Source organism: Roseibium album (genome assembly GCF_965233825.1).
Taxonomy (GTDB): Bacteria; Pseudomonadota; Alphaproteobacteria; order Rhizobiales; family Stappiaceae; genus Roseibium; species Roseibium album.
Genome location: NZ_OZ247583.1, coordinates 5662410 through 5719077, shown reverse-complemented (window position 1 = coordinate 5719077; position 56668 = coordinate 5662410). Strand labels below are relative to the sequence as shown.

Below are 56668 nucleotides of genomic sequence, written 5' to 3'. Positions count from 1 at the left end.
GACACCGGCACCCCGTTCACCTCTGGTGATCGGAGAAGAATTGCACGCCGCGTTCCTTAGTCGAATAATCCCTTGCGAATACATGGCTTAACAAGCCTTTCTCATTCATCAAGTTAAGAACAAACGCGTCAGTAAACCTATTTTTTTGCTGTTTTCCCTGCGCTCTTCCACATTTTATGGATTTGCGTCTTGCGCAGATATGACGTCTTGGTCTGACCGATATCCGCCATGATCGTTCCATCTTTGTGTTTGAGGCCGAGGGCATGGCCGGCTTCGTGCATAAGCGTCCATTTGCCGACCTTCTTGTTGACACTGTCGGTAATGTAGTCGTCCTCGATGAGGATGCGGCCCTGGCCGAAGTGAAGGCCCGTATGAACATCGCCCTTCGCGGCATTTTCCGCATTCATCTCGTATTCCCAAACGCAGAAAACATTGAGATCGGCAGTGTTTCGGCAACCTTGAAAGATCAGATAGACGTCTTGCGTCTCGTATCTTTTCTGCATGTCTCGCACGAGAATGACTTCGCCAAGATCGGCATCAACCTTGTATTCCGGATATGTGTACTGCATTTTGAGGCGGATGTTGCACTGTTGGGCGAGCAGTTGACTGGTGTCGTTCACGAGCTTGGCCAGCTCACTGACAGGGCGTGACGTTTTGCGGACCTTGTCGCTCACCATGTAAAAGTCGACCGTCAACACATATGGCTTGGTGGTTTCAGCTTCCATTCGAGCAACCGTCAGAGAACCGGTGCGTGCCTCGATCATGGCGCGAGCGCCGTCGACTTCACCGGTGAGGAGGAACCGGCGACATTCATCTTTGAAACTGATCGGAAGTTCGTGGACTTTTATGAGGTCGTTGTTGCTTGTCACGGTGAGACCTTCGCCGTTGAAAAGCTTCACGATCGCACCGCCACCTCCAGAGCTCAGCGGTTTGCCGGATGTTGGTACCATTTGCCAGGGTGGCGTCGCCGTTTTGTCGAAGCCGGTTGCGATGTTCCCTTCTGCGAAATGTGTCCGCTTGCTGGGCCGGACGGAGGGTCTCGGAGACCTGGGAACCGTTGGTCCACCTGGTAAGATACCCCCGGGATGCACCGGAACAACGGGTGCGTTCGGGTTTGGGGAGACCGGTCTATTGCCCGGGTCGGTACCGCCCAACAATTTGGACATGGCGCCCAATGTGTTCTGGCCGACGATGCCGTCGACAGAAATCCCTTGCCCAATCTGAAAGTGACGCGTGACCGAGTAGGTTTCCTTGCCGAATATTCCGTCTGCGGAACCGTCAGAGCGGATGGAACCCGGCATCGGATAACCGGCCTCCACATACGCTTTTTGAAGAATGGCAACTGCCTGCCCGCGCTCGCCTTTGAACATGGGGGGAGCGTTCCGCGCAGCGCTTTGGAGCCTCGGATTTTCGTTGATGCTTAGGGGTTCGCTGGTCATTGCAATGCCTGTTCAAATACAAAGTCGTGAAAATACAGGTCGCGCAAAATCTACAGCTCAAAGCATACGCTAATCGCATAGCGGGAAAGTGATGCAGGTCACGCATCAGCGGTTTATGGTCTGTTGACGTCTACTACTGCTGGCAGTTCTTGGTCCCGAACATGGATGTTTTCATGCAAGGTCCGCATCATCCGTGACGCCGCCATCCAGTTGCCGGGCGGCGAACGCAACCGTCCCGGTCTCCAGAACCTTATGCGATTGCCGCATCAAGCAGGTCTGTTGCCAAGGGCGGTCGATGGGGCGAGGGGCCGTCCTTGCTTTCCTGACACGGGGTCCCGATGCCAACGCGCCAGAGACCGGACGGTCCGCAATATCCGTGCGGATTCCGGGTCTCTGCCTGTCTCAAGCGACACAATGATTGGCAACACCTATTTTCCTGAACAGATGAGGTTTGGCGACAGCGCTGGGGGGATAGTCGGCAATTCGGCGTTGAAACTCCGGATTGGTGAATGCATTTCGGAAACTTTCGACATCCTGCCAGATCGCGTAGTTGATAAAGGTCGTGCTGCCGGCGATGCCCTGATGCATCTGGGTTGAGATGTATCCCGGTTGAGCCTTCATGAAATCAGCATCATGAGACCATGCTGCGACGAGGGCTTCCTCATCTCCCGCGTCTACCGTAAAGACATTGATCAAAACGATCGGACCGTCCTCCGCTTTCATCTGATCTGCCAGTGATACGACCCGGTCGAGTTCTTCAAAATTTGCCATCGGCGTTTCCTTTCATCAATTTGAATAGCTAGCTATATACTATTGCATAGTGAGCTATTCAAGTGTCTGACGAGAGATTTCTGCTTTCGGCAAAAATGCGCGGAAAGGCAGTGCAACTCTGGAGAAATCCGCTATCCCAACGCAGCGGTTGTCAAGATAGGCAAATCAAGGTTGTTCAGTCCTTGTGAAAGGTGCGAATGACCCGCTGCATGGTGTCGATGAACTGTTTCCGTTCATCAGGGGACAGGTCGGCGAGCGCCATCTCGTTGACCGTTGAGGCAGCTTTATATGCGTCATCCCGAATGGAGTTTGCCTTTGGCGTCAGCCAGATGATCTTTGCGCGTCCATCGGTTGGATGGTCCTTTCGCAGGATAAGGCCGTCCCTTTCCATCCGGTTGAGTGTGTTGGCCATGGTTGCCTGTTCAATATCAAGCTTTTCGACCAACTCTTTTTGAGTCTGACCGTCCTTTTGCCACAGGGCCAGAAGTGCGGGAAACTGCCCGGGAACAATGCCGAAGGGTTCGATACGCTTTCGCAGGCCTTCGAAGAACAGACGGGCCACGTGGTTGATGAGATACCCGGCTGAAGTGTTGTGATCAAATTCCATAGGACGTTTTAGATTTGCATTGCCTGGAGCGCAACAATATATAGTAAGCTATATAAATCTGAATACCCCTCGATATTCCAAACCCTGCATTGAAAGGCAGTCTGATGAAAACCCGCATTCATGCCGCCGCTGGCGGCCTCGGCTTCCTCATGGTCCTGATATTTTGGACTTCGACCGTGATCTCGGAAACTTTTGCGACAGGCACAGATGTTGCCGTGGTCAAGTCCGCCATCCTGATGGGCATGTTCATTTTGATACCGGCACTGATCGTTGCAGGTGGCTCGGGCATGGCGATGGGCGCTACCAGAACGGATCCACTCGCCATGGCCAAGAAAAGGCGCATGCCTGTCATCGCAGGGAACGGGCTTTTGATCCTGGTTCCATGCGCCTTCTTTCTGGAAGGCAGAGCTTCAGCCGGCCAGTTCGACACCGAGTTCTATGCCGTTCAGGCCGTTGAACTTCTTGCAGGCGCATTGAACCTGACCCTTATGGGTCTGAACATACGTGATGGCTTGCGCATGACCGGCAGATTGAGCAAGCGCTGAGTCCTGCCTCCCGTCTCGCTCTTTAGGACACTGGCGCTCGGGCAATCTCTGGATAATAATGGTACCGATCGCGAGCGAACCTTGATGCCTGCAAGTTTGAAATGTTTGCCGGCCGATAAACTGACACCGGGAGGAACACTATGTGTCAGATTTTTGCGGGACAGGATCCCGAACGGTATGCCAGCCAGACCCGCAGCATGCGCCTGAACGGACAAAGTACCAGCATCCGGCTGGAAAACACGTTTTGGGAGATCATTGACGAGATCGCCCGACGCGACAACGTCTCGACGCCGACGTTCATTTCCACGCTGCATTCGGAGGTCCTTCAGCTGCGTGGAGAACCGACCAATTTCACTTCCCTTTTGCGCTGTGCCTGCCTGAAATTCATCGAGCTCAATCCCGGAAATCCCATGCACGACATGTCGTCCAGAACCTTTGAAGAGACTGAGCCGGAGAATAAATTCTCGGTGGTATAAGTATACCACCTTACCCGGGCTTGTGCCTTCTAGCCTTTCTCGCAGTCACAGCAGCGGGAGGATGGTCTTTTGGCCAAGGCAATACATTCGATGATCCGCGTCCTGGACGAAGCGCGTTCACTGACCTTCTACGAGAAGGCTTTTGGTCTGGGCGTCAAGGATCGGCTGGATTTTCCGGAGTTCACTCTCGTCTACCTGAGCAACCCGGAAAGTGATTTCGAACTCGAGCTGACCGTGAACAAGGGGCAATCTGCTCCTTACGAGCTCGGTAACGGATATGGTCATTTGGCCGTGTCTGTAACAGATCTTGCCGCTGAACATGCGCGTTTCGAGGCGGAAGGTCTCAATCCCAGAAAACTCGTGGATTTGCGCCGGCCGGAGAGATGGTCGCACGATTTTTCTTTGTTGCGGACCCGGACGGATACCAGATCGAGGTTCTCGAGCGGGGTGGCCGTTTCAAATAATCACTTGAGGGAGGAGAGGAAATGAACAAGGCAGACGGCCCGAAGGGCCTTAGCCGCAGGCAATTGCTGTTGCGGGCCAGCGTGGCGGGTGCATCGTTCGTGATCGGATCCGGTTTCATCGCTGCCCGGGATGCGGCCTGGGCAACAGAAGTTAGCAACCTGAAGCCGGAAACATTTGCGACTCTTGTGCAAATGGCACGCGATATCTATCCGCACGACCGCATCGCGGACGAGTTTTATGTGATCGCGGTTCAAGGCTATGACAATTCGGATCATTCCGATGAAATCGAGGCTGGCATCGCTGTCCTGGACGCCGCCGCACGCGGCAGGGGCCATGCCGGATATCTTGACACGGGCTGGGAACGCGACCGGGTGGATATCCTGCGCAACATGGAGGAAAGCGCCTTTTTCCAGAAAATCCGCGGTGGCCTGGTAACAGGCCTCTACAACCAGAAAGCGGTTTGGCCGATCTTTGGATATGAAGGCGAGAGCTACTCCAAGGGCGGTTATGTTGACCGTGGATTCAACGACATCAACTGGCTTTGAGCCATAGGGGAGGAAAGAACTATGGCTGCACCTTTTGATCTCAACGACGACACTGTCGTTGTCGTAATCGGTACCGGCGCCGGTGGTGGCGTTCTTGCCAACGAACTTGCGCAGAAAGGCGTCAGTGTTGTCGCCCTGGAAGCCGGCGGACGTTATCTTCCCGAGGACTACGTCAATGACGAGTGGGAGAGTTTCGGACAGCTTGCGTGGGTCGATCCGAGGACCACGAGCGGTGACTGGCGTGTTTCGAAGGACTTTTCCGGCCTGCCCGCCTGGATCGTCAAGGCGGTGGGTGGCACGACCACGCACTGGGCGGGCGCTTCGCTGCGGTTCCAGCCGCATGAATGGAAAGGCGCGACAACATACGGCAACGTGCAGGGAGCAAACCTGCTCGACTGGCCGATCGGCGCGGAAGAAATGGAGCCGTGGTACGCCAAGGCCGAAGACAAGCTGGGGGTCACCCGCACAAACGGCCGTCCGGGTCTGCCTGGCAACAACAACTATCTGGTCTTCGAAAAAGGCGCCCGGGAACTCGGGTACAAGGACGTCCATACAGGACGCATGGCAATCAATGCCGAAGACTACGATGACCGCCTGCCATGTCAGCAGACCGGCTTTTGTTTCCAGGGCTGCAAATGGGGCGCGAAATGGTCGGCTGCCTATACTGACATTCCGCGTGGCGAAGCGACCGGCAACCTGGAAGTCCGTGAGCGTGCCCATGTCGCCCGAATTCTGCACAACAACGACGGCAAGGTGACCGGTGTCGAATATTTCGACAAGGACGGTAACCTCCACATGCAGAAAGCCCGCATCGTGTGTGTTGCCGGAAATTCGTTCGAGTCGCCGCGAATGCTTTTGAACTCGGCGTCTTCAATGTTTCCGGACGGTCTGGCGAATTCGTCGGGACAGGTTGGCCGGAACTACATGCGTCACATGACAGGTTCCGTATACGCCGTCTTCGACAAGCCGGTCAGGATGTGGCGCGGCACGACGATGGCCGGGATCATACAGGATGAGTCGCGTCACGATCCGTCCCGTGGTTTCGTCGGCGGCTACGAGATGGAAACCCTTGCACTCGGTGTTCCGTTCATGGCTGCATTCCTTGACCCGGGCGCCTGGGGACGTGAATTCACTTCCGCACTCGACCAGTACGAAAACATGGCCGGCATGTGGCTCGTCGGCGAGGACATGCCCCAGGAAACCAACCGCGTGACGCTCAATCACGATGTCAAGGACCAATGGGGTCTGCCGGTCGCTAACGTCCACTTCAGCGACCATCCCAACGATATCGCCATGCGTAACCACGCCTACAAACAAGGGCAGGCAGTTTATGAGGCTGTCGGTGCTACACGTACGTTCCCGACACCGCCATACCCGTCGACCCACAATCTCGGCACCAACCGGATGTCGGAAAACCCGCGTGACGGTGTGGTCAACAGGTGGGGGCAGACGCACGATATCACGAACCTGTTCATATCCGACGGGTCCCAGTTCACGACAGGCGCGGCCGAGAACCCGACGCTCACCATCGTCGCTCTCGCGATCCGTCAGGCGGATCACATTGCCAGCGAGATGAGCGCCGGTACTCTCTGACAGGTGAACGCATGAGTTGAAGGCGGAGGCCCAATGGCCTCCGCCTTCTTTTTCAAGATGACCGATTGCGAGCAATGACATCGTCGTTGTTTGTGCCGGCCATTCTTTCTGTTCTTGATGCCTGAACGAACCAGCACACCCAAGACGAGATCCGCGCATGTTGCCAGTCAAGCGTTCAGGAGTTCGGCGACGTTGGTGTCGAGTTGCGCGGTGAAGCCCGCGTCGTTGCCTGGATTGGCGGCGCAGTGGCCGAATTCGGACAGGACCGGCCTGAATTTCGCACCCGGAATATGCTGCGCCTCATATGCGTTGTCTTCGGGTGGAAAATAGAGGTCCTGCGCGCAGGGCATCAGGATGGTCCGGGCCCGGATCGAGGCGAGGGCTTTTTCAAGGTTGCCTTCAAATTCCGGTCCGGCGCTGACATCACCTGCCTGCCAGGTTGCGATCTTGGCCAGCAGGTCATTGGCGTCCCAGTTGCACGCATGATCTTCAGCCCAGTCGTCCAGAAGGTCTGCAATGCTCTCGTAACCGAGGTCCCTGTACCGGCCATTGCGGTAAAATGACTGGGAAAATGCCCAGCCGGCATATGCGCGCCCGAATGCCTTGAGGCCTTCGACCGGTTGCGTGCCGTAGTCTCCATTGTTCCACTGGGTATCGGCACAGAGCGCGGCTTTCACGCCCTCCAGAAAGACAAAATTGTGTGGCGAGGTTCTGGCCGAGGCGCAGAACGGCAGGATTGCTAGGACCAGATCGGGATGCTGAACCGCCCAGTGATAGGCCTGGCATCCGGCCATGGACCAGCCGAGAACCAGGGCGATCTTTTTGACACCAAGATGCCCGGTCAGCAGCCTGTGTTGCGCGGCAATGTTGTCTTGAAACGCAATCGCCGGGAAGTTTCCGGCCTCTTGCCTGCTTGCCGCAGTGCTGGGGGAGGATGACAGCCCGCCACCGAACAGGTTGATCGAAACAATGAAATGGCGCGCCGGATCCAGGGCTCGGCCCGGGCCGAAAAAACCTTCGTTCCTGCTGTGGCTCCCGGTAAAGAATGTCGGCATGACAACGACGTTGCCGCCGTCCCTTGCCAGGGTTCCATAGGTCTTGTAGGCGAGTTTCGCATCTCGCAGCGTGTCACCGCACTGAAGCTGAATGTCGCCGCATTCGAAAATGTCGAAGTCCATGACGTTGCGGATCTCCAGTTGTAGAGACGGACGGTCCACCGGCTTTTTTCGCAGTCCACCTCCGTCAGATGCGATGCGTCGATCAAAAGAGCCGCAGGTATTCCTTCACTTCCCAATCCGTCACCGACTGGTGATAACGCTCCCATTCGTCGGTCTTGTAATCGATGAAGGATTTGCGCATGACCGGCCCCATGACATGCTCGGCGACCTCGTCACTGCGCAAGGCTTCGATTGCATTCCACAACGTTCGCGGTAGCCGGCGAATGCCAAGCTCGCTCAATTCGGCTTCCGTTTTGGAGTAGAGATCGAAATCAGTGGGTTTACCGGGATCGACCTGGTTCTTGATACCGTCAACGGCACAGGTCAGATGCATTGCCATGGCGAGATAGACATTCATGGTCATGTCGCAGGCGCGGTTTTCGATACAGTGACGGCTTTGAGGCAACCGGAACTGTGCGGACCGGTTGTTGAAACCGAAGGTAATGTTCGTCGGCGCCCAGGTGACGGTGCCACCCTCAAAACCACCGACCCGTGGAACCAGACCATTATAGGAATTCACGGTCGGGCAGGTGATTGCGGTAATGGCATCGGCATGGGCAATCAGGCCGCCGACCGCATAGCGGCTTTCCTGTGACCAGTCGCCCTCCGGCGTCTTGAAGATGTTCTCGTCCGGCCTGCTTTCATGCTGCAGAGACAGGTTGATATGGGCGCCGGAGCGCCAGTCCCCGACTGTCGGTTTCGGCATGAAGGTTACGAACATGCCGTGTTTCTTGGCGACTTCCTTCAGGACGATGCGCAGAAACGTCAGCCGATCGGACATTTCCAGCACGTTGGTATAGTGGAAATCCAGTTCAAACTGGGAGTAGGCGCCTTCGGCGACCACGTCGTGCAGGTTCCAGCCCAGGCCTTCGATGATGTCGATCATCTCTTTCAGGAACGGCATGGAATCCAGTGAATATTCAACATCATACCCGAAGGCCTGCCTGCGCGGCCGCGTTCCGTTTGCCGGGTCATCATCGAAGGCCTTCACCGGGTGCCCGTCCTCATCGTATTTCATCACGATGAATTCCGGTTCAACACCGGCATATCCGGCGTAGCCATCCGCTGCCGCCTCCTGCATGGCGCGTTTCAGTGCCTGGCGCGGGCAAACGTTGTAAGGCGCATCTTCCCAATAGAGATCGGAGAAGATGATCGCGGTGGACGTATCCCAAGGGCAGATGTAGACGGCATCCAGGTCCGGCACGACGACCTGGTCACTGTCGGCAGGGGAAAGCTCCGGGACATAGGAGATCGAGTGAACTGCAAATTGCGGACCTTTGCCCAGACACAGTTCGTCGAAATCACTCATGGGTACAGGTTTGGTCTTGGGAATGCCGTGAAGATCAACCCAGGCGGCCATGACGTATTTGACACCTGCTTTTTCAAGGCGGGTTCTGGTTTCAGGTATCTTTGGACGATTGCGTTCGACGGCGTCCTGGAAGCATTCGATATAGATCCTGTTTTCCGGATTGGTTTTCAGCATTTCGCAATTTCCCTCTGCAACTCCGTCGACCGCACGCGGCAATCTTCTGTTTCACGACCACTGCTGGAAATGTTTGACTGTTTCCTGAATGCGACTGGTGACGGATGGCCTGGTCGGTCCGACCATCAATGCCGGAAGCCGGTCAGCCCGCGACGAAGTCATCCGGATCGATGCCCGGCACCTGTGTGATGCCGGCGAGCTGTTTCCAGTTGTGGGGATAGGCGGCGTAAAAAATCACGCATTTCTCATCCGCTTCATAGGAGATGTGGTTGTCCTTCGGGATGTAGAGAACGTCGCCCGGATTGCAGATGTAGCTCTCACCGTCGCAGACCAGCCTGAAAGTGCCTTCCATGCAATAGATGATCTCGTCGCATGTCAGGTCCCAGGGAACCTTGACGTCGTTGAGAAAGTTCAACCCACCGCACATGGTGTCGCTGACGGCGCTCGTGACAAACGGCTTGATATAGGTCTGTCCCGGCTGGAGTGTCTGGAGACGATTTTCGATGTCGGCGAATTTGAAGAGGTTTGGTTTGCCGCCCATGTCTGTCAGCCTTCCTGTGCGAGATGTTTGAGAATGGATTCGTTGAGTTCGATCTTGTAGCCGTCGGGGTCTTCGCAGAACGCAATCACCCGTGTGCCGTTCTTCATCGGCCCCGCCGGGCGGGTGATGGGCACGCCCGCAACCGCCAGGTCCTCGCACGCCTTGTAGACATCAGGCGTCTCGATGCAGATATGGCCCCAGCCGTCGCCCTTTTCGTAGGATGCGTCCCGATCCCAGTTCGCCGTCAGTTCAAGGGTCGGAAATTCCGCTTCCGGTCCATATCCGATGAAGGTATTCGTGAACCTGCCTTCCGGATAATCGGTCCGTCGCAGCACCTGCATTCTGAGGATGCCGCAATAGAATTCCAGTGATTTTTCCATATCCGTGACACGCATCATTGTGTGCGCCAGACGGAATCCACCTTCCAGGTTATTGGTTGTCATTGTAGATTCCTTCCTTTGGCAATTTCCTGCTGGTCACGTCTCGAGCCACCATGTCCTGGAAAGCCCGCACACTGTCTTCCCAGGCCGGGGACAGCACGCCGCCTGCGGCCGACACCTGCGAGGCGCGGCCCAGCTGCAGCCGCTCTGTCATTTCATGATCTTCCTTGTGGACGTCCCACCAGAGTTTTCGCAGCCCCCGGATGGCTTCCTCCGAAAGGGACTGACCTTCGGTGGTGTAGAGCGCCCGTTTCTGCATCATGGTGCCCGGACCCGTCGGGATATTCAGATAAACACCCATCTGGTCAGGGAAATACCGGCCCAAGATGAAGTTCGGATAGAGTGTCAGATAGCGGGAACTGACCCCAAGGCTGCCGGATGTGCCGATTTCCTCTTGAAGATCCACTGCGCTGCCCAGACAGTTTCCATCTATGATCGTGAAATGATCCTCAAGTGGCTGGTCGGTTGTCGACGCGTGCACGAATTGGACGTGGTAGGGTTCGATGAAGTTCTCCATGATGAACTTCCAGTTGCAGGCAATTTCACCGAAATCCAGAGTGCCGATGCAGTTCAAGTTCTCCCACTCGATCCCGTTCAGCCGTTCCTTGATCGTGGAGGCGTAATCTTCGAACGGTTCGGCATCACCGTCGATGTTGACGAAGATCCAGTCGTTCCAGATATGTGTGCGGACCGGAACCAGACCATTCTGCTTACGGTCAAAGCCTTTGGAAAAGTGCTCGTTCACACCACCGAAATGCGGTGAAGCCCGCAGGTTGCCGTCGAGATCATAAGCCCAGGCGTGATAGGGGCAACGGATGAGCTTGCCCACGTTGCGCGGTTCTTCCACCAGCGTCAGACAGCGGTGCCTGCAAACATTGTGGAACGCGCGAATTGCACCTTCCTTGTTTCGCACCAGAAGCAATGGATGACCGGCAATTTTTATCGGCACCGCATCGCCGGACACTTTCAATTCATGAACAAATCCGACGCAGATCCAGTTCCGGGTGAACACCGACATGCATTCGGCGTCCCAAAACTCCTTGTCGGTATAGGCAGCGGCAGGCAGACCACGCCGTGGGGAGGTCTCTTCGAAGAAAGGCTCAAGCAGGGTTTCAATCGCGCCCATTTGCTTCCTCGTCCGGAGTTTGAGTGTGTCACTGGCTGAGGCCGGCAATTGACCTGAACCATGCATATCGTAGTGAAATGCGAAATTCGTATTTTGTCCATAAAAATTTTGATGAAAAAGTAGAAAAGTGCGAAATTATTATCTTAAATATAAAAATTTCTGCCTATTCTGTAAAGTTGAGACGTAATTCAGCTGGATGCGCAAACATTCTTCAGCCGGAACTGCGTTTGACCGCAATCCTACCGGCAGGAAACTGCGCCGATGCGAAAGCGGCGGCGGGAAAGAAAGAGGTCGAGCGATGCCGGTGAGGATTCATTTTCGCCAGGCAACATGGTGCGAAAATCTCCTGGATGGATGAACAGCAGTTCCACTCTGCCCGGTCAGTTGATGACCTTTCACGGAAAGTACGTCAAAAATCGCTGGCCTTGACCGGAACAGTTTCGATGACAACACGGACCGGTGCGGCATCGTGAATGAGGCCAGCACCTTCGCTCATGGCGATGCCTTGCAATACCCGGCCTGTCATGGTTCCGGCACCGGATATCGCGGAGTATCTGTTGAATTGGCTGCGACCTGTACGACTGAATTCGCTTGCATCGCAATCGAGACACCCTGCTGCCAGGACGCGGGCTCGATAGAAATCCGGCTGGTCCGGATGATCTTGGCAACCGTCAGCCCTGATGCGCCAGTGTCATGGCCGCTCGCCTTCATCGCGGCCTCGACCCCGGTAAATCTCACGGCCAGTTGGCTGGAGATCATCAGTGTCGTTCCCTGTCCGGTCACAATTCAAGCGCTGGAAATCGGTCACACCCGGCTGTGGTGCCGTCTAGATGTCGAGTGTGTTTTCCTTTTCCCATCGTGAGAAATGGGAGACGAATGAATTCCATTCCTGCATCTTCATCTTTATGAAAGCGCTTGAAAATTCCTCGCCCATCGTCTCCCGAAGGGCATCGTCTCCGTCATATTCGCGCAGAGCATCCAGCATGTTCAGCGGAAGTTTCGGCGCATCCTGCACCTTGTAGCCTTCGGCATACATATCAATGTCCCAGCGCTTGCCGGGATCGGCCTTCGAGCGGATGCCAGACAGTCCGGCTGCGATCACGGCAGCCTGGAGCAGATACGGATTTGCGGCTCCATCGGCGAGGCGGAGTTCAAATCGGCCCGGACCGGGAACGCGGACCATGTGCGTGCGGTTGTTGCCCGTCCAGGTCACCGTGTTCGGCGCCCAGGTCGCACCTGACATCGTGCGCGGTGCGTTGATGCGCTTGTATGAATTCACGGTCGGGTTGGTGATCGCGGCGAGGGCCGTTGCATGCTGCATGATGCCGCCCAGGAAATGACTGCCGTATTCCGACAGGCCGACTTCGGATGCGTCGCCGGAACCGCCGTCCGTATTTGCAAATACGTTGGTTCTGGCCGCCTGGCCAGGAGCGTCCCAGACGGAGACATGCACGTGACAGCCGTTGCCGGTCAGTCCTTCGATCGGCTTGGGCATGAAGGTGGCGCGCAGGCCGTGCCTTTCGGCAACCGATTTCACCATGAACTTGAAGAAGGAATGCTTGTCGGCCGTCTGCAGGACATCGTCGAACTCCCAGTTCATCTCGAACTGACCGTTGGCATCCTCGTGATCATTCTGGTACGGCTGCCATCCGAGCTCCAGCATGTAGTCACAGATCTCGCGGATAACGTCGTAGCGGCGCATCACCGCCTGCTGGTCGTAACACGGTTTTTCCGCCGTGTCGTAAGGGTCGGAGATCTGCTCGCCATCCGCTGTGAGCAGGAAGAATTCAGCTTCGACCCCGGTCTTGACGTGCATTCCCATTTCGGCGGCTTCGCCGATCAGGCGGCGCAACACGTTGCGCGGTGCCTGCGCGACATCCTCGCCTTCCATTACACAATTTGCCGCCACCCATGCGACTTCGGGCTTCCACGGCAGCTGGATCACCGACGCCGGGTCCGGCACTGCCAGCATGTCCGGATGTGCAGGTGTCATATCGAGCCAGGTCGCAAACCCGGCAAATCCGGCGCCATCGACCTGCATGTCTGAAATGGCTTGCGCGGGAACCAGTTTGGCTCTTTGTCCACCGAACAGGTCGGTGAAAGAGATCATGAAGTATTTAACGCCATTTTCCTGCGCGAAGGCCGCCAGATCAGTCGTCATGGTTCATATCCCTTTCCCTGTCTTTGCAAATTAGATCGAGCTTCGTAGTCGTGTCGGCAAGACTGCCGTCAAATCAAAATCCCGGCTTGCCCGGGTACCAGTCTGTTCCGGCAAGAGGCACTTTTGCCATTGCCGCCGCTTCCATCGTCAAGGCACAAAGATCTTCTGGTTCCAGATTGTGAAGATGATTGTGCCCACAAGCGCGTGCGATTGTCTGCGCCTCCAACGTCATTACCTTGAGATAGTTGCGCAGCCGCCGACCGGCCTCGACAGGGTCCAGTCTGGCGGCAAGCTCCGGGTCCTGCGTGGTGATACCTGCCGGATCCCGTCCTTCGTGCCAGTCGTCATATGCGCCGGTCGTTGTCCCGAGTTCCTGATACTCAGCTTCCCATTTCGGGTCATTGTCGCCGAGCGCAACCAGGGCTGCGGTCCCGATTGCGACTGCGTCCGCACCCAGGGCGAGAGCCTTGGCGACATCGGCCCCTGTCCGGATACCGCCGGATATCACCAACTGCACCTCGCGGTGAACGCCTAGGTCCTGAAGCGCCTGTACGGCGGGGCGGATGCTGGCAAGCGTCGGTATGCCGACATGCTCGATGAAGACGTCCTGCGTGGCGGCCGTTCCACCCTGCATGCCGTCCATCACCACCACGTCGGCACCAGCCTTCACCGCGAGCGCGGTGTCATAGTAGGGACGCGTTGCACCAACCTTGACGTAGATCGGCACCTGCCAGCCGGTTATTTCCCGAAGTTCAAGGATCTTGATCTCGAGATCGTCAGGCCCGGTCCAGTCCGGGTGCCTGCACGCGGATCTCTGGTCAATTCCCTTGGGGAGGGTTCGCATTTCGGCCACGCGATCGCTGATCTTCTGGCCGAGAAGCATGCCGCCGCCGCCGGGCTTTGCTCCCTGGCCGACGACGATTTCGATAGCATCCGCCTTGCGCAGGTCGTCCGGGTTCATTCCATAGCGCGACGGCAGATACTGATAAACCAGTTTGGTGGAGTGTCCGCGCTCTTCGGGCGTCATGCCGCCATCGCCAGTGGTGGTCGACGTCCCCGCGGCAGAAGCGCCCCGTCCAAGAGCTTCCTTTGCCCGGCCGGACAACGCGCCGAAGCTCATGCCGGCAATAGTCACCGGGATATCCAGTTCAACCGGTTTTTTCGCAAAGCGGGTGCCCAGCACCACAGACGTTCCGCATCGTTCGCGATAACCTTCCAGTGGATACCGGGAGACCGATGCCCCCAGAAACAGAAGATCGTCGAAATGCGGTACCCGGCGTTTCGCGCCACCACCGCGGATGTCGTAGATACCGGTGGCGGCCGCCCGGCGGATTTCGGAATTGATCGAATTGCTGAACGTTGCCGACTGAATTGGCAGGGTGCCGGGGGTCTTGTCCATGTCCGTGTTCCTCAGTACGCTGCCGCGTTGTCGATATCGAAATTGTAGAGTTCGCGAGCCGAGCCATATCGCCTGAAATCCTCAGCCCTCGCATCGCTTCCGGCACGGGACAGCAGATCGCCCAGGGTCTCAAGATGCTCGGGCCGCATTTCCTTTTCGATGCAATCCGCCCCCAGGCTTTTCACCGAACCGCGCACAAACAGCTTCGCTTCATAAAGTGAATCGCCGAGGGCATCGCCGGCATCCCCGCAGACGACCAGATTGCCCGCCTGTGCCATGAATGCGGACATGTGTCCGATATTGCCGTGAACGACAATATCGATCCCCTTCATCGAAATGCCGCAGCGCGAACTGGCATTCCCCCTGATGACGAGGAGGCCGCCGTGACCCGTCGCGCCGGCATATTGGCTGGCGTCGCCGTCGACGATCACGGTTCCGGACATCATGTTCTCCGCGACGCCAGGGCCGACTGATCCCTCGACCCTGATCGTTGCCTGCTTGTTCATTCCGGCGCAGTAGTAGCCGGTCGACCCTTTGACAGTAACGTCAATGGGGGCGTCCAGACCAACCGCGATTGCGTGGCTGCCCTTGGGGTTCACAACCTCCCACCGGGTCTGGTTTGTTTCCTGTTTTTGCGCCTGAAGCGTTGCATTCAGTCCGCGCAGACCGTCGGCGGCAACATCATAAGACTGCATGTCAGTGGCTCCAGAAGTAGACGGTGGCGGGTTCAGGCTCCCAGACACGGGCGTTGTCAATTCCGGGCAGGTCTACCAGCGCACGATATTCGCTGCCAAAGGCGACATACTGTTCCGTCTCGGCCATCACTGCGGGTTTGCAGGCAATCGGGTCGCGTACCACGCCAAAGCCATCCTTGGTTCCAACGACGAAGGTGAAGAAACCGTCGAGATCTTCCAGACTGCTTTCAAGCGCTTCGCCGAGCGACGCTCCGTTCTGCATTTTCCAGGTCAGATAGGCAGCGCCCACTTCGGTGTCGTTCATCGAACCGATCTGCACACCTTCACGCATCAGTTTTCGGCGAAGCACGTTGTGGTTCGACAGAGAGCCGTTGTGAACCAGGCACTGGTCTGCTCCGGTTGAAAACGGATGCGCGCCCTCTGTGGTTACGGCGGATTCAGTGGCCATGCGTGTGTGACCGATGCCGTGGGAGCCACGCATCCCGGCCAGGTTGAAACGTTCGGTCACATCTTTCGGCAGTCCGACTTCCTTGTAGATTTCGATCGCATCTCCGTCCGACATGACCCTGATTTCGGGGCGCAATTCAGCAAGGGCCTGGCGAGCTGCCCCGGCCTTGGGACCATCCAGTAAAATAACCGCATGGGTGTCGTTGGCCTGCAAGGAAACAGAGGCACCGATTGCCTCGCTCAGATCTTTCGAAAGGGACGCGAAGTCCTTTGCCGCATTGTCCGACTGAACGGTCAGTTTCGTCTGGCCGTCTACCGCATCGCCATAGATCGCGATCCCGGCGCTGTCCGGACCGCGGTCCGTCATGGTGATCAACATGGCAGACAACAACTCACCGAGTTTCGGCTCAAGCGATTTGTCCTTTAAAAAAAGACCCACAATCCCACACATGAATTTGAGACCCTTCAATGTTTCGTTGCAGGGGAACTTACCCAAGCTTCCTCTTGGAATCTACCCTAAAGAAAAAATCTTTCCTTAAAAGAAACAAAAAGATTGATGCTGAATGTGCTCGCGGTGCCGTTGCGGTGCTGACGTCGCCGGATGACTTTCGAAGAATGAGGCAGAACAGGCCAATTGCGCTCTCAGCGCGACAGCATGGACACAATGCAGGTTCAGAAAGACATCCGGCCGCCTGACATGCCGGACGGAGCCTGGAAATCAGGGCGCAACGACTGACCGCTTTACCGTGATTGCCGATAGGAAATGATCGACAGGAACCTGACCGGAAGTTCGACCAGGACTTCCGGACCATGGGGAGCGTCCGCGTCAAAGAACAGCGTATCACCAGGTGTCAGCCGAAAGAGCCTGTCACCGTGTCGATAGTCCACCTCGCCCTCGAGCATGTACAGCGTCTCGATACCGTCATGTTGAAATGTCGGGAAGACGTCTGATTCTTCGGTGAGCGTGATCAGGTAAGGCTCGACAACCACGCCTGTGGTGTTGGCGCTCAGATGGCCGAGCAGATTGTACTGGTGTCCGGCGCGCGTACCGGCCCGCTCGATCTGGACCCCGTTGCCGGAGGTGGTGAGAACAGCTTCTCTCTTGTCCTCAAAACGAAGGAACAACGTGCTGAGAGGCACGTTCAGGGCGTTGGTAAGAGCCTGCAAGGTTGTCAGGGACGGGGAGATGTTGCCGTTTTCGATCTTGGACAGCATGCCGACAGAAAGATCCGCGGCACTGGCCAGATCGGAGACGTTCATGCCTCGCTGGCGACGGATCGCGCGGACTTCCCGCCCTATCGAATCTTCAAGGTTCCTGTCGACCCTGTCGCGAACCTTGTGCGGATCCTGTGAGAGCTTTCGTTGTTTCAAAACACAATCGCAAGACTGGTGAACATGCACTCTTGTCGGACAACATCGGTGTCAGATCAACCCATTGTATCCAATTCACCGATATCGCCGGCCCGACAACACGGTAGGCTGACAGGAACGCGCCCGGGTTGTTTCAGTCCTTTTCAAGTCTTCTTCGATCCGTTGGCGTCATGCCGAAACGTGTTCTGAAGGTCTTTGCAAAATGGCCCTGGTTGACGAAGCCGGTCGTCAGGGCGATTTCCATGAAGGAAAGGCGGGTTTTCCTTGTCAGTTCATCCGCTTTGTCAAGCCGTATTTCCAGATAGCATTGCATAGGTCCAATGTTCAGTTCCTGGTCGAAACGGCGTTGAAGCTGACGTTCGCCCACGCCGACCAGCATTGCGATCTGCTTGAAGGACAGGGGATCCGCAATGTGATTTTCCATGAGGTCCAGAGCGCTCAGAACAATGGGATGGAGGTTTTTGTTTCCTCCTGCAAATCCGGATCGTTGTGGTTGCTCTGAGCTTCTGACTTCCGTGTGAATGAACCAGTCCGTCACGGCACGCGCCAGATCGATACCATGATCCGATTGAATGAGGGCATGCATCATATCGAGTGGCGCCATGCCTCCGGCGCAGGTGTAACGGTCCCGATCGATGATGTAGAGGCGGCGTTCCATCAGAAACCTGTCGGAATACTCCCTGAGCTCTTCAAAATGTTCCCAGTGAACGGTGAAACGCCGGTTTTTCATGACACCGGCCTTTGCCAGAAGGACCGGGCCGCCGGATATCCCGCCAAGAGACGTCCCGTGTGCAGCCAGAGACCTCACCAGACCGGATACGGCTGTGTCCTGTAACGACATTGCATTGCCACCGGCTACAACAAACAGGATATCAAGATCAGGGTCGGTACCCGCGAGCTGTTCCGTATGGAAGGGCGCACCGCAAGAAGAATAAGTGGGCCCGCCGTCTTTGGAGAAATAGCAGATCTCGTAGAGGGGCTTTTTTGCAAGAAGATTGGCTGCTCGTAACGGCTCGACAGCTGCTGCACCGGACATCAGGGCAAAGTCTTCTATGAAAAAGAAACCTATTTTCCGTTTGGTATCGAGCATGCGCATAATTCTATACCCATGACGCGATTGGAGAACAATATGGCTGAATTGAAAAAACTTTAACCGCGCCAGATGCCAGACTTGAAGGCTCAACAAGCGCGAGGTCATGGTGTCGTATTCCGGTTTCAGGTTGATAAAGGAAGCCTTGAGAGGGCATTCCGGATGGAAGCCGGCATGGAGAAATCCAGAGCCGCAACCCGGCTATGACTTTGTCATCGTCGGAGGCGGTGGACACGGTCTCGCCACAGCGCATTATCTGGCCAAGGTTTATCGCAAGTCCCGCATAGCAGTATTGGAAAAGGGATGGATCGGCGGCGGAAATGTCGGCAGAAACACGACGATCATCCGGTCGAATTATCTCCTGCCGGGCAACGAGCCATTCTATGAGCTGTCACTGCAGCTTTGGGAAGGACTTGAAGAGGACCTGAACTACAACGCCATGGTCAGTCAGCGCGGCGTCATGAACCTCTTTCATTCGGATGCGCAGCGAGACGCTGCACGGCGGCGCGGAAACGGCATGATCCTGCACGGTTCCGATGCTGAATTGCTGGATACGGATGGCGTGCGGAGTGAAGCTCCCTTCCTCAATTTCAACAATGCGCGTTTTCCGATCAAGGGAGCCCTGATGCACAGGCGCGGTGGGACCGTGCGTCACGACGCGGTTGCCTGGGGGTACGCGCGCTCTGCGGACAGGCACGGCGTCGACATCATTCAAAATTGTGAAGTCACCGGCTTCAGGATCGAGAACAACAGGGTTTTGGGGGTAGAAACCTCAAGGGGCTACATCGGTGCCGGCAAAATCGGCGTTGCTGTCGCAGGATCCTCGGGCAGGGTCATGTCCCAAGCCGGAATGCGCCTTCCCATCGAAAGCCACGTCCTGCAGGCATTTGTTTCCGAAGGTCTGAAACCGGTCCTGCCAGGTGTCATCACATTTGGCGCCGGGCATTTTTACGTCAGCCAATCCGACAAGGGCGGCCTTGTGTTCGGTGGCGATATCGACGGCTACAACACCTATGCGCAACGCGGAAACCTGCCGGTTGTGGAAGATGTCTGCGAGGGTGGCATGGCTCTGATGCCGATGATCGGGCGGACGCGGCTGCTGCGCATGTGGGGTGGCGTCATGGACATGTCCATGGACGGATCTCCGATTATCGACCGGACGCAGATCGATGGCCTCTATTTCAATGGCGGCTGGTGCTATGGCGGCTTCAAGGCAACGCCCGCATCAGGCCGGGTGTTCGCCCATCTTCTGGCGACAGACACACCGCATGAGACTGCCACCGCCTACCGGTTCGACCGGTTCGAAAAGGGCCTCATGATCGATGAGAAGGGCGCAGGCGCTCAACCCAATCTGCATTAAGGGCTCGGACAAGACAGATGATCATTCCACACCCGATATTGGGTCCAAGAGATGCCCAGGAATTTGTCTACCTCGGAGATGCATCCCTTCTCGACCGGCCGGACTGGCAGGCGGAAGATGCTTCCTTGGCATTTCATGACTACCAGTATCAGCGCAACAATCCAGCCGGTGTTCACAGGGAACTCTGGTTTCACGAGCAAGGTGACAGATCCTGGCTGGTGGTCACGCGCGACACGACAACGCATGAAATCCTGAAGGCCGAACTCGCCCGGGACGTGGCGTTGGCAGGAGAAACTGCCAAATGACGCAAGTGAACAGGCTGTCCGGTGGCCTCATCGATCGATCCAGGCCGCTTTCCTTCCGCTTCGACGGCACGTCCTATTCCGGTTTCAAGGGCGATACGCTTGCGTCCGCGCTCCTTGCGAACAACGTGAAACTGATGGGCCGGAGCTTCAAGTACCACCGGCCACGCGGGGTTGTCACTTCCGGTTCTGAAGAACCGAATGCGCTTGTCGAATTGCGCGACGGCGCCAGACGCGAACCAAATACCCGCGCGACCGTGGCGGAACTTTTCGAGGGCCTGAGTGCGATGAGCCAGAACCGCTGGCCCTCCCTGGCGTTCGACGTCTTGGCAATCAATGATGCGTTCTCGAATTTTCTGACTGCCGGTTTCTACTACAAGACATTCATGTGGCCGAAGGCTTTCTGGGAAAAGGTTTATGAGCCGATCATTCGCAAGGCGGCCGGTCTCGGCTCCATCTCGATGGAAGCGGACCCGGATGTGTATGAGAAGGGTTTCCTGCACTGTGACCTTCTTGTCATCGGATCAGGGCCAGCGGGTCTTGCATCTGCCCTGACTGCCGCCCGCGCCGGGGTCCGGGTAATCCTGGCCGAAGAAGACTTCGAACTCGGCGGTAGATTGAAGTCGGAAAACCTGGCACTGAACGAACATCCCGCCAGCGAATGGCTTGAAAGTACACTTTCTGAACTTCGCAACTCAAAGAATGTGCGCATTCTGTCCAGAACCACCGTTTTCGGAGCCTACGATCATGGCGTCCACGGTGCGGTGGAGCGAATTGCCGACCATTTGGCTGACCCCGACCCCAGCCTGCCACGGCAGATCCTCTGGCGGATCTATGCCAGTCAGACGATGTTGTGTGCCGGGGCGACCGAGCGGCCAATCGCGTTCGAAAACAATGATCGTCCCGGGATCTTGATGGCAGGCGCAATGCGCGATTATGCCAATCGATGGTCGGTCACCGTGGACCGGACCGTTGCCGTCTTCACAAACAATGACGACGGCCATCGTACCGCGCGGGATCTCTTGGCGAAGGGCGTTGAGGTCAAGGCGGTCATTGACGTGCGCGATGACGCCAAAGCCCTGGCGGATTATCCGCTCCTGGCGGGCGCAAGGGTTGTTGATTCAGCCGGTCGCCTGGGTCTCAAGGAGATCAAGGTGCGGCTCGCCGATGGTGCGATCCGTACAATCTCATGCGGAGCCCTTGGCGTTTCAGGTGGCTGGAACCCGGCGGTTGCACTGACGTGCCATCAGCGTGGCCGTCCTCAGTGGAACGAGAAGATTTCCGCATTTGTTCCCGGGAGCAGCTTGCCAGTCGCCATGACCGTTGCCGGGGCCGCCAACGGGACCCTTTCAACGTCCGGAGCCCTGCAGGAAGGGACGGAAAAGACCGTTGCGGCGCTCAGCGCAATCGGTATCGATGCGACCGCAATCGATACGCCAGACCCGGATGACGGCCCAGTCGCCGTTTCGGCGTTCTGGCATTCGGGGGAGGGCAAAGGCCGCGCCTGGCTTGACCTCCAGAACGATGTCACGGTGAAGGATGTCAAACTCGCGCACCAGGAAGGCTTTGTCTCGGTCGAACACCTCAAGCGCTATACCACGCTTGGTATGGCGACCGATCAGGGAAAGACATCCAATCTCGGTGGACTTGCGATCATGGCCGAACTCTCCGGAAAGTCCATTCCGGAGACCGGTACCACCATATTCCGTCCCCCCTATACGCCTGTGGCCATCGGTGCGCTTGCCGGGCGGTCCAGGGACGAGGACTTTCGACCTGTTCGCCGGACGCCCAGTCATGTCTGGGCAGAAGAACAGGGCGCTGTCTTCGTGGAAGCTGGCATGTGGCTGCGTGCCCAGTGGTTTCCGCGCGCGGGCGAAAGCCACTGGCGCCAGAGTGTCGACCGGGAAGTGCTGGCAGTGCGCAAGTCTGTTGGCGTTTGCGATGTGACCACACTTGGCAAGGTGGACGTCCAGGGCGCGGATGCCGCAACCTTCCTGAACAAGGTTTATTGCAACGGTTTTGCCAAACTGGCTGTGGGCAAGACCCGCTACGGGCTCATGCTGCGTGAAGACGGAATTGCGATGGACGACGGCACGGCCGCCAGATTGGCGGAGGACCATTTTGTCGTAACGACAACGACTGCCAACGCTGTCGGCGTTTACAGGCACATGGAATTTGTCCGCCAGTGCCTGTGCCCGCAATTGGACGTTCAGCTGATTTCGACAACCGAGGCCTGGGCGCAATACGCGGTTGCCGGACCAAATGCGCGAAATCTGCTGCGCAAAATCGTCGATCCGGCATTCGACATTTCTAACGAAGCGTTTCCCTTTATGGGCTGTGCGGAGATTACGGTCTGTGGCGGCGTTCGGGCGCGTTTGTTCCGGATCTCGTTTTCCGGTGAACTGGCTTACGAAATCGCGGTTCCGACCCGCTACGGCGACAGTCTTGTCCGGGCGTTGATAGCGACCGGAGAGGAATTTGACGTGGTGCCTTACGGTACCGAAGCGCTTGGTGTGTTGCGTATCGAAAAGGGACATGCAGCCGGCAACGAATTGAACGGGCAGACCTCCGCCGCCCATCTGGGTATGGGACGAATGGTTTCCACCAAGAAAGACAGCATAGGAGCCGTGCTTGCGCGTCGTGAGGGATTGTCCAGCGATTCCGGCCTGCGCCTCGTCGGGCTGGAAGCTGTTGAGCCGACACAGACTTTGCCGGCAGGTGGGCATCTGTTCACGGAGGGCAATCATCACATCGCGGCAAATGACGAAGGCTGGATCACATCGACCGCTTATTCTCCGCATTTGCAGAAATCGATCGCGCTTTGTTTCCTGGAGCGGGGATCGGAGCGTTTGGGCGAGCAGATCGAAGTGGCCAACCCGATTGAAGGTGCTACCTTGAAAGCCAAGGTGGTCAGTCCGCATTTTATCGATCCGGAAGGAGAGCGTCTCCGTGCCTGATTATCGTCTTTCGCCCGCTCCGGCTCTTGGACCGGAAGCTGCTGACCGCATCGAGGTTGGCGGCAATGGCATCGAAGAAAACAGAAACATCGCAATCGCTTCTGTCGCGTCCCGTTCCGGCCGCGGCAAAGATGTCCGTGCCGTTCTAAGGCAAATTCTGAAATGCGATGCGCCGGAGGCCGGAGCTTTTGTCGTGGGGGAGGACCACGCCGCTTTCTGGATGGGGCCAGATCAATGGATGATACTGGCCGAGCATGAAAATCACGAGCTTCTTGCAAGCGAACTGAAGGAGCGGCTTGGCGAAACTGCATCCGTGACGGAACAAAATGACGGTTGGGTCTGTCTCGATGTGACCGGGGACAATCTTCCCGCTGTGTTTGAACGCTTGACCGCAGCTGATGTGTGGAAGCTGGAAAGCGGATCAGCGGTGAGAACCGTTGTCGAGCATATCGGCTGTTTTCTGATCTGTGCCGAGCAAGATCGTCACTATCGGCTCCTGGCCGGTCGTTCCTTCGCGAAATCGTTCCACCACGCCATCCTGACAGCCCTCGGATCAACCCTGTTGCTTTACCCGGACAGGAAGTGACGAAGCACACAGAAGAGCAATCTTCCCCGGGATTTCAATCCAGACGCCGGATGTTGGGCCAAAGGGCCCTGACCTACGGCGGAATGGGTTCTCACGGTCAGGCCGAGCAGGTCGCGGGTCAACGCAAGAGCGTCGGCATTTTGGCGGATTGAAAAATTTCGATTTCTCCACGTGACACTGTACGATCTTCTTCGTTCTCTCGTTCTGCCGTTGGACAAACAAGTTGCGGTGGCGGGACTTGTTTGTCCAACGGCAGAACGGTTTGATGTTGTGTCTTGTACACCGTTATGATCGTTACCCGACTGCAGATCCAATTCATCGGATTGCAGCGAGGAAACGCAGATGAAAAAAGTGAACATACCGCAAAAACCGGAACCGGAAAAATCCACGCGCCAGCGGAGCACGCATTCGGTTGAAGACCGGCTGAACAGCGAGATCGTTCAGATGCTTGAAATCGATGGGCGCATGCCGTTTTCGGAAATCGCGCAGAAACTCAACGTTTCGGAAGGTACGGTGCGAAACCGGGTAAACGGCATGAAGGACGCCGGTTTGCTCAGGATCGTCGCCATCGCAGATCCCTCGGCCTCCGAATACAAGGCTGACGCAATGATCTGTCTGAAGGTTGCCCCGGGCGTCACTCCGTTCAGTGTTGCGGAACGATTGGGCAAGGTGTCGAGCGTTGTCTATGTGCTATGGGTGACAGGGCGCTTCGACCTGCTGGTCGAACTTGTTTGCGATGAACGTGACGATCTTGTTTCCTTTCTGGAAACACACGTCCATGGTGTCAAGGACATCGCGGATGCAGAGGTCATGCTGGGACTGAAGAATTTCAAAAACCAGTTCCTGCTCAAACGGAACTGGGAAGAGGCGCCGAAAGAGTCCTGACCGGTCAAGGATTCCGGCATTTGCCGGCGGACAGCACATACTTTTCAGAAGACGCATGGAAAAACGATGGCACAGTGCATTGATGACGCGGAATTGCGGCGGTGTCAGTCGGCTCGCTTGTTCGCGTTTCTGGCGATCGAACTCAGTTCCGAGTGAAGACGCTCCAACGTGTCGTCATCAATGTTGCTGAAAGCGTCTGAAACCCACTCGGCGTTGGCCTGCGCCATGTGGTGAAACTGGTCTAGTCCCTGCTTGGTCATGCGTATGAGATAGCGGCGGCGATCGGTCGGGTCCGGCACGCGCTGAACCATCTCATCCGCTTCCATCCTGTCAAGCAACGAGGAAATATTGCCGGATGGAGCAAGCAGGCTTGCGCCAAGATCGCCTATGGACAGAGTTCTGTCAGGTGCCCGGTAGAGCTGGGACAGGACATCAAAGCGGACAAAGCGGACGCCAAAGGACTTTTGCATACGAGCGCCGATTTCGGTTTCGATACGCCGCGATGTGCGAACAAGTTGAAGCCAAAACCGCAGGACCCGGCGTTGACGGTCATCATAGTCGTCTTCGACAGGGTGTCCGCGCAGCGGGTTGTTCGTTTGGTCGTCCATAATGCGGCAAATATCATCCAGTCCGGCATCTGCCAATTGCTTTGTGTCGTCGCAATGTCGCTGATATCGGCAGCCGAAATTCGAAGAAGTCAAAAAACACCAGTAAGAACAATGTTTTAAAATTGGCGTGATAATTGGCCTTGAAATTACTTTATACATAAAATAATAATATATAAGATAAATTTCCGGACCGGTTCAGGTCGCATCAGGGAGCGCAGAATGAAGATCACGGTTGTGGGCGGTGGTCCTGGAGGCCTTTATTTCGCGTTGCTCACCAAGAAAGCGCGTCCGGACTGGACCGTTGAGGTGTATGAGCAGAACCGCAATGACGACACTTTCGGTTTCGGTGTCGTGTTCTCCGATGATACGCTCGACGAGTTCCTGTCTCATGATCCTGAAACCTACGACAAGATCCGGGATCATTTTGCCTATTGGGACGACATAGCGATCCATTTCAAGGGAGAGGAAATTCGTTGCTCCGGTAACGGGTTTTGTGGAACGTCGCGCTTCGCGCTGCTACGCATTCTGCAGGAGCGGTGTCGCGAACTCGGCGTCAACATGGTGTTCTGCGAGCGCATCGATCCGGCAGATCTGCAGTCCCGTTTCGCTGATTCTGATATCATCGTTGCCTCGGACGGCATCAACTCGGCTATTCGCGACCATTTCAGCGAATCCTTCAAACCGAGCGTGACGATCAAATCCAACCGGTTCTGCTGGATGGGATCCACCCGGCAGATGGACGAGTTCAACTACTTTTTCCGCAAGACAGAGCACGGGATCATTTGCGCTCACACCTACCAGTACCAGACTGACCGCTCGACCTGGGTGTTCGAGATGGACGAAGCCTGCTGGCAGGGTCACGGTTTCGAAGAGTTTGACGAGGAAGGTTCCAAAGAGAAGCTCGAGACGATCTTTCAAGAGGAACTGAATGGGCACGGTCTGCTTCTGAACCGGTCGAACTGGCGAAAGTTTCCCCGGATTTTCTGTGAAAACTGGTCCCACGAGAACATTGTCATTCTGGGAGATGCAAAGGCTTCCGCGCATTTTTCCATCGGCTCGGGAACCAAGCTTGCCATGGAATGCGGGATCGCGCTCTCACAAGCGGTTCTCAAACATGGCGAGCAGTCGGTCAGCGCGGCCTTCAAGGCTTACGACGATGCCCGCCGGACACCCTGCCAGATCATTCAGCACAATGCCGACGTATCCCTGGGTTGGTTCGAACATATGGGGCGATCCTGGGATATGGATCCCATGCAGTTCTCGATGGTGGTGATGTGCCGGGCGAAATCAATCACTTACGACAATCTCATCTTGCGCGACCCCGACTATGTCGAGAATGTCGATACCGCCTGGTACGAGCAGTACTACCGGGAAAGCGGTGTCGATGTGCGCGACAGTCGCCCGACGCCCATGTTCACACCCTTCAGGCTCCGGGACATGGAGGTTCCCAACCGGGTGGTGATGTCGCCGATGGCGCAATATTCGGCAGATCAGGACGGAAATCTGACCGATTGGCATTTCACACACTACACCTCGCACGCGCTGGGCGGCATGGGGATGATCTTCACCGAGATGACCTGTCCGTCGCCGGATGCGCGCATTACGCTTGGATGCCCGGGAATGTGGACGGATGTACAGGAGGGGCAATGGAAGCGCATCGTCGACTTCATTCACGCCAATTCCGATACCAGAGTCTGCATGCAGCTTGGCCATTCCGGCCGGAAAGGATCCACGCAGCTTGGTTGGGAGAAAATGGATTTTCCAATCGAGACGGCCGATGACAACTGGCCGCTCATATCCGCTTCTCCGATCCCCTATTTCGCCGATGTCAGTCAGGTGCCGCACGAGCTTGACAGGGCTGGCATGGACAGAGTTCTCGAGGATTTTGTGCACGCTGCACAGCGTGCTGCGCGCGCAGGCTTCGACATGCTGGAGCTGCACTGCGCGCACGGATACCTGCTCGCTTCATTCCTGTCGCCACTGACGAACCGCCGGAGCGACGGGTATGGTGGAAGTATCGAAAACCGGCTGAAGTTCCCACTTGAGGTATTTGCGGCCATGCGGGCCGTCTGGCCTGAAGACAGGCCGATGTCGGTGCGTGTCTCGGCGACCGACTGGAAGGAGGGTGGACTTGATGAAAAAGACCTTTTTGCCATCGCGGAAGCCTTCCGTGAAGCCGGTTGCGACCTGATCGATGTTTCGGCCGGCCAGACCGTGCCCGATCAGGAACCGGTCTACGGCCGGATGTTCCAGGTGCAGTTTTCAGAAGCCATCCGCAACGTTCCGAGGATCGCAACCATGGCCGTCGGCAACATTACCGATGCTGCCCAGGTCAACACGATCCTGCATACGAGGAGGGCGGACCTCGTGGCACTCGGTCGGCCGCACATGTGGGATCCCTATTTCACGCGTCGGGCCGCGGCACATTATGGCGCGCGGGTCGGACACTGGCCGCCACAATACCTGTCAGGTCGTGATCAGGCCTATCGTGAGCTTGCCAAGGCAAGGGACGCAACAATCGAGTTACAGCGCAAGGCGCGACCGAACCAACATCAGAAAGCGATGCAACAGGCGGCGGAATAGGACTGTTCCTCTTTCTGGTTTTTGATCACCGGGGAGGCGCGTGCCGTGACGATCACAGGAGTGTTTTGAGCATAATTCGACCGTCGCCCGCACCTGGGCAAACTGGTTCGGAAAAGTTGAAGTAAGAACCATTGTCTGACCAACCATGTTGGTTGTCGCCTCAAGAGGGGTAGAGGTGAAGAAAATGGAATGCGCGATCAACAATACTCTGTGGGGCTGGCTGCAGCACCATGCTGAGACGATCCCGGAGGCGCCGGCAACCATCAGTGCTTCCGGCACGAAAAGCTATGGGGAACTGGCCGGTGAAGTTCGCTCGGCGGCATCTGGGCTGCAGGCTCTGGGACTGAGCAAAGGCGACGTCGTCGCTGTCCAGCTGCCCAACCTTGAAGCCTTTGTCGTGACGTTTCTTGCCGTTGCTGCCTGCGGTGGGATCGTGCAGACACTCCATATGCCCTACCGCCGGGCAGAATTGAGCCACCTTCTTGAGCACAGTGGAGCACGTTTTGCCGTTGGACTGTCTGCATTCAAGGATCTTTCCCCGGCCGGTGAAATGCTCGAATGCGCGCAGGCTTTGACGACGCTCGAGCAGGTCATCAGTGTTGGTGAACCGATTGAAGGTGCTGTTTCCCTTTCCACCCTTTCGTCGTCCGGGGCCATTGCCGGTGATGCGGAAGAGCTTCCGAACCTGACACCCGACGATCCATTTCTGCTGCTTTACACATCGGGAACGACCGCAAGCCCGAAAGGGGTGCCGCACAGCTATCGGGGCTTTCTTGGCAATGCCTCGAATGCGGCAAGTGAACTCGGTATTCTACAGAACGAAACATTGCTTTCCGTGGCACCCTATACGCACCTTTACGGCCTGTTCGTCATGCATTTGTGTCTGGCGACCGGGGCGACCCAGGCACTGTTGCCCAGCTTCTCCCCGGACGGTTTCCTGCCTGCGCTTGACCACATGAAGCCAAACGGAATTTTCGCGGCGCCCGCGCATTTCGCACCGTTCTGCGGAAGAGGTCTCATCAAGCCGGAGCATCTGGCACCAGCGCGCTTCGTCTGTCTTTCAGGATCCACGGTTCCAGCCGACCTGGCCAGACAGGTTGATGGCCTGATGTCGAACGGGACGGTCATTCAGCTTTGGGGAATGAGTGAATTGCAAGCCGGCGCATTCGGCCGGCCGGGGGATCCGGAAGAAAAACGCCTGACCACGGCGGGCCGTGCGTCTGCAAATATGCTTTTACGTGCCGTTGACATGGAGGGTCAGGTTCTCGAGCCGGGCGCGGAAGGCGAGCTTCAGGTGAAGGGGCCTTCTGTCTTCGGTGGTTATCTGGCCAATCCGTCGGAGACGAAGGCTGCTTTCACTGTCGACGGCTGGTTCCGGACAGGAGACCTGGCCATTGTCGATAACGACGGCTACCTGACGCTCACCGGACGCGTCAAGGAAGTGATCAATCGTGGCGGCGTCAAATACAATCCGGCGGATGTCGAAGCGATCATCTCGACGCTTGAAGCCGTAGAGGCCTGCGCCATCGTTCCCTATCCCGATGCCATTCTCGGCGAAAAGGCCTGTTTGTGCGTGCAGGTCCGGGAAGGCGCATCCATGTCGCTTGAAGAGACGAATGCACTGCTCCTGGAAAATGGAATTGCCAAATACAAGTGGCCCGAGCGGCTGGAGCTTGTCGAGGCAATGCCCTTGACACCGACGCGAAAAATAATGCGCGGCAAACTGAAACAATTGATCGCCTGACACGATCCGAGCGCAATCAAAGGAACCGCAATGACAGAATTCACGATCTATACCCCTGATACAGCGCCGGGAAAGTCAGGCGAAATGCTTCGGAACGCTTCGGAAAAAATGGGGTTTCTGCCAAATCTCTACGCAAAGCTTGCAGAGTCCGACACGGCGCTTGAAGCCTATTTTTCTCTGTCGTCTCTTGTATCAAAAACCAGTTTTTCTCCGGCCGAACAGCAATTGATCCTGCTGGTGGCGAGTGTCGAGAACGAATGCACCTACTGTGTGGCCGCCCATTCATCCGGTGCTCGCATGGCCAAGCTCGACAAGGGCATTATCGAAGCCGTGCGCAACGGAGAACCGATTGACGACAATCGTCTCGAAGCGCTTCGCAGATTCACCGAAGCCGTCGTCATCAAACGCGGCCATGCGGCGGAAGATCTGGATGCGTTTCTTGGGGCCGGTTTTACAAAACAGAACGCGCTGGAAGTGGTTTTGTGCGTTTCCATGAAAACACTGGCGAACTACGCGAACCATCTCATTGATGTGCCGCTGGACGATGTGCTCAAGCGCATGCAATGGACGGGGAAATCCGGTGGCTGATGCAGTCGATCGGCAAGAGATGTCACTAAGACATTGATTGTTCCTGAAATTATGGAGCATCTTGTTTGCGTTCACACGCAGACGGGAGGCTTCGCAGGCCGGGATACAAACGGCCAGAACAAGCAGAAGAAAAACCGAAAACGGTTGAACATCCTGAACAGGGAAACCAAAGGGGAAGTTTAGATGAAAAAGATTTTAGGGGCTCTTGGAGCCGCTCTCCTTGCCACATCCGCGCAGGCGGAGGATCTCAAGATCGGTCTTGTTGTCACGCTGTCCGGTCCGCCTGCAGTCCTGGGCAAGCAGATAGAAGATGGCTTCAAGCTGGCGCTCGAAAAAATGGACGGAAAAATCGGGGGGCTGGATACTGAACTGATTGTCGTCGACTCGGAGCTGAAACCGGACGTCGCGCTGACCCGGGTCAAAGGGCTTCTTGAAAAGGACGAAGTGGACTTCGTTGTCGGGTCGGTCTTTTCCAACGTTCTGGGTGCGATCTACAAGCCTGTTACACGGTCTGAAACATTTCTGATCAGTCCGAATGCCGGTCCGTCGACGGTCGCCGGCCGGAACTGCAGCCCCTACTTCTTCTCAACCTCCTATCAAAACAACCAGAATTTCGAGGCGCTTGGCCAGCATGCGCAGGAACAGGGAATCAAAAGCGTCTTCATGATGACGCCGAACTACCAGGCTGGACGCGATGCCGTGGAAGGCTTCAAGAAATACTTCAAGGGAGAGATCACCGACGAAGTGTACACGCCGCTCGGTCACAAGGACTTCTCTCCTGAAATCGCGCAGATGTCCACATCGGATGCAGAGGCGCTGTTCACGTTCATGCCCGGCGGCATGGGTGTGCGTTTCGTCAAACAGTTCCGCGAATCCGGACTTGCAGACAAAATGAAATTCCTGTCAGCGTTCACAGTGGATGAAGCAACGCTGCCTGCCCAGAAGGATGCAGCGCTTGGATTCTTCGGTGCAACAAGCTGGGCACCCAGCCTGGACCTGCCGCAGAGCAAGGAATTCGTGGCCGCGTTCGAAGAAAAATACGGTTACATCCCGGGCGGGTTTGCGATGCAGGCCTATGATGCCGCACAGCTGATCGACAGCGCCGTGAAGGCGGTCGACGGGAACCTTTCGGACAAGGACGCGTTGCGCAAGGCTTTGGAAGCTGCAGATTTCCAGTCGCTGCGTGGCGATTTCAGCTTCAACAACAACCACTTCCCGATTCAGGATTTCTACCTGTTGCGCGTCGCACAGCGTGAGGACGGGAAGTACTGGACGGAAATCGATTCCAAGATTTTCGACGATTACACCGACAGCTTTGCTGCCGAGTGCAAGATGTAATCTGACAGAAAGGATATCTACCTGGGCGTTATCAGATGACACCGACACTCTTTCTCATCCAACTTCTCAACGGGGTGCAGTTCGGCGTGCTGCTGTTCCTGATAGCGGCCGGGTTGACGCTGGTTTTCGGCGTCATGGGCTTCATCAACCTTGCCCATGGCGTCCAGTACATGATCGGCGCCTACCTGACCTTCATGTTCTACCAGTTGACCGGAAATTTCTTTTCCGCTCTGCTGCTCGGACTGATCACGGCGCTGATCCTGGGGCTTGCCCTTGAAGCGCTGGTCTTTCGACACCTCTACGACCGCGATCATCTCGACCAGGTTCTTGCCACCTTCGGGATAATCCTGTTCGTCAACGAAGCGGTGAAAGTGATCTGGGGACCGGCGACCCTGACGCTTCCAACGCCTGAAATCCTGTCCGCATCGTTGCAACTGACCGACAATCTGAAATATCCGGTCTACAGGCTCGCACTCATTGCCGTCGGAGCAGCAGTCGCCCTCGGTCTGTATCTTGTCGTCGTCAAAACGCGGGTGGGCATGCTCATCCGGGCGGGTGCCAGCAATGCGGAAATGGTGAGCGCGCTTGGCGTGAACATCCGGCGGCTGTTCACTATCGTCTTCGGCTTCGGTGCCATGCTTGCGGGGTTCGCCGGAGCGATGGCCGCACCCATCTTCACGATCGAGCCCGGAATGGGCGACGATCTCCTCATCGTGGCCTTCGTGGTCATCGTGATCGGCGGGATCGGTTCGATCCGTGGAGCCTTCATCGCAGCCCTGCTGATCGGCTTGATCGACACGCTTGGACGGTCTTTGGCCACGGATGCGATGAAACTGATCTTCGACGCTTCCGCGGCCAATCAGATTGGTCCTTCACTGGCTTCGATGCTGATCTACATCTTCATGGCAGCCGTGCTGTTCTTCAGGCCGCAGGGCCTCTTTCCCGCAAGAGGTGCCGCATGAAAGCAGCGTCTGTTTCAAACCCGGAAACGGTTCAGCAGAGCAAGCGGATCGACCGGGCGCTCCTTGTTGGCCTCGCGCTGATATTGCTGCTGGCAATCATGCCCCTGCTAACGGAATTCGCCGGTGGCAACTATGTGCTCAATCTGGTGATGAAGGCGATGATCCTTGCCATCGCGGCCATATCCCTGGATCTGCTCATCGGCTATGGCGGTCTTGTGAGTTTCGGACATGCGGCATTCCTTGGATTGGGGTCCTACGTCACGGGTATCGCCCTGGCAGAGGGAACGATGGGTGCCCTGCCGATCCTCGGAATGGTTGTTCTCGTCTGCGGGCTGTTTGCGCTGGTGACCGGTGCCTTGTCGCTCAGGACTTCCGGTGTCTATTTCATCATGATCACGCTGGCCTTCGGCCAGATGGTGTATTTCTTCCTGACGTCACTCTCCAACTACGGCGGTGACGATGGCCTGACCCTCTGGGATACGCCACAACTGTTCGGATTCTACGTGTTCCAGAACGGGTCCGGCCTGTTCTATTCCATTCTGGTCGTACTGGCATTGACCTGGCTGTTTGTCGGCAGATTGGCTCAGTCCCGGTTCGGGCGGGTCCTGCGGGCGGGGAAAGCAAGCCCCGTTCGTGCCGAGACCATGGGGTTCGACATCTTCCAGTACCGGTTGATCGCTTATGTCATCGCAGGCGTGCTTGCGGGTGTCGCCGGGTTCCTGTCTGCATGCCATGCCGAGTTCATCAGTCCGTCGACGGCCACCTGGCAGAACTCCGGCAATCTCATCATCATGGTCATTCTGGGAGGTATGGGGACACGCAACGGTGCGCTGCTCGGTGCGCTGTTCGTGGTTCTGATTGAAGAGGGACTGTCTCTGATCACCCATGAATGGAAGCTGATTTTCGGTCCGATGCTGGTGCTTATTGTGCTGTTCGCCAGGGGTGGTCTTGCCGGCGTGATTGATCGCCTGGGAGGCCGGTCATGACCGCGATCCTGACACTTGAAGGCCTGGTCAAGAATTTCGGTTCGTTGCGGGTGACCGACAATGTCTCGCTGGAGCTGCGATCAAACGAATGCCATGCCCTGATCGGACCGAACGGTGCCGGCAAGTCGACGCTGATCAACCTGGTTTCCGGTTCGCTCGGCGTCGAAAAGGGCAAGGTCGTGCTCGATGGCACTGATATTTCCAGCTATTCGCGGCCCCAGCGTGCGCTTGCGGGTCTTGGGCGCACATTTCAGATCACGACGATCATCCCGGGCTTTACGGTTCTGGAGAATGCCGCGCTTTCTGCGCAGGCGAAGGACGGTTCCAGCCACCGGTTCTTCGGCATCGCGGCTGCGGAGGAAGCCTTGAATGAAAAGGCACGCCGAGCACTGGCGGCATTCGATCTGGGTCACCGGCAGAACGTGCGGGCCGGGGATCTGTCACATGGTGAACATCGTCAATTGGAACTGGCAATGGCCATGGTTGGCGATCCCAAGGTCCTGTTGCTTGATGAACCGATGGCAGGAATGGGAATGGGAGAAGGCAGGGCGCTGACCGAAACGCTTCTCACGCTTAAGAAATCGACGCCAATGTTGCTGGTCGAACATGACATGGAAGCTGTCTTCAAGCTGGCCGACAGAATTTCCGTTCTCGCCTCCGGCCGGATCGTTGCGACCGGGACGCCTGACGAGGTTCGTGCCGACAAGGATGCCCGGGCCGCCTATCTGGGGAGCGAAGCATCATGAGCTTGCTCGAAGTCAACGGTCTTGAAGCCGGTTACGGTTTGTCTCAGGTGCTGTTCGGTGTCGATTTCAGCATCGATGAGGGGGAGGCGGCAACTCTTCTGGGCCGGAACGGTATGGGCAAGACCACGACGGTCCGGTCGATCATGGGGTTGTTGAAACCCAGTGGCGGACAAGTCTCCTTCAACGGCAGGGATATCACGCGCGCTGCGCCTTACAGGGTCGGGCAGGCGGGCATCGGACTTGTTCCCGAAGGGCGCCAGATTTTTCCAACGCTTTCGGTTGAGGAAAACCTCAAGGCCTTTGCCCGTTCGCCGGGGAAGTGGGATCTCGGGAAGGTCTACGCCTTCTTTCCAAGACTGCAGGAACGACGGCGCAATCTCGGTTCGCAGCTTTCCGGCGGCGAGCAGCAGATGCTGGCAATCGGACGGGCCCTGATGACCAATCCGTCCCTGCTGATCCTCGATGAGGCGACAGAGGGGCTGGCTCCGCTTATCCGCCAGGAAATCTGGGCGAAACTGGCCTTCCTTAAAACCGAAGGACAGGCGATCCTGGTGATCGACAAGGACATCGACGCACTGGCCGGATTTGCCGACAGGCATACCGTTCTTAACAAAGGCGAGGTGGTCTGGAGCGGATCAAACGCCAGGCTGACCGCCGAAGCCGACGTGGTGCGATCGCATCTGCACATTTAATCCGACAGCAAACATGGGGTGAACGATGATTGACATGCCACTTGGAATAACGCGCGCCCGGGAAGGTACGGAGGGCATCAGCTGGAATATCCTCGGCCAGACTTACGTGCCCAAGCAGGTTTGCGAATCCTCGTTTTCCTGGCACGCGACACTGCCACCCGGCACATTCGTGCCGCCGCATATTCACCCGATGCAAGACGAGTTTCTCTATATCCTGGAGGGACGTTTCGACTTTCTTCTGGACGGCAAGGAAGACTTTGCAGAGCCCGGCGATCTGGTTCACATGCCAAGAGGCATTCCGCATGGCATCTTCAACAAGAGCGATGCGTCGATAAAGACACTGTTCTGGGTGTCGCCGACGCGGCGGCTTTACGATCTGTTCTGGTCGATCCACAACATGGGGCCAAATCCGGATATCGCGAAACTGGTTGCCGTTTCTGCGGAGCATGAAATCGATTTTCTGCCGCCCGAAGACGAAGACTAAGAGGATGCCGAAATGAAAGTGCTGATAGCGGGCGCCGGCATAGGCGGATTGACCACGGCTTTGATGCTGCACCAGCGCGGTATCCGTTCAACGGTCTTCGAACGGGCGCGGGAAGTGCGCGAAATAGGGGTCGGGATCAACACGCTCCCCCATGCAATCCGGGAGCTTGCCGGCCTCGATTTGCTGGATCGGCTTGATGCGGTCGGTGTGCGAACCCGAGAGCTGCGGTATCTCACCAAACACGGACAGGAGGTCTGGTCCGAGCCGCGCGGGCTCCATGCGGGGCATGACATTCCGCAGTTTTCCATTCATCGGGGCAGGCTCCAGAAGGTTCTCCATGATGCCGTTCTGGAACGGCTTGGCGCCGATGCCGTTCAGACCGGCACGCAACTCGCCGGCTTCATTCAGGATGAAGGAGGCGTCACCGTCAATTTTGTTGACAGCGTTGCAGGCGGCGACAGTCGGACGGAGCGAGGTGAAATCCTGATCTGCGCAGATGGTATCCACAGTGCCGGCCGTCGCTCATTTTACCCGGAAGAGGGACCACCGAGCTGGAACGGTGTAGTCATGTGGCGGGGTGCCACCGAATGGCCTGTCTGGGAGGACGGTGAAACCATGGCCATCGGGGGCGGCATGGGCGGCAAGTTCGTGCTTTACCCGATTGCACCTGCCCAAGACGGCAAACAGCTCCTGAACTGGGTCGTGGGAGTGCGCCTTGCCGATGGCGCGACCTCTCCGCCACCTGAAAAAAGCTGGTCAAAGGTGGCGCACCTGTCGGAGGTCTTGCCGCATGCCAGGCGCTTCAACATTCCCGGCCTCGATGTCGAGGGCCTGGTTCGGGCAACACCTGCGATTTACGAATACCCGATGGCTGACCGGGATCCGTTGCCGCGGTGGACCCATGGCAGGGTCACCTTGCTGGGAGATGCCGCTCACCCAATGTATCCGGTTGGATCGAATGGGGCTTCCCAGGCAATTCTCGATGCCCGTTGTCTTGCCGATGCACTGGCGGCGTCCGAACATCCGCGCGAAGCGCTTTATGTCTATGAGAAGGAACGTCTTCCCAAAACCGCCGAAGTGGTTCGGTTGAACCGCAAGGGCGGACCTGAACGTGTCATCGACGAAGTTGAAAAACTCAATCCGAGTCTGTTTGACGATGTCAATGACGTGCTTGGCTACACGCAGCGCGAAGCCATCGTGAAAGGCTATGCGGGTACTGCAGGTTTTCAGGTGAAGAAGGCGGTCTGACACCGTTTCCGATCAGACAGGAAGCTGTCTGGCAAGGAATGCCCGATGAAACACCAGGGGTGGAAAGAGAGAGGTCTCCCAGAGAGCGCCGGATCTGTCCGCCACAGGGCAATCCCGGGTGATGGAGCACGCAAAGCGCGGTTTGCCAGATTGCTGCTCAAGGAAGCCGCTGTGCGCTGTGTCAGCCCGCAACACTCAGGATTTCATGCAGAGGCTTTTTCAGTTTTGCAACGGCTGGAACCTTTGCTTCGCTTGAGGGGTGACCAACAGCAATAATCATGATCGGCTTCTCGCTTTCCGGCCGGTCAAGCACCTTGTTCAGGAACCTCATGGGATTGGGCGTGTGTGTCAGCGCGACAAGTCCGGCGTGATGGAGCGCAGCCAGCAGAAATCCACAGGCAATGCCGGTGCTCTCAGGGACGTAGTAGTTCTTGTAGCGGGTGCCGTCATCAAAGTAGCCCCAGCGCTGGGCAAACACGACGATCAACCAGGGAGCGTCTTCAAGATGCGGTTTGTGTTCATTGGTACCTATCGGCTCCAACGCCTTCAACCATTCGTCGCCGGCACCACCCTCGTAGAAGCGACTTTCCTCATCTTCCGCAGCTTCGCGAATCTGTCTTTTCACGTCCTGGTTGGAGATTGCGGCAAAATGCCAGGGCTGGTGATTGGCGCCCGAGGGCGCCGTTCCCGCGGTGCGGACACATTCCTCGATCACCTCTCTCGCGACGGGGCGATCGGAAAAATCCCTTACCGTGTGTCTGCGTTTCATGCGGTCATAGTAGGCTTTCGCCTCGGCCAGAACTTTCTCGTCCGAAAAGTCGGCCCTGTCAGGAAGGGGGATGGGCTTGTAGGAAATGGTTTCACGGGAAAACATGATCAGTCCTTCAATCGTCTCTTTGTGGCCCGGCCGGTCGTACGCGGTTTTGAAAAGTCGGCTTCCGGTTCAAGCTCACCCGGCGAATTGGAAGTTCCGGTCGTGAAGGCGGCCTCCCATTCACCCAGCTTTTCAGCGCGGTCGTCCCAACTCTCCATGCTTTCCTCGTCACGATACATGGCAAACGGGCGCAAGGTGCTTTCGTAAAAATCCACTTGCGCATGAGACCGGTATTGCGTGGGTTGGTAACCGTTCCAATGGAGGGCCTGATCCAGCGGTCGGCGATACCGGCGGTTCTGGGTTGCAGCAGGGTATCCGATCGGAATGGTGCCATAGGCGCGCATCCATTGCGGATATCCGAGCAGCTCCGACAGTTCCTTGTTGGTGACAGGTTCACCGCCGCCCGACAACCAAGCGCTGGTCAGACCTTCAGCCGCAACACCAAGCTGGATATTCTGGATGGCCGCTCCTATGGAATTGAGAAAGATCACTTCATTGTTGTCGAGATACTCCGCCTCCCAACCCTTGCTTGTCGGCTGGGGAAAGCAGACTTTCCAGCGGGGGTCTCCGACGACGATGATGATGGCAGCCGTGTTGGCCAGATAGGTTTTCTTCACCGCGGGAAAACCCTTTGCGTGGTCGACCAGCCGTTGAGCCTGCCCGAGAAAGACGTCCATCACTCTGTCGCGCATGCCGGGTTCATCGATGACGATGAAATCAAAACACTGCACATTGGCACCCGACGGTGCCCACCTCCCACAATCAACGATCCGCTTGAGAACGTCACGCTCAACACTTCGGCCCGGCTCGAATTTCCGAACGCTGCGGCGTTTGCGGATCACATCCTGAAAAAGCGCTTCTGACATCTGTTTTTCCCCCTGAACGGAACAAACCGGTGCGAGTATCGGGCTCGTGCATGCTTCATTGATGCGGATCGGGTGGTCGAAGTGCAACAGCGAATGCGATTGGAATCCAACATGAGAAATGAGATGCGTGACGTTTCAGTAGAATTCCAATTTCCTCCGGATGGTCTTACGGCACGGACAAACACCGCCGTCACCTCTTGCCGTCCTGTATTCAAAGACTTAAGTTATCGATAACATCACTTGATTTCGGGGACATCTGATGAAATTCGTTGAAGAGACAAAATTGCTTACGCACCGCGGTACGATGGCTATTCTGAACGCTGCAGTAGCGCGGGCAGAAGCCCTTGGGCAGCCGCAATGCATTGTCGTCGTGGATCGGAGCGGTGAAGTTCTGGCGGAAATCCGGATGACGGGAGCCAAGTTCCTGAGCCGGAAAAGTGCGCTTGCGAAAGCCCTGACGGCGGCGTCAACCGGGGTTGAGACCACATCCATACCCGAGGCCGTGCGCACGTATATAGGCCTTGCAACGGACGGCAGTGTTACCGGTCTGCCGGGCGGACTCCCGATTGTTCTTGATGGTGTCCTGCTTGGTGGAATTGGTGTGGGTTCGGGTTCCGGAGACCAGGATATCGACGTGGCAAGTGCAGGTCTGGCCGCCATTGGTGCCTGATCTCGAATGCCCCTTGGATAATTGAGAAGAATGGCAGTGGACAGGCCGTCAGAAAACGGCACGGCCTGTCCGCTGCAGATATCAGGCAAGGAATCTCGCCAAAGGCATTTTCTTGTCAGGCAAACGCGATCTGGGCCTTTACCGTTTGACTGCGATCGCCTGCAATTTCGAAGGCGGCAACGGCGTCGTCGAGCGCAAAGGTCTGAGTGATGAAGGGTTTTACATCGATCAGGCCTTTCTGCATCAGGCTGACCGCGGTGAAGAATTCCTCGTGAAACCGGAACGACCCCTTCAGTGCCAATTCCTTTGCGGTGATGGCCATCATCGGAAGCCTCATGTCACCGCCAAGGCCAAGCTGGACAATCGTGCCTCCCGGACGCATGGCCGAAATCCCTGCAGCAAGGGCAGGCGCGGCGCCTGAACATTCGAAAAGAACCTCGAATGTGCCCTTGTCCACCGTGAATTGCTCAAGGTCAGCGGGGTTTTCCGCCATGTTGAGCGTCAGATCAGCTCCGGCGGCCTCGGCCATCTTGAGTGTGAACGGGCTAAGATCGGTTGCAACAATCAGGTCGGCTCCGGCCCTGCGGGCCGCCAGAATGCACAGGATGCCGATCGGTCCGCAGCCGGTGACCAGGACCGATTTTCCCATCATCGTGCCGGCTTGACGGGTCGCATGCAGGCAAACGGAAAGGGGTTCGGCCATGGCCGCCTCGCCGGCTGTCAGACCATCCGCCGGAGCGCATTGTGCGGCATCGGCAACCAGGACCTGACGGAACGCTCCCTGGATGTGGGGGAACGGCATGGCACTGCCGTAAAAGCGCATGTTGAGGCACTGGTTGTGATGCCCTTCGTTGCAATATCTGCAATTTCCGCAGGGACGAGATGGAGAGACGGCGACCAGCTGGCCGATGGACAGGCCGGAGACCCCGTCTCCAAGCGCCGTAACATGACCGGCAACTTCGTGACCAAGGATCATGGGTTCCTTCAGCCGTACCGGCCCAAAGCCGCCGTGATTGAAGTAGTGCAGGTCGGATCCGCAAATGCCGCCGGCCGCGATCTTGATCTGCACTTCTCCCGGACCGGGATCGCTTGCGTCACGATCTTCAATGCGAAGGTCTCTCGCTTCATGAATGACGATTGTTTTCATGTCTGCCTCACAGAACCGGGGTGAGCAGGTCCTGACCTGCAAAGTGAGCTTTCAGATTGTCTCGCACGAGCTTTCCCATGGCCTTTCGCGTCTCGAAGGTACCTGATGCGTGGTGTGGCTGCAGCAGCACGTTGTTCAATTCCAGAAAACGGGGATTGAGAGCCGGCTCGCCTTCGAACACATCCAAAGCGGCAGATCCCAACCGGTTGCTTTCAAGTGCTTCAAGAAGCGCTTCCTCGTCGATATTGGAAGCCCTGCTTATGTTGATGATCATTCCTTGCGGTCCGACGGCCTCAATTACGTCCTTGTTGACGATGTGCCTCGTCTCGGCGGAAGCGGCAAGCGTAACAAACAGGAAGTCAGATTTTCTGGCGAGTTCAACCGGGTCGGAAACGAAAGACCAGTCTCGCGCATAGTCTTTCGCCGATACATCGGAATAGGCAATCTGAAGATCGAAACCGGCCAGACGCTTTGCGACCTCAAAACCGATCCTGCCAAGACCAAGAACACCTGCCGTCTTGCCCCAGACCCTGGACTGGAGCGGGTACAGTCCCTTTTCCTGCCAGCTGCCATCCCGCACCCATGCCTCGGCACCGATCATGCCGCGCGATTGCACCAGCATCATCGCGACACCGAGATCGGCCACGTCGTTCGTCAGAACATCGGGTGTGTTGGTGACGCGAATGCCCCGTTCGCGGCAGGCTTGCAGATCAACCGCATCAAAACCGACACCGTAGACAGAAATGACTTCCAGGTTCGGGCAAGCTTCGATCATTGCCCGGTTCGCACCAAGTTCTCCCCGGGTGGCAATGCCTTTGACGGTTGCACCGACCGCGTTCAAAAAGCCAGCCGGATCAGACGCTTCGAAATATTTGTGCATGTTGAAGGTTTCGTCCAACGGAACCTGATCCCAATCGGGATAGGGGCCGACCTGGAGAATGTCTGGCTTGGTCATTTTATGCTCTCTCGGGTTGACAAGTTATGTTATCGATAACATAACAATCCAAAGTGTCAATTGTTTCTGTAGAAGGAATTCTGATGAGTCTCGCCTTGTTCGACCTGTCCGGCAAACGGGCATTGATCACCGGTTCGTCCCAGGGAATCGGATTTGCGCTCGCGCGCGGCCTCGCCAAGGCCGGTGCCGAAATCGTCCTCAACGGCCGCGACAAATCGAAACTCGGCGAGGCGGCAGCAACGCTCAGATCGGAAGGCCACACAATCCACGAGTTGGCGGTCGACGTAACCGATCACGATGCCACCCGGGCCGCCGTCGACGGATTTGAAAACGAAACCGGTGCCATCGACATTCTGGTCAACAACGCCGGCATGCAGCATCGCACCCCACTTGAGGATTTTCCCGCGGACGCCTTCGAGCGTTTGTTGCAGACGAACATTGCCTCGGTTTTCCATGTGGGTCAGGCTGTTGCGCGGCACATGATCGGGCGCGGATACGGCAAGATCGTCAATATCTGTTCGGTGCAGACAGCTCTCGCGCGCCCGGGCATCGCTCCATACACGATGACCAAGGGAGCCGTGGCGAACCTGACGAAGGGGATGGCGACCGACTGGGCAAAACACGGCCTTCAGTGCAATGGCCTGGCACCTGGATACTTTGACACGCCGCTCAATGCCGCACTCGTCAACGATCCGGAATTCAGCGCCTGGCTTGAAAAAAGGACACCTGCCGGGCGGTGGGGCAATGTTGAAGAACTCGTTGGAACGTGCATTTTCCTTTCTTCCGAGGCCTCTTCCTTCGTGAATGGAACGACCGTCTTTGTCGACGGTGGAATCTCGGTGTCGCTGTGACCGCCGCCTATGTTGTCATGGGTGTATCCGGTTGCGGGAAGAGCAAGATCGGCCAGGGTCTCGCGAAGGCAATCAGCGCAAGATTCTTCGACGGTGATGACCTCCATCCGGCAGAGAACATTGCAAAAATGAGCCGGGGCGAACCGCTCAACGATGACGACAGAGGCCCCTGGCTCGACAAGGTCGGCGAACAACTGGCCATGTCTTCCGAGCCAACGGTCATTGCCTGTTCCGCTCTCAAAAGGATCTACCGCGAACGGATTCGGGACAAGGCAGGAAAGCCGGTGACGTTTCTCTACCTTGAGGGCACACATGAAGTTCTCAGCGAGCGCATGAAACATCGTGACGGGCATTTCATGCCCGCCGCGTTGCTCGACAGTCAACTGGCGACACTGGAACCGCCCGGCGAGAGTGAAGATACGGTCAAGGCGTCGATCGACCAGACACCCGATCAGGTGGTCGCCGATTTGCTCGAAGGTATTCGAAGGAAACAGCAATGAGTGAGAGAGTAGCCCTGATCGGAGCAGGCGCCATGGGCGGCGCGATCGGCACCCGTCTAGTCGAGACAGGCAATCGGCTGCTTGTCTTCGATCTTGACCAGGACAAAGTCGCGGCACTGGTCGCAAAGGGGGCGGTTGCTGCCAAATCGGCAGCAGAAGCCGCCAACCAGTCAGACTGTGTCATCACAAGCCTCAATTCCGCGAAGATCGTCGACATCGCGGTGTTCGGCGAGAACGGGGTTGCTGCGGGAGCCAAGCCCGGCACACTGGTGATTGATATGTCGTCCATTGATCCCGAGGCGACCAGGGAGCTTGCCGGAAAAGCTGCCGGCGCCGGTTTGCGCTGGGTCGACAGCCCGCTTTCGGGAGGCGCACCCAAGGCGTTGACCGGCGAGTTGACACTCATGGCCGGCGGTGCGCCGGAAGACGTCGCCGACGCGCACAAGGTTCTGAAGCATGTGAGTTCCAACTACACCCACATGGGTCCGGTCGGGGCAGGCCAGACCACCAAGCTGATCAACCAGGTCCTGTGCGCGCTGGGGTTCGTCGCGGTTGCGGAAGCAACACAGCTTGCGCTCGACGCTGGCGTCGACGCCGCAAAAATTCCAACCGCACTCAAGGGTGGACGTGCCGACAGTGCGCTGCTTCAGGAATACATGCCGCGCTATGTTGAACGCGATTACCGAAGGACCGGACGGATCGACAACATGGTGAAGGATCTGAATGGTGCAATGGATCTTGCGCGGCGAACCCACACCTCGATGCCGCTGACATCGCTCTGTGCGGAAATTCATCGCATGCTGACCGCGGCAGGCCTTGGCGGCGAAGACGAAGCAGCACTGATGGAATTTTTCAAGGGACCTGACAAGGAACAGTTCACATGATCACTCGTTTCGCCCTGTTCGAGGGCAGCGTCAAATCCGGCAGGAAAGATGCCTTTCGAGAAGCCGTGACGGAAAGGCTCGTACCGCTCTGGCGCCAGTTTCCGGGCAACAGCGATGTACGTGTCATGTTCGGAGAAGAAAGGGACGCGGGTGCGCCCGAGTACCCGCTGATACTGGCAATCACCTATCCCGACAGGGAAACAATGTCCGGTGCACTTGAAAGCGATGCAAGAAACAGATCACGCGAGGTGACAGGCGAGATCGTAGCCGAATTCTTCGACGGACGAATTCATCATCATGTGACGGAAGCGAATGAGTACGCCGGCAGGCCGTGAGGCGACCAACATGCCAATGCCGCCGAAATCTGTGTCTCTTTTCCATGGGTCTGCCGCTGCAATTGCAGCAGCAGACCCATTTTGCATAAATTCAGGCGGAAAGAATCAGGTGGGGGACGAATGCAGCGCGCTGTGACGATGAAGGATGTTGCACAAAAGGCAGGCGTGTCGGTTATGACCGTCAGTCGTGCATTCAAGCAGCACGCCTCCGTGGGTGAGGCAACCAGAAAGCGCATTCTTCAGATTGCCGAGGATCTTGGCTATGTCTTTGACAGTAACGCCGCAACATTCCGGTCTCAAAGAACCGGTTTCGTTGCAGTGGCCATTCCCTCGATCAACAACGCCAATTTCGCTGATACCGTGGGAGCGATGTCCGAAGCTCTCAAGGATGAAGACCTTCAGGTTCTTCTGGGCTACAGCAACTACGATATTCACGAAGAAGAAGGCATCGTTGAGCAGTTCCTGAAACGCAGGCCCGAGGCAATCGTGCTGACGGGCGGGCGGCATACGCCGAGAACTCGTCAATTGCTTGAACGGGCAAAAATTCCGGTGATCGAGACCTGGGACCTGCCGGATGATCCGATTGATCATGTCGTCGGCTTTTCCAATGCGGCAACCATGCATGATCTTGTCCGGCATCTTGTCGGAACCGGGCGGTCCCGGATTGCCTTTATCGGCGGTGATACCGATGGCGATACCCGGGGAGCAGATCGGCGGCGCGGCTTCATGGCGGCAATGGAAGAGCAGGGCCTGTCGAGCGAACGGCTGATCGGTGCGGGTGACCCGCCGATCTCGATGCGGGAAGGGGCTGCCGCCATGTCGCGGTTGCTGCGTGAACACCCGGATACCGAGGCGGTTGTATGCGTATCCGACCTGTCGGCTTTCGGTGCCCTGACCGAGTGTGCCCGCAAGGGCGTGAAGGTACCGGACGATATTGCGATTGCGGGATTTGGCGCCTACGACATTTCGTCTATCTGCGTCCCGACGCTGACGACGATCAATCCTCATCCGGAGGAGATAGGCCGGAAAACCGGCGAGCTGATCAGAACGCTGCTTAGGGGTGAGGGCACCGGTACTGAGGGCGCCATCCGGATCGGGATTGAACCGCAGCTCAGTGTCGGTGAATCGAGTACGTGAACCGAAGAGCTGCTGGAAACGTCAAACGGTTTCCCCGGTGACGAGCCGAAATCCGACATCACTGACCGGTGTCGCCTGATCTCCCGAAATCTTCAGCAACAGATTTTCAGCCGCAAGCTGACCGATCCGCAAATGGTTCACCTGAACCGTCGTCAGCCGGTACGGCAGAACTGATGCGATAGGCAATTCCCCCCAACCGGCAATACCGATGTCGCCGGGTATGCTGATGTGCTGCGCCTGACAGAAATGCACCGCGCCAACCGCCATATTGTCGTTCTGGAAGAAGATAACCTCCACGTTCGGGTCGGAGGACAGCAATTGCTCAGTTCCATAAAAACCTGGATAAAAACCTGGAATGTCGTTCAGACATAATTGCTTGCTGAGTTTTCCTCCACCATCTTCTATCGCTTTTGCGTACCCGTTCAGGCGGGATGTCGCCGCATTGGCAGCATCATGGGAAGTTCCGACATATCCAAAACGCGTATACCCTTTTGACAAGAGAAAACGGCCCATGTCGTAGCCGCTGTCGAAGTGATTGAGGCCGACGCACATATCGATCGGACTCGAGTTCAGATCCCAGATCTCGACCAGTGGAACATTCGCGCTCTGAAGCAGCTGGACTGCCTTGGGAGTATGCGCGCGCCCGGTCAGGATGAGACCGGCCGGCTTCCAGGACAGTACGGTTTCGATCCACGTCTCTTCTTCTGCCAATGCGTGCTGGGTCATTCCGAGAACTGTCTGGTGATTGAAACTGACAAGCTTGCGGTCAATCCCTTCCAGAACGTGCGTGAAGACTTCATTGCCGAGATCCGGAATGCTGACCCCGACGAAAGTGGTGTTCTTGTCGCCCGCAAACACCGTTGCGATCCTGTTCGGCAGATACCCCAGACGCTCGACTTCCGCCATGACCTTGACGCGCGTCTTTTCTGAGTAACCGCCCTCCTCGCGCAGGACCCGGCTGGCAGTCATTTTCGACACACCGGCGGCCTTGGCTACCTCTGAAAGGTTTATCTTGTTGTTTTTGCTAGAGATTTTTAAATCCGTCAAATTTAACGTTATCGATAACTTTTTTGTTGACTTCGATATGTGACAGGCGGATGATAATCCTACGTTACCGGTAACTCAACGCCTGTCTTGGAATTGGAGACAGAAAGTCGGGGCAGGTAACGATCGGGAGGAACATCGTGCCAGGCAGTTTGAAAAACCGTCTCTTCTTTGACGGCATTCAGAAACATTTCGGGGGGACATACGCCGTCCGGGACGTTTCGCTGTCGATCGACAGGGGCGAGATCGTCGCCCTTCTGGGAGAGAATGGTGCCGGCAAGTCGACCCTGATCAAGATTCTGGGCGGTATTCACAATCCCGATGCGGGCCGGGTGCTGATCAACGGTGAGCCCTACGAGCATCGGCCCGGTGGTTTCGGTCAGCGCCAGGCGGTCGCATTCATTCACCAGGATCTTGGCATGATCGAGTGGATGACGGTTGCCGAAAACATGGCACTGGCACTCGGATTTTCCAAGAAATTCGGTTTGATCAAATGGCGCGACGCGGAAACCTTCGCGGCGGAGGCCCTGGCGCGGGTCGGTTGCGACTTCTCTCCTTCCACGCGTGTTCAGGACCTGTCGAGGACGGAAAAGTCGTTGGTGGCGATTGCCCGGGCTCTTGCTGTCGATTGCGATTTTCTTGTGCTTGATGAGCCCACAGCATCTCTTCCGACCGACGAGGTGTCGCGGCTTTTCGAGGCTCTGCGGCCGTTGCGTGATCGCGGTGTCGGCATGATTTATGTCTCTCATCGACTGGATGAGATTTTTCAGATCGCTGATCGCGTCGCAGTCTTGAGAGACGGTGAGCTTGTCGGTGTCCGTTCCATCCAGCACACGACAACCGAAGAGCTGGTTCACATGATTGTCGGTCGCAAGACCAGGCAAGTGAGCAAACTGAGTGAAGCGCCAGGCAAGCCGGTTCTCTCGGTCAAGAACCTGAAGACGAAATCAACCGGTCCGGTCGATTTCACCTTGCACAGGAACGAACTGGTTGGGCTTGTGGGTTTACGCGGGGCAGGGCACGAGGAAATAGCCCGGGCGCTTTACGGCCTTGAGGCGCAAACGGGCGACATAGATCTTGATGGGCTGGGTGCGCCGGATCTGCGATCACCGAAAACTGCTCTTGATTCCGGTGTCGGGCTCGTTGCCCGCGATCGTACCGAAGAATCCGTCGCGATGCCGTTGTCGATCCGCGAAAACACCTTTCTCAATCCCGAGGCGACAGGACGTGGCCTGTTCTCGATCCTGACGCCGCGAGAAGAAACGAAGATGGCGGAAAAGATCGGCCGCGAAGTTGCGTTGAGCCCGAATGACCAGACCATGGCCATCGAGGCATTATCCGGAGGAAACCAGCAGAAGGTGGTCATTGCCCGCTGGCTGGCAACCAAAAGAAAGCTCCTGATCTGCGAGGACCCGACGGCGGGTGTCGATGTCGGGGCCAAGGCTGAAATCTACGCACTTTTGAACAAGGCCCTGCTGGAAGGTGTCGGTATCTTGCTCGTGTCGACAGATTTCGAGGAAGTCGCAACCATTTGCCATCGGGCCATCGTCTTCAGCCAGGGAAAAATCGTTGGCGAACTGTCGGGCACGAAGCTGTCGACAGAAAACCTGATCCAGGCCGCGTCGGCCAGCAACGTCGCTGCCGCTTGAGGTAATTTTTATGCAGTCACTTGAATCCAATGCTCTGGAGCCAACCAAGTCTGAAATCGAAGGCCTGTCGGTCCGCGGCAAGTTGTTGCGGCTGCTTCCGGTCTACGGCTTGGTGATCCTGACCATATTTCTGATCGTCCTGTTTTCGATCCTGCTGCCGAACACGTTTCCGACGCTTTTGAACCTGCGGGCCATCATCTCGGACAAGGCCATCATTGCGTTGCTTTCGCTCGGCGCGATGATACCCATGGCAGCGGGGCGCATCGACCTTACGGTGGGCTACGGCATTGTACTCTGGCACATTCTTGCGATCAGCCTGCAGACCGTGTTTGGCATCCCCTGGCCGATGGCCGTCATGATCGTGCTCATGCTCGGAGCCATGAGTGGTTTCTTCAACGGTCTTCTCGTTGAAGTCGCCAAGATCGACAGTTTCATCGCAACGTTGGGAACCGGCACTGTGCTCTATGCGATCGCCTTGTGGCACACGGGCGGGCGGCAGATTGTCGGTGTGCTGCCGGACGGGTTCTATTCCCTGAGCACCACCTTCGTGTTCGGATTGCCGATTACAGGTTACTACCTGATCGCGATAACGGTCTGCATGTGGCTCATTCTCGAATACACACCGGTCGGACGGTATCTTTATGCCATCGGTGCCAACCAGCGTGCGGCCCAGTTGAACGGCATTCCTACACGCAAATATGTGATTGGTGCCTTTATGGCATCGGGAACAATGACCGCACTTGCCGGCGTATTGCTGGCATCGAAACTCAGGATCGGCCAGGCAAGTGTCGGTCTGGAATTTCTGCTTCCGGCGCTGGTCGGAGCGTTTCTCGGGTCAACGACCATCAAGCCGGGGCGGGTCAACGTCTGGGGCACGGTCATTGGTGTCGCCATTCTCGCGGTAGGCATTTCCGGCATTCAGCAATTCGGCGGTTCTTTCTGGGTCGAACCACTCTTCAACGGCGTCACGCTTCTGATCGCGATCGGTATCGCGGGCTATGCGCAACGCCGTAAAGGCGCAGCGAAAAAGTAAGATTTTTGCAAAGGGAGGATACTATGCAAAAACGCGATTTCCTTAAGACAGTTCTGGCAACCACGATGCTGGCCGGCATCGGCTTGCCGGCATTTGCAGAAACGGCCTGGGATGGGCCGACGGCAGGGCCGGCAGCCGCAGATGGCAAGACGATCGTCGTTGTCGCGGCCGATCTCAAGAACGGCGGCATCCTGGGCGTGACCAACGGGGTCGAGGAAGCTGCGGACAAGATCGGCTGGGAGGTCCGTGTTCTTGACGGAGCAGGTTCCATTCAGGGGCGCACGGCAGCCATTGGCCAGGCCCTGGCCTTGCAGCCGGACGGGATCGTGATCAACGGGTTCGACGCCGTTGAGCAGCAGGCAGCCCTGGAAGGCGTTGCCACCGCGAAAATTCCGATGGTTGCGTGGCACTCCGGTCCGAAAATCGGCTGTGATGCTCCCGGGGGCATCTACGCCAATATTTCAACCGATGCGATGACGGTCTCGGAAGTTGCCGCCAACTGGGCGATCGAGGACGGCGGCAAGGATATCGGCGTCATCATTTTCACCGACTCGACCTATCAGATCGCGATCGACAAGGCTGACCGGCTGAAAGAGACCGTCGAAGCGGCAGGCGGCAAGGTCCTTGAATATGTCGACACTCCGATTGCCGACACGTCGACGCGTATGGGGCCACTGACAACCAGTCTTCTGCAGAAATACGGGGACAGCTGGACACACGCGCTCGCAATCAACGATCTCTATTTCGACTTCATGGGACCGGCGCTCGCCTCCGCCGGGATCTCTGCTGCCGACGGCCCGCAGGCCGGGTCGGCCGGCGATGGTTCGGAAGCCGCATTTCAGCGGATCCGTACGGGCGGGTACCAGACGATCACGGTTGCCGAGCCGCTCAACCTTCAGGGCTGGCAGCTCGTTGACGAATTGAACCGGGCCGTTCAGGGCGAAGCCTGTTCGGGCTACATCACGTCACCGGCGCTCGTGACGCAGTCGGGTCTTGAAAAGATGGGCGACAGCAATTCTTTCGATCCCGACACGCCGTATCGCGAAGCCTATTCCGCCATCTGGGGCAAATAGGTTTCAGGGAGCGGGTCGCCTGATGCAGCCGAGGGCGACCTGCTGACCTGACCGACAAATTCAGCTGCAGTTCCTTTTTTTCGCGGCATCGCCGCGGACGGGAAAGCTTTGTCCAAAATTCAGGATGACGACATGTCTACCGGCGAGAACAACTCCGATCCTTTGGTAACAATGCGCAATATCTCCAAGCGCTTTGGCGGCGTGAAAGCGCTCACACAGGTGAACCTTGATGCCTATGCGGGAGAGGTCCTGGCAATTGTCGGCGACAATGGTGCAGGCAAGTCGACGCTGATCAAGATACTGACCGGCGTCTATCAGCCCACCGAAGGCGAAATCTTCGTGGCCGGCAAGAAGCTGGTGATGAACAGTCACTCAGATGCGATCGATGAAGGCATTGATGCGGTTTACCAGACGCTTGCGCTGGCAGATCATCTCGATCCCGCGTCAAACATGTTCCTTGGAAACGAACTGACCCGTTCGGTTCTGGGTATCACGATGCTCGACAACAAGCGGATGCGCTCGGAAACAGAGCGTGTCCTGTTTGAACGACTTGGTGTCAGGCTACGCTCGCTCGATGTTCCCACCTCAAGTCTGTCGGGAGGCCAACGGCAGGCTGTTGCCATCGCACGAGCGGTCTATCACGAGGGCCTAAGGGTCCTCGTGATGGACGAACCGACGGCAGCTCTCGGGCCCCAGGAAACGGCACGGACGCTGAAGCTCATCAAGGCACTGAAGGCACAGGGCCTTGCGGTCATTCTGATCTCCCACTCGCTGGATGACGTTTTTGAAGTCGCAGACAGGGTTCACGTTCAACGGCGCGGGCGCTGCGCAGGCGTTGTCCACATCTCGCAAAGCACGCAGCAAGACGTTCTCGCCCTGATCGTGGGCGCGGAAGAAGCGGCATAGGGGGCACAGATGGCAACCGCTACACAATCGGACGGACCGATGAAACTTTCCGACCGGATCGAACCCTTCCTGGCCATCATCGGCCCGATGGTCATGATCCTTGCAATCCTTCTGTTCATGGGGATTGCCGAACCGGCACGCTATTTCCGCCTGTCGAACCTTAATCTCATTCTACTGGATGCAGCGCTTTACATGCCAATGGCGATGGCAATGACCTTTGTCATTACCCAGCGCGGTATCGACCTGTCGATCGGCTCCGTTGCGGCGTTGTCGTCGATCATCATGGCGTTTCTGATCAAGCAATACGGATTTTCCGCACCGGTCGCGATCGCAATCGCGCTTTTGCTTGGCGCCGTGTTCGGACTGATCAACGGTCTGGTGATCACCAAGTTCAAGGTGCCGGACCTGATCGGAACGCTTGCTATGGACCTGGTCTACCGCGGGTTCGCACTGGTCATCGCAAAAGGTCTGGTGCTGGCACGCTTTCCTGAAATCATGACGGATATCGGTCGCGGGCAGATCCCCGGATTCATTCCGCTTCCGGTGGTGATCGGCCTGTTCACGATGGTTCTCGGGTACTGGCTGCTGAAGAAGACCTATTTCGGCCGCTACACGGTTGCGATCGGTTCCAATCCGGAAGCCGCCGAAATGACCGGGATCGCGGTCGATCGCTACAAGATCTACGCCTATGTGCTGATGGGTGCGTCGGCGGCCCTTGCCGGAGTGATGCTGACAGGCAAACTCAATGCGATCCAGGCGACATCAGCGCCGTATTTCAATCTGCATGTCATTGCCGCGGTCGTGGTCGGCGGAACGTCGCTTTTCGGCGGGCGTGCATCGATGCTCGGTTCGCTCGCCGGTGTGCTGCTTCTGTCCATGATGATCAACGCACTGGTGACATTGCGGATCGAGTTCTTCTGGCAGTCAGTCGCATCCGGCGTGGTGATCGTATCTTCGGTCGCACTCTATACCTGGTTGCAGAAAAAAGACCGTGATGGCGCAAAGGGCCTGCTTGCCGGCCTGAAAACGCCGGAAAGCTTGCGGCTACTGCGCCTGTCGGGTGGCCTGATCGCCGCCCTGGCTCTCTTGCTTCTCATTGGAACTCTGCTCGCCGGCAATCCTGTCGCCAGCGGCTGAGTCCTCTAAGCGCGGACTTCATCAATAGGGAGGAATTAGTGATGAAACTGCTTAAATCGACGCTTTGCATACTGATGCTTACAGGCACCAGCGCTCTGGCTCAGGGCAATCTGCCCCTGAAAGAGATGCCCGGTCACGCCGACAGGGACTACTGGGTGCCGGGTGAAGTCAATGCCGAAGGAAAACTTGAAGCCCTGCAGGCTGTTGTGGGTGGAGAAGGCGTGGCGTTCTCCGGAACCCAGGACAAGCCGGTTGAGATCGCCCTGATCTATCCGTCCGCCGATACATCGGACTTCTGGGCCCGCAATTATCTTGCGATGACAAAACGCCTCGACGAACTCGGTATCAAGTACAATACCACCGAGTTTGCCAGCCGTCAGATCGAGCACTCGCTGCAATCGACCTACGCCAATCAGGTGCTGCAGGATGGTGACATCTACGACTACGTGATCTTCGGACCTTCGGAGCTTGCCATCCAGGCGGACAATATCGACAAGCTGGCAGGCAATGATGACTTCACGACCTATGTCTGGGCCTTTCATACGCCGCTCAAGGATCTGAAGAACCAGCCTGATGTCTGGTTCGACTTCTCGTCGGCTGCCGGTGCGCTTGTCATGTGCGACTACATGCTGGAGCGTCTTGGAAATGGCATCACGATGGCGATGAACCGCGGTATCCCGGGCATTACCGACAACCAGCGTTCGGGTGACTTCAAGGACTGCGTCATGGAAAAGGGCGACTGGAAAGTCGCCTATGAGCACTATGGCGAATACCAGCGTGAAGGTGGGTATGAGGGTACCAGCCTGATCCTCCAGGCTTATCCGGAAGCAACGATCATCCACAATGCCAACACGGCCATGGCCATGGGCAGTGTTGAGGCACAGGTTGCAGTCGGAAAGGAAAAGGAAGTCTTTTCGACTGGCTGGGGCGGTACCGGACTGGAGCTGGACGCTATTCGCCGCGGCGAACTGGATGCAACGCCAATGCGCATGGGTGATGACGTTGGTGCTGCCACCGCAGAGGCCATCAAGGCGGATCTGGAAAACAGGGCTGATGAATTGCCTCTCGTCTTCCTGGGTCGTATCACAGTCGCTCATGACCAGATGAGCGCGGAAGAACTTGATGCACTTCAGACCGAAGCCTTCCGTTTCTCGGGTGTTGGCGCGCTCGAAAGATAGAAGGGCTCCTGTCTGAGGCCGTCCATGTGCGGCTTGCACCGTGGACGGATTGACAGACAGTGCTAAAAGAAGCGCTACCGGCATACTTTTCGCCGGTAGCGCGATTTGCTGCCTGCCTGGGCTGTTTGCGAGGGGATCGAATTTGGCCAAGGACGGCGGAAAACATGGGCCGGTTACAATGCGGGATGTCGCAAAGGCAGCCGGTGTTTCCCGAATGACGGTCTCCCGGGCCCTGCGCAAGGACAGTCCTGTCTCGCTTAGAACCCGGGAACATATTCTCAAAGTCGTGCGGGAAATGAACTACGTTCCGGATCAGATGGCGGGCAGCCTTACAACCCGGAAGTCCGGTTTTGTCGCCACACTCCTGCCTTCGCTGAACAATCTCCATTTTGCCCTGACCGTACAATCTCTTACCGAAGAGCTTGAGGAAATCGGTTTGCAGATTCTTCTCGGCCACACCGATTACTCCGCAGAGCGTGAAGAGGAAATTCTGGAGACGATGCTCAGACGTCGTCCGGAGGCGATAGTCCTGTCATACGACGGGCATACGGACAGAACTATCGAGCTCATGCGGGACGCGAATGTTCCGGTCATCGAGATCTGGGAAACGCCTGCGGATCCGATCGAACACACGGTCGGTTTCTCGAACTTCGACGCAGCGCGGCAGATGACACAGAGACTTATCGATGAAGGCTACAGCCGGATTGCATTTCTCGGGGAAGGGCAGGACGACTGGACGCGCGGCGCGGCCAGGCGGAACGGGTTTCTCCAGGCGATGCGGCACGCCGATCTGTCTGCGCACCGGATGATCCGCTATGGTATTCCGCCGCTGACAATCGACAGTGGATCGGAAGCCGTAGCGCAGCTTCTTGCCGACTTTCCGGACACGGATTGTGTGTTTTGCGTGTCGGATGTTGCCGCTTTCGGTGTCCAGAGCCGGCTCATTTCGGAAGGCTACGCCATTCCAGGTGATATCGCTGTTGCCGGCTTCGGGAATTTCGAAGTGTCCAGATATGCGGTGCCGAAACTTTCAACGGTTGTTGTCGATCCGGTCCGGATCGGAAGCGAGACCGGAAAACTGCTCAAGACACTGTTTCGTTCGGACCTGGCGGGTTCAGATCAACCTCGCCATATTCACGTTCCCGCCGAAATAGAATTCAGGCAAAGCACCTGACATCCATTTCCTGAATGAATTTTTGACCTTGAAAGAAAAATTTTCTTGTTATCGATAACATATCTGATAATGTGACCGGTAACATGTATAGTGTGTGACCGGTCACAACAGAGACGTGCGTCAAATCTGGACGCTCCGGGAGGGGAAATGCCGCGTATCCGACTTGAGAACCTCGTAAAGCGCTACGGCGATGTGGAGGTGCTGCACGGGATCAATCTGGATATGGATGAAAACGAGTTCACGGTGCTCGTGGGACCATCCGGCTGCGGTAAATCCACGACGCTGCGGATGATCGCGGGCCTGGAAACCGTTAGCGATGGGGAGATCTTCATCAACGATCGGCCGGTCAGCAATCTGGAACCGAAGGCTCGCGACCTGGCGATGGTGTTTCAGGATTATGCTCTCTATCCGCATATGAACGTTGCCAGAAACATGTCCTTTGCACTCCGTCTGCAGCGCAGGCCGAAAAAGGAAATTGATGAGAAGGTCGGCAATGTCGCCGAAATGCTCGGCCTGACAGACTTTCTGCACCGCAAGCCGGGGGAGCTTTCCGGCGGACAGCGGCAGAGGGTTGCGATGGGACGCGCCCTGACCAGGGATGCGGGCACATTCCTGTTCGATGAACCGCTGTCGAACCTTGACGCGAAACTACGCGGCCAGATGCGGGCAGAGCTGGCGCTGATGCGCCAGAAAGTCCGCAAGAACATGATCTACGTGACCCATGACCAGATCGAGGCCATGACACTGGGCGACCGGATCGTGGTGATGCATGGCGGCTATATCCAGCAGCAGGGGACGCCTGAAGAACTGTTCAAGCGGCCCGCGAACAAGTTTGTCGCCGGTTTTCTCGGCTCACCGCCGATGAATTTTCTGGAAGCCGAAATCCAGGATCTCTCGGGACAGCCTGTCGTACGCGGCAAGGGGTTTGAGCTGGCCTTGCCGGCAGAGAAGGCGGCGGCCGCCGCGTCTAAAACCTCGAATGCGGTGACGCTCGGGATCCGGCCATCCGATTTGCACTTCAGTCCCGATGCTTCCGATCAGGAAGCCGTCGATCTGCGGGTGATTGTCTCCGAATACATCGGTGCACAGTCAGTTCTTCTCTGCGATTGCGGCGGTCAGAAAGTCGAGGTCGAGCTGAAGTCCGAAACGCCTATTGCCCTGGGCGAAACATTGAGATTTGCGGTCAACAGGGAGGGCATTCACATGTTCGACCGCGAAACGGAGGTTGCCATCAGGTGATCTGAACCTTGCTGTTAAGGGAGGAATGAATGCTGAAATATCTGAAGTCGACGGTTTGTGCTGTCGCGGGGCTTGCTCTGGGGGCCACGGCCGCCCTTGCCAATCCCTATGAGGAGTTTGCCGGTGAGACGCTGGTCGTCAATTTCCCGGCGCATCCGCATTTCGATGCGGTCATGAAAGTCCTGCCGGAGTTCACCAAGGAAACCGGAATCCGGGTTGAGGTTGATCAGCTTCAGTATCTCAAGATGCGCGAGCGTCAGACCCTCGAACTGACCAAGAACCGTGGCGATTATGACCTGATTGCCTATGTGGTCTTTTCCAAGGCGGACTACGTCTATGCCGACCAGCTGGAAAATCTCGCTCGGTTTTTCATGAACCCGAAGCTGGCCGATCCGAACTATGAGGCTGAAGACCTGATCGACGGATATGTCGCCAATATCGGCATTGCCGGAGGCAAGAAAGGGTATCTGCCAGGACCAACCGGCTCGCTTTTCGGATTGCCGTTCGGATCCGAGACATCCATCCTGGGATACCGCAAGGATATCTTCGACAAGCACGACCTGAAGGTCCCGGAGACCTATGACGAGCTGCTTGAACTGGTTTGCCTGATCCCCGAACTCGAGCCTGGAATGGGTGGTCTGGCGTCTCGTGCTGCATCGGGCCATCACGCCAGCCATGCGTTTCTCCTTCATCTTGCACCTCTCGGGGGCCGGATTTTCGACGATGAGTGGAAACCGATCGTCAACAACGAAGCCGGTGTTGAAGCTGCCGAAGCGCTCAAGAAAATCGTGAATTGCGGTGCGGAAGGTTCCAAGACCTTCGGCTTCGCGGAAGCCGGTGCATCCTTCCTGCAGGGCAATTCCGCGATGTTCCTCGACTCCACGGTCTTTGCTGGCCAGGTCAACAATCCTGACAAGTCCAAGGTGGTTGGTCTCGTCGAGTGGGCGCCGCATCCGGTTGGTGAACGGGCCGGCTCCCAGACGGGTGGCTTCGGCATCGGTATTCCGAAGAACGCCCAGAACAAGGACGCAGCCTTCCTGCTGATGCAGTGGCTGACGTCGAAAAAAGCGGACAAGCTGATCGCCATGGCTGGCGGAAACCCGTCAAGGTATTCGACCCATGCCGATGCCGATGTGAATGAAAAGTTTCCGCATATGGCAACCTTCGGCGAAGCCCTCAAGAATGCTGACCCCGACTGGCGTCCGATCATCCCGGTCTGGGGCAAGATCAATGCGGATCTGGGAACCACCTTGTCCAAGATCATCGTTGAGGACGCGCCGGTTCAAGAGTCCTTGAACGGTGTCGCCGAGCGCACCCAGGCGATCATGGATGATGCCGGGTACTACACCTGGACCCAGTAAGTCCGAACGCTGCCTCGCGGCATTGCCGCGGGGCCTTCCCCAATCTCACTGAAAGCGATCCGCAATGAGCGTTGCGATCAAGGCCAACCGGCTGACCCCATACATGTTTCTTGCGCCCGCAGGGATTATCCTGATCTTTGCGCTGCTCTACCCGATCGGGTACATGATCTATGCG

General features: G+C 56.9%; 57 protein-coding genes and 1 pseudogene (2 of these 58 only partly in view). 36 read left to right on the top strand and 22 right to left on the bottom strand.

The window, feature by feature from the left end; all coding sequences use genetic code 11:
- From ACO6TI_RS26290 to ACO6TI_RS26275, 4 genes are all read right to left on the bottom strand, one after another.
- Positions 1-84, bottom strand: the 5' portion of a protein-coding gene (locus ACO6TI_RS26290) for a peptidoglycan-binding protein (protein ID WP_422383678.1). It extends 1365 nt beyond the left edge of the window; 84 of the gene's 1449 nt are visible here — the first part of the coding sequence; its start codon is at positions 82-84; its stop codon lies beyond the left edge, outside the window.
- A 53-nt stretch (positions 85-137) separates the two neighbouring features.
- On the bottom strand, positions 138-1439 hold the full coding sequence (locus ACO6TI_RS26285; RefSeq protein WP_422383677.1) for a peptidoglycan-binding protein: 1302 nt from the start codon (positions 1437-1439) through the stop codon (positions 138-140).
- A 402-nt stretch (positions 1440-1841) separates the two neighbouring features.
- On the bottom strand, positions 1842-2210 hold the full coding sequence (locus ACO6TI_RS26280; protein ID WP_029063243.1) for an antibiotic biosynthesis monooxygenase family protein: 369 nt from the start codon (positions 2208-2210) through the stop codon (positions 1842-1844).
- Between the two features lie 175 nt (positions 2211-2385).
- A complete protein-coding gene (locus ACO6TI_RS26275; RefSeq protein ID WP_108873717.1) occupies positions 2386-2817 on the bottom strand; it encodes a MarR family winged helix-turn-helix transcriptional regulator in 432 nt (143 codons plus the stop codon).
- 104 nt (positions 2818-2921) lie between these two features.
- Between ACO6TI_RS26275 and ACO6TI_RS26270 the strand changes: the two genes are divergently transcribed.
- The 5 genes and pseudogenes from ACO6TI_RS26270 to ACO6TI_RS26250 all read left to right on the top strand — a co-directional run bounded on the left by ACO6TI_RS26270 (position 2922) and on the right by ACO6TI_RS26250 (position 6441).
- Positions 2922-3362: a hypothetical protein gene (locus tag ACO6TI_RS26270; protein ID WP_422383676.1), complete on the top strand. Its 441-nt coding sequence runs from the start codon at positions 2922-2924 to the stop codon at positions 3360-3362.
- A gap of 140 nt (positions 3363-3502) precedes the next feature.
- A complete protein-coding gene (locus ACO6TI_RS26265; protein WP_422383675.1) occupies positions 3503-3838 on the top strand; it encodes a ribbon-helix-helix domain-containing protein in 336 nt (111 codons plus the stop codon).
- 69 nt (positions 3839-3907) lie between these two features.
- A pseudogene (locus ACO6TI_RS26260) lies at positions 3908-4302 on the top strand (VOC family protein).
- 21 nt (positions 4303-4323) lie between these two features.
- Complete coding sequence (locus tag ACO6TI_RS26255; protein WP_104703705.1) at positions 4324-4848, top strand: Twin-arginine translocation pathway signal; 525 nt, start codon at positions 4324-4326, stop codon at positions 4846-4848.
- Between the two features lie 21 nt (positions 4849-4869).
- Positions 4870-6441, top strand: coding sequence for a GMC family oxidoreductase (locus ACO6TI_RS26250; protein ID WP_055117122.1), 1572 nt, complete (start codon positions 4870-4872; stop codon positions 6439-6441).
- Between the two features lie 167 nt (positions 6442-6608).
- Here the strand turns inward: ACO6TI_RS26250 and ACO6TI_RS26245 are convergent, their stop codons facing one another.
- The 12 genes from ACO6TI_RS26245 to ACO6TI_RS26190 form a co-directional block, all read right to left on the bottom strand.
- A complete protein-coding gene (locus ACO6TI_RS26245; protein WP_422383674.1) occupies positions 6609-7619 on the bottom strand; it encodes an alpha/beta fold hydrolase in 1011 nt (336 codons plus the stop codon).
- A gap of 82 nt (positions 7620-7701) precedes the next feature.
- On the bottom strand, positions 7702-9141 hold the full coding sequence (locus tag ACO6TI_RS26240) for a glutamine synthetase family protein (protein WP_422383673.1): 1440 nt from the start codon (positions 9139-9141) through the stop codon (positions 7702-7704).
- 142 nt (positions 9142-9283) lie between these two features.
- Positions 9284-9682, bottom strand: a complete 399-nt coding sequence (locus ACO6TI_RS26235; RefSeq protein WP_055117119.1) for a cupin domain-containing protein — start codon at positions 9680-9682, stop codon at positions 9284-9286.
- 5 nt (positions 9683-9687) lie between these two features.
- On the bottom strand, positions 9688-10125 hold the full coding sequence (gene gloA, locus ACO6TI_RS26230; protein WP_422383672.1) for a lactoylglutathione lyase: 438 nt from the start codon (positions 10123-10125) through the stop codon (positions 9688-9690).
- The gene (locus tag ACO6TI_RS26225) at positions 10112-11248 is read right to left on the bottom strand and encodes an aromatic ring-hydroxylating oxygenase subunit alpha (protein ID WP_055117990.1); all 1137 of its coding nucleotides are present in this window, start codon (positions 11246-11248) and stop codon (positions 10112-10114) included. Before ACO6TI_RS26225 ends, gloA begins: the two co-directional genes overlap by 14 nt.
- A 522-nt stretch (positions 11249-11770) precedes the next feature.
- Complete coding sequence (locus ACO6TI_RS26220) at positions 11771-12007, bottom strand: hypothetical protein (RefSeq protein ID WP_422383671.1); 237 nt, start codon at positions 12005-12007, stop codon at positions 11771-11773.
- Between the two features lie 67 nt (positions 12008-12074).
- Complete coding sequence (glnT, locus tag ACO6TI_RS26215; RefSeq protein WP_422383670.1) at positions 12075-13409, bottom strand: type III glutamate--ammonia ligase; 1335 nt, start codon at positions 13407-13409, stop codon at positions 12075-12077.
- A 73-nt stretch (positions 13410-13482) separates the two neighbouring features.
- On the bottom strand, positions 13483-14808 hold the full coding sequence (locus ACO6TI_RS26210; protein ID WP_422383669.1) for an FMN-binding glutamate synthase family protein: 1326 nt from the start codon (positions 14806-14808) through the stop codon (positions 13483-13485).
- Positions 14809-14819: 11 nt separating this feature from the next.
- Positions 14820-15503, bottom strand: a complete 684-nt coding sequence (locus tag ACO6TI_RS26205; protein WP_350184800.1) for a GXGXG domain-containing protein — start codon at positions 15501-15503, stop codon at positions 14820-14822.
- Position 15504: 1 nt separating this feature from the next.
- Complete coding sequence (locus ACO6TI_RS26200; protein ID WP_055117109.1) at positions 15505-16401, bottom strand: class II glutamine amidotransferase; 897 nt, start codon at positions 16399-16401, stop codon at positions 15505-15507.
- A 290-nt stretch (positions 16402-16691) separates the two neighbouring features.
- Complete coding sequence (locus ACO6TI_RS26195) at positions 16692-17321, bottom strand: helix-turn-helix domain-containing protein (protein WP_029063257.1); 630 nt, start codon at positions 17319-17321, stop codon at positions 16692-16694.
- 133 nt (positions 17322-17454) lie between these two features.
- A complete protein-coding gene (locus ACO6TI_RS26190; RefSeq protein WP_158510396.1) occupies positions 17455-18411 on the bottom strand; it encodes a GlxA family transcriptional regulator in 957 nt (318 codons plus the stop codon).
- A 109-nt stretch (positions 18412-18520) separates the two neighbouring features.
- On the opposite strand from ACO6TI_RS26190, the gene ACO6TI_RS26185 reads away from it, so the two are divergent.
- The 5 genes from ACO6TI_RS26185 to ACO6TI_RS26165 all read left to right on the top strand — a co-directional run bounded on the left by ACO6TI_RS26185 (position 18521) and on the right by ACO6TI_RS26165 (position 24501).
- The gene (locus ACO6TI_RS26185; RefSeq protein ID WP_422385336.1) at positions 18521-19771 is read left to right on the top strand and encodes a sarcosine oxidase subunit beta family protein; all 1251 of its coding nucleotides are present in this window, start codon (positions 18521-18523) and stop codon (positions 19769-19771) included.
- Between the two features lie 17 nt (positions 19772-19788).
- Positions 19789-20076: a sarcosine oxidase subunit delta gene (locus ACO6TI_RS26180; protein ID WP_108873725.1), complete on the top strand. Its 288-nt coding sequence runs from the start codon at positions 19789-19791 to the stop codon at positions 20074-20076.
- Positions 20073-23030 (top strand): sarcosine oxidase subunit alpha family protein, encoded by a 2958-nt coding sequence (locus ACO6TI_RS26175; RefSeq protein WP_422383668.1) that lies wholly within the window; start codon positions 20073-20075, stop codon positions 23028-23030. The genes ACO6TI_RS26180 and ACO6TI_RS26175 overlap by 4 nt, the downstream gene beginning before the upstream one ends.
- On the top strand, positions 23023-23616 hold the full coding sequence (locus tag ACO6TI_RS26170; protein WP_422383667.1) for a sarcosine oxidase subunit gamma: 594 nt from the start codon (positions 23023-23025) through the stop codon (positions 23614-23616). Before ACO6TI_RS26175 ends, ACO6TI_RS26170 begins: the two co-directional genes overlap by 8 nt.
- Before the next feature lie 342 nt (positions 23617-23958).
- Positions 23959-24501, top strand: a complete 543-nt coding sequence (locus ACO6TI_RS26165) for an Lrp/AsnC family transcriptional regulator (RefSeq protein WP_422383666.1) — start codon at positions 23959-23961, stop codon at positions 24499-24501.
- 104 nt (positions 24502-24605) lie between these two features.
- Here ACO6TI_RS26165 and ACO6TI_RS26160 read toward each other — a convergent pair whose 3' ends face one another.
- Entirely contained in the window at positions 24606-25109 is a 504-nt protein-coding gene (locus ACO6TI_RS26160) for a MarR family winged helix-turn-helix transcriptional regulator (protein WP_055117098.1), read from the bottom strand.
- A 219-nt stretch (positions 25110-25328) separates the two neighbouring features.
- Here ACO6TI_RS26160 and ACO6TI_RS26155 point away from each other — a divergent pair, with 219 nt between their 5' ends.
- The 10 genes from ACO6TI_RS26155 (at position 25329) to ACO6TI_RS26110 (ending at position 36480) form a co-directional block, all read left to right on the top strand.
- Positions 25329-27692, top strand: a complete 2364-nt coding sequence (locus ACO6TI_RS26155) for a bifunctional salicylyl-CoA 5-hydroxylase/oxidoreductase (protein WP_422383665.1) — start codon at positions 25329-25331, stop codon at positions 27690-27692.
- Between the two features lie 184 nt (positions 27693-27876).
- Positions 27877-29436 (top strand): class I adenylate-forming enzyme family protein, encoded by a 1560-nt coding sequence (locus tag ACO6TI_RS26150; protein WP_422385335.1) that lies wholly within the window; start codon positions 27877-27879, stop codon positions 29434-29436.
- 30 nt (positions 29437-29466) lie between these two features.
- On the top strand, positions 29467-30024 hold the full coding sequence (locus ACO6TI_RS26145) for a carboxymuconolactone decarboxylase family protein (RefSeq protein ID WP_104703721.1): 558 nt from the start codon (positions 29467-29469) through the stop codon (positions 30022-30024).
- A gap of 183 nt (positions 30025-30207) precedes the next feature.
- On the top strand, positions 30208-31362 hold the full coding sequence (locus ACO6TI_RS26140) for an ABC transporter substrate-binding protein (RefSeq protein ID WP_029063240.1): 1155 nt from the start codon (positions 30208-30210) through the stop codon (positions 31360-31362).
- A 35-nt stretch (positions 31363-31397) separates the two neighbouring features.
- Positions 31398-32324, top strand: coding sequence for a branched-chain amino acid ABC transporter permease (locus tag ACO6TI_RS26135; protein ID WP_055117092.1), 927 nt, complete (start codon positions 31398-31400; stop codon positions 32322-32324).
- Positions 32321-33310, top strand: a complete 990-nt coding sequence (locus ACO6TI_RS26130; protein WP_196999614.1) for an ABC transporter permease subunit — start codon at positions 32321-32323, stop codon at positions 33308-33310. The genes ACO6TI_RS26135 and ACO6TI_RS26130 overlap by 4 nt, the downstream gene beginning before the upstream one ends.
- Positions 33307-34056, top strand: a complete 750-nt coding sequence (locus ACO6TI_RS26125; protein ID WP_196877428.1) for an ABC transporter ATP-binding protein — start codon at positions 33307-33309, stop codon at positions 34054-34056. Before ACO6TI_RS26130 ends, ACO6TI_RS26125 begins: the two co-directional genes overlap by 4 nt.
- Positions 34053-34748 carry an ABC transporter ATP-binding protein gene (locus ACO6TI_RS26120; protein ID WP_196999613.1) on the top strand — a complete coding sequence of 232 codons (696 nt, stop codon included), beginning with the start codon at positions 34053-34055 and terminating at the stop codon, positions 34746-34748. Before ACO6TI_RS26125 ends, ACO6TI_RS26120 begins: the two co-directional genes overlap by 4 nt.
- Before the next feature lie 25 nt (positions 34749-34773).
- Positions 34774-35232, top strand: coding sequence for a cupin domain-containing protein (locus ACO6TI_RS26115; RefSeq protein ID WP_055117089.1), 459 nt, complete (start codon positions 34774-34776; stop codon positions 35230-35232).
- Positions 35233-35244: 12 nt separating this feature from the next.
- Positions 35245-36480: a flavin-dependent oxidoreductase gene (locus ACO6TI_RS26110; RefSeq protein WP_196877431.1), complete on the top strand. Its 1236-nt coding sequence runs from the start codon at positions 35245-35247 to the stop codon at positions 36478-36480.
- A 181-nt stretch (positions 36481-36661) separates the two neighbouring features.
- On the opposite strand, the gene ACO6TI_RS26105 is transcribed toward ACO6TI_RS26110, so the two are convergent.
- Together ACO6TI_RS26105 and ACO6TI_RS26100 are read right to left on the bottom strand one after the other, a co-directional pair.
- Positions 36662-37354 (bottom strand): nitroreductase family protein, encoded by a 693-nt coding sequence (locus tag ACO6TI_RS26105; RefSeq protein WP_422383664.1) that lies wholly within the window; start codon positions 37352-37354, stop codon positions 36662-36664.
- A gap of 2 nt (positions 37355-37356) precedes the next feature.
- Positions 37357-38220 carry a nitroreductase family protein gene (locus ACO6TI_RS26100; protein WP_422383663.1) on the bottom strand — a complete coding sequence of 288 codons (864 nt, stop codon included), beginning with the start codon at positions 38218-38220 and terminating at the stop codon, positions 37357-37359.
- A gap of 259 nt (positions 38221-38479) precedes the next feature.
- On the opposite strand from ACO6TI_RS26100, the gene ACO6TI_RS26095 reads away from it, so the two are divergent.
- Positions 38480-38890 (top strand): GlcG/HbpS family heme-binding protein, encoded by a 411-nt coding sequence (locus ACO6TI_RS26095; RefSeq protein ID WP_055117082.1) that lies wholly within the window; start codon positions 38480-38482, stop codon positions 38888-38890.
- 115 nt (positions 38891-39005) lie between these two features.
- Here the strand turns inward: ACO6TI_RS26095 and ACO6TI_RS26090 are convergent, their stop codons facing one another.
- Positions 39006-40037, bottom strand: a complete 1032-nt coding sequence (locus ACO6TI_RS26090; protein ID WP_422383662.1) for an L-idonate 5-dehydrogenase — start codon at positions 40035-40037, stop codon at positions 39006-39008.
- A gap of 7 nt (positions 40038-40044) precedes the next feature.
- Complete coding sequence (locus ACO6TI_RS26085; RefSeq protein ID WP_108873737.1) at positions 40045-40992, bottom strand: 2-hydroxyacid dehydrogenase; 948 nt, start codon at positions 40990-40992, stop codon at positions 40045-40047.
- Positions 40993-41075: 83 nt separating this feature from the next.
- Between ACO6TI_RS26085 and ACO6TI_RS26080 the strand changes: the two genes are divergently transcribed.
- The 5 genes from ACO6TI_RS26080 (at position 41076) to ACO6TI_RS26060 (ending at position 44699) form a co-directional block, all read left to right on the top strand.
- Complete coding sequence (locus ACO6TI_RS26080; RefSeq protein WP_055117076.1) at positions 41076-41843, top strand: SDR family oxidoreductase; 768 nt, start codon at positions 41076-41078, stop codon at positions 41841-41843.
- Positions 41840-42343: a gluconokinase gene (locus ACO6TI_RS26075; RefSeq protein ID WP_422383661.1), complete on the top strand. Its 504-nt coding sequence runs from the start codon at positions 41840-41842 to the stop codon at positions 42341-42343. The genes ACO6TI_RS26080 and ACO6TI_RS26075 overlap by 4 nt, the downstream gene beginning before the upstream one ends.
- On the top strand, positions 42340-43227 hold the full coding sequence (locus tag ACO6TI_RS26070) for an NAD(P)-dependent oxidoreductase (RefSeq protein WP_104703729.1): 888 nt from the start codon (positions 42340-42342) through the stop codon (positions 43225-43227). Before ACO6TI_RS26075 ends, ACO6TI_RS26070 begins: the two co-directional genes overlap by 4 nt.
- Complete coding sequence (locus tag ACO6TI_RS26065) at positions 43224-43562, top strand: hypothetical protein (protein ID WP_055117072.1); 339 nt, start codon at positions 43224-43226, stop codon at positions 43560-43562. The genes ACO6TI_RS26070 and ACO6TI_RS26065 overlap by 4 nt, the downstream gene beginning before the upstream one ends.
- Positions 43563-43682: 120 nt before the next feature.
- Positions 43683-44699, top strand: coding sequence for a LacI family DNA-binding transcriptional regulator (locus tag ACO6TI_RS26060; RefSeq protein ID WP_104703731.1), 1017 nt, complete (start codon positions 43683-43685; stop codon positions 44697-44699).
- 21 nt (positions 44700-44720) lie between these two features.
- On the opposite strand, the gene ACO6TI_RS26055 is transcribed toward ACO6TI_RS26060, so the two are convergent.
- A complete protein-coding gene (locus ACO6TI_RS26055) occupies positions 44721-45746 on the bottom strand; it encodes a LacI family DNA-binding transcriptional regulator (protein WP_281929477.1) in 1026 nt (341 codons plus the stop codon).
- Between the two features lie 137 nt (positions 45747-45883).
- Here ACO6TI_RS26055 and ACO6TI_RS26050 point away from each other — a divergent pair, with 137 nt between their 5' ends.
- From ACO6TI_RS26050 to ACO6TI_RS26005, 10 genes are all read left to right on the top strand, one after another.
- A complete protein-coding gene (locus tag ACO6TI_RS26050; RefSeq protein ID WP_173937359.1) occupies positions 45884-47392 on the top strand; it encodes a sugar ABC transporter ATP-binding protein in 1509 nt (502 codons plus the stop codon).
- 10 nt (positions 47393-47402) lie between these two features.
- Complete coding sequence (locus ACO6TI_RS26045) at positions 47403-48425, top strand: ABC transporter permease (protein WP_029063223.1); 1023 nt, start codon at positions 47403-47405, stop codon at positions 48423-48425.
- 23 nt (positions 48426-48448) lie between these two features.
- Positions 48449-49498 carry a substrate-binding domain-containing protein gene (locus ACO6TI_RS26040; RefSeq protein WP_055117066.1) on the top strand — a complete coding sequence of 350 codons (1050 nt, stop codon included), beginning with the start codon at positions 48449-48451 and terminating at the stop codon, positions 49496-49498.
- 132 nt (positions 49499-49630) lie between these two features.
- Entirely contained in the window at positions 49631-50404 is a 774-nt protein-coding gene (locus tag ACO6TI_RS26035; RefSeq protein ID WP_035899204.1) for an ATP-binding cassette domain-containing protein, read from the top strand.
- A gap of 9 nt (positions 50405-50413) precedes the next feature.
- Entirely contained in the window at positions 50414-51541 is a 1128-nt protein-coding gene (locus ACO6TI_RS26030) for an ABC transporter permease (protein ID WP_281929483.1), read from the top strand.
- 41 nt (positions 51542-51582) lie between these two features.
- Positions 51583-52719, top strand: coding sequence for a substrate-binding domain-containing protein (locus ACO6TI_RS26025; protein WP_196877435.1), 1137 nt, complete (start codon positions 51583-51585; stop codon positions 52717-52719).
- Positions 52720-52861: 142 nt separating this feature from the next.
- Complete coding sequence (locus ACO6TI_RS26020) at positions 52862-53893, top strand: LacI family DNA-binding transcriptional regulator (RefSeq protein WP_422383660.1); 1032 nt, start codon at positions 52862-52864, stop codon at positions 53891-53893.
- Between the two features lie 147 nt (positions 53894-54040).
- On the top strand, positions 54041-55132 hold the full coding sequence (locus ACO6TI_RS26015; RefSeq protein ID WP_055117062.1) for an ABC transporter ATP-binding protein: 1092 nt from the start codon (positions 54041-54043) through the stop codon (positions 55130-55132).
- Positions 55133-55161: 29 nt separating this feature from the next.
- Positions 55162-56493, top strand: coding sequence for an extracellular solute-binding protein (locus ACO6TI_RS26010; RefSeq protein WP_422383659.1), 1332 nt, complete (start codon positions 55162-55164; stop codon positions 56491-56493).
- Between the two features lie 64 nt (positions 56494-56557).
- Positions 56558-56668, top strand: the start of a protein-coding gene (locus ACO6TI_RS26005; RefSeq protein WP_108873742.1) for a carbohydrate ABC transporter permease. The gene runs 813 nt beyond the window's last position; the window shows 111 of its 924 coding nt (coding positions 1-111); its start codon is at positions 56558-56560; its stop codon lies off the right edge, out of view.

Excerpts from the sequence above, each read along its gene's own strand:
- ACO6TI_RS26210 (WP_422383669.1), bottom strand. The coding sequence starts at position 14,808 with ATGGACAAGACCCCCGGCACCCTGCCAATTCAGTCGGCAACGTTCAGC.
- ACO6TI_RS26235 (WP_055117119.1), bottom strand. The coding sequence starts at position 9,682 with ATGGGCGGCAAACCAAACCTCTTCAAATTCGCCGACATCGAAAATCGT.
- ACO6TI_RS26100 (WP_422383663.1), bottom strand. The coding sequence starts at position 38,220 with ATGTCAGAAGCGCTTTTTCAGGATGTGATCCGCAAACGCCGCAGCGTT.
- ACO6TI_RS26275 (WP_108873717.1), bottom strand. The coding sequence starts at position 2,817 with ATGGAATTTGATCACAACACTTCAGCCGGGTATCTCATCAACCACGTG.
- ACO6TI_RS26180 (WP_108873725.1), top strand. The coding sequence starts at position 19,789 with ATGATCATTCCACACCCGATATTGGGTCCAAGAGATGCCCAGGAATTT.
- ACO6TI_RS26280 (WP_029063243.1), bottom strand. The coding sequence starts at position 2,210 with ATGGCAAATTTTGAAGAACTCGACCGGGTCGTATCACTGGCAGATCAG.
- ACO6TI_RS26265 (WP_422383675.1), top strand. The coding sequence starts at position 3,503 with ATGTGTCAGATTTTTGCGGGACAGGATCCCGAACGGTATGCCAGCCAG.
- ACO6TI_RS26145 (WP_104703721.1), top strand. The coding sequence starts at position 29,467 with ATGACAGAATTCACGATCTATACCCCTGATACAGCGCCGGGAAAGTCA.
- ACO6TI_RS26270 (WP_422383676.1), top strand. The coding sequence starts at position 2,922 with ATGAAAACCCGCATTCATGCCGCCGCTGGCGGCCTCGGCTTCCTCATG.
- ACO6TI_RS26110 (WP_196877431.1), top strand. The coding sequence starts at position 35,245 with ATGAAAGTGCTGATAGCGGGCGCCGGCATAGGCGGATTGACCACGGCT.
- ACO6TI_RS26220 (WP_422383671.1), bottom strand. The coding sequence starts at position 12,007 with ATGATCTCCAGCCAACTGGCCGTGAGATTTACCGGGGTCGAGGCCGCG.
- ACO6TI_RS26175 (WP_422383668.1), top strand. The coding sequence starts at position 20,073 with ATGACGCAAGTGAACAGGCTGTCCGGTGGCCTCATCGATCGATCCAGG.
- ACO6TI_RS26015 (WP_055117062.1), top strand. The coding sequence starts at position 54,041 with ATGCCGCGTATCCGACTTGAGAACCTCGTAAAGCGCTACGGCGATGTG.
- ACO6TI_RS26225 (WP_055117990.1), bottom strand. The coding sequence starts at position 11,248 with ATGGGCGCGATTGAAACCCTGCTTGAGCCTTTCTTCGAAGAGACCTCC.
- ACO6TI_RS26200 (WP_055117109.1), bottom strand. The coding sequence starts at position 16,401 with ATGTGTGGGATTGTGGGTCTTTTTTTAAAGGACAAATCGCTTGAGCCG.
- ACO6TI_RS26085 (WP_108873737.1), bottom strand. The coding sequence starts at position 40,992 with ATGACCAAGCCAGACATTCTCCAGGTCGGCCCCTATCCCGATTGGGAT.
- ACO6TI_RS26205 (WP_350184800.1), bottom strand. The coding sequence starts at position 15,503 with ATGCAGTCTTATGATGTTGCCGCCGACGGTCTGCGCGGACTGAATGCA.
- ACO6TI_RS26285 (WP_422383677.1), bottom strand. The coding sequence starts at position 1,439 with ATGACCAGCGAACCCCTAAGCATCAACGAAAATCCGAGGCTCCAAAGC.
- ACO6TI_RS26245 (WP_422383674.1), bottom strand. The coding sequence starts at position 7,619 with ATGGACTTCGACATTTTCGAATGCGGCGACATTCAGCTTCAGTGCGGT.
- ACO6TI_RS26035 (WP_035899204.1), top strand. The coding sequence starts at position 49,631 with ATGTCTACCGGCGAGAACAACTCCGATCCTTTGGTAACAATGCGCAAT.
- ACO6TI_RS26030 (WP_281929483.1), top strand. The coding sequence starts at position 50,414 with ATGGCAACCGCTACACAATCGGACGGACCGATGAAACTTTCCGACCGG.
- ACO6TI_RS26105 (WP_422383664.1), bottom strand. The coding sequence starts at position 37,354 with ATGTTTTCCCGTGAAACCATTTCCTACAAGCCCATCCCCCTTCCTGAC.
- ACO6TI_RS26165 (WP_422383666.1), top strand. The coding sequence starts at position 23,959 with ATGAAAAAAGTGAACATACCGCAAAAACCGGAACCGGAAAAATCCACG.
- ACO6TI_RS26010 (WP_422383659.1), top strand. The coding sequence starts at position 55,162 with ATGCTGAAATATCTGAAGTCGACGGTTTGTGCTGTCGCGGGGCTTGCT.
- ACO6TI_RS26060 (WP_104703731.1), top strand. The coding sequence starts at position 43,683 with ATGCAGCGCGCTGTGACGATGAAGGATGTTGCACAAAAGGCAGGCGTG.
- ACO6TI_RS26240 (WP_422383673.1), bottom strand. The coding sequence starts at position 9,141 with ATGCTGAAAACCAATCCGGAAAACAGGATCTATATCGAATGCTTCCAG.
- ACO6TI_RS26120 (WP_196999613.1), top strand. The coding sequence starts at position 34,053 with ATGAGCTTGCTCGAAGTCAACGGTCTTGAAGCCGGTTACGGTTTGTCT.
- ACO6TI_RS26025 (WP_196877435.1), top strand. The coding sequence starts at position 51,583 with ATGAAACTGCTTAAATCGACGCTTTGCATACTGATGCTTACAGGCACC.
- ACO6TI_RS26150 (WP_422385335.1), top strand. The coding sequence starts at position 27,877 with ATGGAATGCGCGATCAACAATACTCTGTGGGGCTGGCTGCAGCACCAT.
- ACO6TI_RS26115 (WP_055117089.1), top strand. The coding sequence starts at position 34,774 with ATGATTGACATGCCACTTGGAATAACGCGCGCCCGGGAAGGTACGGAG.
- ACO6TI_RS26135 (WP_055117092.1), top strand. The coding sequence starts at position 31,398 with ATGACACCGACACTCTTTCTCATCCAACTTCTCAACGGGGTGCAGTTC.
- ACO6TI_RS26090 (WP_422383662.1), bottom strand. The coding sequence starts at position 40,037 with ATGAAAACAATCGTCATTCATGAAGCGAGAGACCTTCGCATTGAAGAT.
- ACO6TI_RS26040 (WP_055117066.1), top strand. The coding sequence starts at position 48,449 with ATGCAAAAACGCGATTTCCTTAAGACAGTTCTGGCAACCACGATGCTG.
- ACO6TI_RS26160 (WP_055117098.1), bottom strand. The coding sequence starts at position 25,109 with ATGGACGACCAAACGAACAACCCGCTGCGCGGACACCCTGTCGAAGAC.
- ACO6TI_RS26065 (WP_055117072.1), top strand. The coding sequence starts at position 43,224 with ATGATCACTCGTTTCGCCCTGTTCGAGGGCAGCGTCAAATCCGGCAGG.
- ACO6TI_RS26045 (WP_029063223.1), top strand. The coding sequence starts at position 47,403 with ATGCAGTCACTTGAATCCAATGCTCTGGAGCCAACCAAGTCTGAAATC.
- ACO6TI_RS26070 (WP_104703729.1), top strand. The coding sequence starts at position 42,340 with ATGAGTGAGAGAGTAGCCCTGATCGGAGCAGGCGCCATGGGCGGCGCG.
- gloA (WP_422383672.1), bottom strand. The coding sequence starts at position 10,125 with ATGACAACCAATAACCTGGAAGGTGGATTCCGTCTGGCGCACACAATG.
- ACO6TI_RS26250 (WP_055117122.1), top strand. The coding sequence starts at position 4,870 with ATGGCTGCACCTTTTGATCTCAACGACGACACTGTCGTTGTCGTAATC.
- ACO6TI_RS26190 (WP_158510396.1), bottom strand. The coding sequence starts at position 18,411 with ATGCTCGATACCAAACGGAAAATAGGTTTCTTTTTCATAGAAGACTTT.
- ACO6TI_RS26155 (WP_422383665.1), top strand. The coding sequence starts at position 25,329 with ATGAAGATCACGGTTGTGGGCGGTGGTCCTGGAGGCCTTTATTTCGCG.
- ACO6TI_RS26125 (WP_196877428.1), top strand. The coding sequence starts at position 33,307 with ATGACCGCGATCCTGACACTTGAAGGCCTGGTCAAGAATTTCGGTTCG.
- ACO6TI_RS26095 (WP_055117082.1), top strand. The coding sequence starts at position 38,480 with ATGAAATTCGTTGAAGAGACAAAATTGCTTACGCACCGCGGTACGATG.
- ACO6TI_RS26080 (WP_055117076.1), top strand. The coding sequence starts at position 41,076 with ATGAGTCTCGCCTTGTTCGACCTGTCCGGCAAACGGGCATTGATCACC.
- ACO6TI_RS26130 (WP_196999614.1), top strand. The coding sequence starts at position 32,321 with ATGAAAGCAGCGTCTGTTTCAAACCCGGAAACGGTTCAGCAGAGCAAG.
- glnT (WP_422383670.1), bottom strand. The coding sequence starts at position 13,409 with ATGACGACTGATCTGGCGGCCTTCGCGCAGGAAAATGGCGTTAAATAC.
- ACO6TI_RS26255 (WP_104703705.1), top strand. The coding sequence starts at position 4,324 with ATGAACAAGGCAGACGGCCCGAAGGGCCTTAGCCGCAGGCAATTGCTG.
- ACO6TI_RS26140 (WP_029063240.1), top strand. The coding sequence starts at position 30,208 with ATGAAAAAGATTTTAGGGGCTCTTGGAGCCGCTCTCCTTGCCACATCC.